Annotated in this window: 54 protein-coding genes (2 of these 54 cut by a window edge); 41 read left to right on the top strand and 13 right to left on the bottom strand. The window is 67.1% G+C overall.

Features of this window, described 5'->3' with window-relative positions; translation table 11 throughout:
- Positions 1 to 3,380, bottom strand: the 5' portion of a protein-coding gene (locus tag IEX25_RS09245) for a M10 family metallopeptidase C-terminal domain-containing protein (protein WP_229665120.1). It extends 124 nt beyond the left edge of the window; only the first 3,380 of its 3,504 coding nucleotides appear in the window; the start codon lies at positions 3,378 to 3,380; its stop codon lies off the left edge, out of view.
- A gap of 111 nt (positions 3,381 to 3,491) precedes the next feature.
- Positions 3,492 to 4,220, bottom strand: a complete 729-nt coding sequence (gene cobA / locus IEX25_RS09240; protein WP_103172382.1) for a uroporphyrinogen-III C-methyltransferase — start codon at positions 4,218 to 4,220, stop codon at positions 3,492 to 3,494.
- Here cobA and IEX25_RS09235 point away from each other — a divergent pair.
- A complete protein-coding gene (locus IEX25_RS09235; RefSeq protein WP_229665119.1) occupies positions 4,214 to 5,725 on the top strand; it encodes a cryptochrome/photolyase family protein in 1,512 nt (503 codons plus the stop codon). The two genes, cobA and IEX25_RS09235, sit on opposite strands and share 7 nt — an antisense overlap.
- Here the strand turns inward: IEX25_RS09235 and IEX25_RS09230 are convergent.
- Complete coding sequence (locus tag IEX25_RS09230) at positions 5,704 to 6,414, bottom strand: TspO-related membrane protein (RefSeq protein ID WP_188714859.1); 711 nt, start codon at positions 6,412 to 6,414, stop codon at positions 5,704 to 5,706. The genes IEX25_RS09235 and IEX25_RS09230 overlap by 22 nt on opposite strands.
- Before the next feature lie 14 nt (positions 6,415 to 6,428).
- Entirely contained in the window at positions 6,429 to 7,031 is a 603-nt protein-coding gene (gene mobA / locus IEX25_RS09225; RefSeq protein ID WP_188714857.1) for a molybdenum cofactor guanylyltransferase MobA, read from the bottom strand.
- 150 nt (positions 7,032 to 7,181) lie between these two features.
- On the opposite strand from mobA, the gene IEX25_RS09220 reads away from it, so the two are divergent.
- From IEX25_RS09220 to IEX25_RS09205, 4 genes are all read left to right on the top strand, one after another.
- Positions 7,182 to 8,210, top strand: coding sequence for a siderophore-interacting protein (locus IEX25_RS09220; RefSeq protein ID WP_188714855.1), 1,029 nt, complete (start codon positions 7,182 to 7,184; stop codon positions 8,208 to 8,210).
- A gap of 155 nt (positions 8,211 to 8,365) precedes the next feature.
- Entirely contained in the window at positions 8,366 to 9,409 is a 1,044-nt protein-coding gene (gene exbB / locus IEX25_RS09215) for a tonB-system energizer ExbB (RefSeq protein ID WP_188714854.1), read from the top strand.
- 3 nt (positions 9,410 to 9,412) lie between these two features.
- Positions 9,413 to 9,892, top strand: coding sequence for a TonB system transport protein ExbD (exbD, locus tag IEX25_RS09210; protein ID WP_188714852.1), 480 nt, complete (start codon positions 9,413 to 9,415; stop codon positions 9,890 to 9,892).
- The gene (locus tag IEX25_RS09205) at positions 9,889 to 10,767 is read left to right on the top strand and encodes an energy transducer TonB family protein (RefSeq protein WP_188714850.1); all 879 of its coding nucleotides are present in this window, start codon (positions 9,889 to 9,891) and stop codon (positions 10,765 to 10,767) included. Before exbD ends, IEX25_RS09205 begins: the two co-directional genes overlap by 4 nt.
- Positions 10,768 to 10,862: 95 nt before the next feature.
- On the opposite strand, the gene IEX25_RS09200 is transcribed toward IEX25_RS09205, so the two are convergent.
- Entirely contained in the window at positions 10,863 to 11,543 is a 681-nt protein-coding gene (locus IEX25_RS09200) for a GntR family transcriptional regulator (RefSeq protein ID WP_229665118.1), read from the bottom strand.
- Between the two features lie 105 nt (positions 11,544 to 11,648).
- On the opposite strand from IEX25_RS09200, the gene uxaC reads away from it, so the two are divergent.
- The 8 genes from uxaC (at position 11,649) to IEX25_RS09160 (ending at position 19,172) form a co-directional block, all read left to right on the top strand.
- The gene (gene uxaC, locus IEX25_RS09195) at positions 11,649 to 13,049 is read left to right on the top strand and encodes a glucuronate isomerase (RefSeq protein WP_188714849.1); all 1,401 of its coding nucleotides are present in this window, start codon (positions 11,649 to 11,651) and stop codon (positions 13,047 to 13,049) included.
- A 22-nt stretch (positions 13,050 to 13,071) separates the two neighbouring features.
- Positions 13,072 to 14,055 carry a TRAP transporter substrate-binding protein gene (locus IEX25_RS09190; RefSeq protein ID WP_188714847.1) on the top strand — a complete coding sequence of 328 codons (984 nt, stop codon included), beginning with the start codon at positions 13,072 to 13,074 and terminating at the stop codon, positions 14,053 to 14,055.
- 63 nt (positions 14,056 to 14,118) lie between these two features.
- Positions 14,119 to 14,652 carry a TRAP transporter small permease gene (locus IEX25_RS09185; protein ID WP_103172392.1) on the top strand — a complete coding sequence of 178 codons (534 nt, stop codon included), beginning with the start codon at positions 14,119 to 14,121 and terminating at the stop codon, positions 14,650 to 14,652.
- 1 nt (position 14,653) lies between these two features.
- The gene (locus IEX25_RS09180) at positions 14,654 to 15,934 is read left to right on the top strand and encodes a TRAP transporter large permease (RefSeq protein ID WP_103172393.1); all 1,281 of its coding nucleotides are present in this window, start codon (positions 14,654 to 14,656) and stop codon (positions 15,932 to 15,934) included.
- On the top strand, positions 15,931 to 16,212 hold the full coding sequence (locus IEX25_RS09175; RefSeq protein ID WP_188714845.1) for a cupin domain-containing protein: 282 nt from the start codon (positions 15,931 to 15,933) through the stop codon (positions 16,210 to 16,212). The genes IEX25_RS09180 and IEX25_RS09175 overlap by 4 nt, the downstream gene beginning before the upstream one ends.
- 11 nt (positions 16,213 to 16,223) lie before the next feature.
- Positions 16,224 to 17,051, top strand: coding sequence for a 5-dehydro-4-deoxy-D-glucuronate isomerase (gene kduI, locus IEX25_RS09170; RefSeq protein WP_103172395.1), 828 nt, complete (start codon positions 16,224 to 16,226; stop codon positions 17,049 to 17,051).
- Positions 17,048 to 17,788 (top strand): 2-dehydro-3-deoxy-D-gluconate 5-dehydrogenase KduD, encoded by a 741-nt coding sequence (gene kduD / locus IEX25_RS09165; protein ID WP_188714843.1) that lies wholly within the window; start codon positions 17,048 to 17,050, stop codon positions 17,786 to 17,788. The genes kduI and kduD overlap by 4 nt, the downstream gene beginning before the upstream one ends.
- A gap of 1 nt (position 17,789) precedes the next feature.
- The gene (locus IEX25_RS09160) at positions 17,790 to 19,172 is read left to right on the top strand and encodes a mannitol dehydrogenase family protein (protein ID WP_440589943.1); all 1,383 of its coding nucleotides are present in this window, start codon (positions 17,790 to 17,792) and stop codon (positions 19,170 to 19,172) included.
- 22 nt (positions 19,173 to 19,194) lie between these two features.
- Here the strand turns inward: IEX25_RS09160 and IEX25_RS09155 are convergent, their stop codons facing one another.
- From IEX25_RS09155 to IEX25_RS09140, 4 genes are all read right to left on the bottom strand, one after another.
- Positions 19,195 to 20,094: a sugar kinase gene (locus IEX25_RS09155; RefSeq protein WP_188714842.1), complete on the bottom strand. Its 900-nt coding sequence runs from the start codon at positions 20,092 to 20,094 to the stop codon at positions 19,195 to 19,197.
- On the bottom strand, positions 20,094 to 21,305 hold the full coding sequence (uxuA, locus tag IEX25_RS09150) for a mannonate dehydratase (RefSeq protein ID WP_188714841.1): 1,212 nt from the start codon (positions 21,303 to 21,305) through the stop codon (positions 20,094 to 20,096). The genes IEX25_RS09155 and uxuA overlap by 1 nt, the downstream gene beginning before the upstream one ends.
- Positions 21,306 to 21,316: 11 nt before the next feature.
- A complete protein-coding gene (locus IEX25_RS09145) occupies positions 21,317 to 21,994 on the bottom strand; it encodes a GntR family transcriptional regulator (protein WP_188714839.1) in 678 nt (225 codons plus the stop codon).
- 67 nt (positions 21,995 to 22,061) lie between these two features.
- Positions 22,062 to 23,510, bottom strand: coding sequence for an MORN repeat-containing protein (locus IEX25_RS09140; protein WP_188714837.1), 1,449 nt, complete (start codon positions 23,508 to 23,510; stop codon positions 22,062 to 22,064).
- A gap of 122 nt (positions 23,511 to 23,632) precedes the next feature.
- On the opposite strand from IEX25_RS09140, the gene IEX25_RS09135 reads away from it, so the two are divergent.
- Positions 23,633 to 25,291, top strand: a complete 1,659-nt coding sequence (locus IEX25_RS09135; RefSeq protein ID WP_188714835.1) for an NAD+ synthase — start codon at positions 23,633 to 23,635, stop codon at positions 25,289 to 25,291.
- Between the two features lie 29 nt (positions 25,292 to 25,320).
- On the opposite strand, the gene IEX25_RS09130 is transcribed toward IEX25_RS09135, so the two are convergent.
- Positions 25,321 to 26,280, bottom strand: coding sequence for a TIGR03885 family FMN-dependent LLM class oxidoreductase (locus tag IEX25_RS09130; protein ID WP_188714833.1), 960 nt, complete (start codon positions 26,278 to 26,280; stop codon positions 25,321 to 25,323).
- Between the two features lie 94 nt (positions 26,281 to 26,374).
- Here IEX25_RS09130 and IEX25_RS09125 point away from each other — a divergent pair, with 94 nt between their 5' ends.
- Both IEX25_RS09125 and IEX25_RS09120 read left to right on the top strand, forming a co-directional pair.
- Complete coding sequence (locus tag IEX25_RS09125; protein WP_188714832.1) at positions 26,375 to 26,596, top strand: hypothetical protein; 222 nt, start codon at positions 26,375 to 26,377, stop codon at positions 26,594 to 26,596.
- Complete coding sequence (locus tag IEX25_RS09120; RefSeq protein ID WP_188714831.1) at positions 26,593 to 27,639, top strand: NAD(P)-dependent alcohol dehydrogenase; 1,047 nt, start codon at positions 26,593 to 26,595, stop codon at positions 27,637 to 27,639. Before IEX25_RS09125 ends, IEX25_RS09120 begins: the two co-directional genes overlap by 4 nt.
- Positions 27,640 to 27,674: 35 nt before the next feature.
- Here IEX25_RS09120 and IEX25_RS09115 read toward each other — a convergent pair whose 3' ends face one another.
- Together IEX25_RS09115 and IEX25_RS09110 are read right to left on the bottom strand one after the other, a co-directional pair.
- The gene (locus tag IEX25_RS09115; protein WP_188714829.1) at positions 27,675 to 28,847 is read right to left on the bottom strand and encodes a Gfo/Idh/MocA family protein; all 1,173 of its coding nucleotides are present in this window, start codon (positions 28,845 to 28,847) and stop codon (positions 27,675 to 27,677) included.
- On the bottom strand, positions 28,844 to 29,791 hold the full coding sequence (locus IEX25_RS09110) for a TIM barrel protein (protein WP_188714827.1): 948 nt from the start codon (positions 29,789 to 29,791) through the stop codon (positions 28,844 to 28,846). Before IEX25_RS09110 ends, IEX25_RS09115 begins: the two co-directional genes overlap by 4 nt.
- A 107-nt stretch (positions 29,792 to 29,898) precedes the next feature.
- Between IEX25_RS09110 and IEX25_RS09105 the strand changes: the two genes are divergently transcribed.
- From IEX25_RS09105 to IEX25_RS09005, 21 genes are all read left to right on the top strand, one after another.
- On the top strand, positions 29,899 to 30,909 hold the full coding sequence (locus IEX25_RS09105; RefSeq protein ID WP_188714825.1) for a LacI family DNA-binding transcriptional regulator: 1,011 nt from the start codon (positions 29,899 to 29,901) through the stop codon (positions 30,907 to 30,909).
- Positions 30,910 to 30,980: 71 nt separating this feature from the next.
- The gene (locus tag IEX25_RS09100) at positions 30,981 to 32,123 is read left to right on the top strand and encodes a Gfo/Idh/MocA family protein (protein ID WP_188714823.1); all 1,143 of its coding nucleotides are present in this window, start codon (positions 30,981 to 30,983) and stop codon (positions 32,121 to 32,123) included.
- A complete protein-coding gene (locus tag IEX25_RS09095; RefSeq protein ID WP_188714822.1) occupies positions 32,120 to 33,118 on the top strand; it encodes a Gfo/Idh/MocA family protein in 999 nt (332 codons plus the stop codon). Before IEX25_RS09100 ends, IEX25_RS09095 begins: the two co-directional genes overlap by 4 nt.
- 68 nt (positions 33,119 to 33,186) lie before the next feature.
- Positions 33,187 to 34,215 (top strand): LacI family DNA-binding transcriptional regulator, encoded by a 1,029-nt coding sequence (locus IEX25_RS09090; RefSeq protein ID WP_188714820.1) that lies wholly within the window; start codon positions 33,187 to 33,189, stop codon positions 34,213 to 34,215.
- A gap of 255 nt (positions 34,216 to 34,470) precedes the next feature.
- Positions 34,471 to 35,412: a sugar ABC transporter substrate-binding protein gene (locus tag IEX25_RS09085; protein ID WP_103172486.1), complete on the top strand. Its 942-nt coding sequence runs from the start codon at positions 34,471 to 34,473 to the stop codon at positions 35,410 to 35,412.
- A 56-nt stretch (positions 35,413 to 35,468) separates the two neighbouring features.
- The gene (locus IEX25_RS09080) at positions 35,469 to 37,007 is read left to right on the top strand and encodes a sugar ABC transporter ATP-binding protein (protein ID WP_188714818.1); all 1,539 of its coding nucleotides are present in this window, start codon (positions 35,469 to 35,471) and stop codon (positions 37,005 to 37,007) included.
- A gap of 13 nt (positions 37,008 to 37,020) precedes the next feature.
- Positions 37,021 to 38,040 carry an ABC transporter permease gene (locus IEX25_RS09075; RefSeq protein ID WP_103172412.1) on the top strand — a complete coding sequence of 340 codons (1,020 nt, stop codon included), beginning with the start codon at positions 37,021 to 37,023 and terminating at the stop codon, positions 38,038 to 38,040.
- Between the two features lie 44 nt (positions 38,041 to 38,084).
- A complete protein-coding gene (locus IEX25_RS09070; RefSeq protein WP_188714817.1) occupies positions 38,085 to 39,014 on the top strand; it encodes a substrate-binding domain-containing protein in 930 nt (309 codons plus the stop codon).
- A 72-nt stretch (positions 39,015 to 39,086) separates the two neighbouring features.
- The gene (locus IEX25_RS09065) at positions 39,087 to 39,983 is read left to right on the top strand and encodes a sugar phosphate isomerase/epimerase family protein (protein WP_188714814.1); all 897 of its coding nucleotides are present in this window, start codon (positions 39,087 to 39,089) and stop codon (positions 39,981 to 39,983) included.
- Between the two features lie 8 nt (positions 39,984 to 39,991).
- A complete protein-coding gene (locus IEX25_RS09060) occupies positions 39,992 to 41,008 on the top strand; it encodes a Gfo/Idh/MocA family protein (protein WP_188714812.1) in 1,017 nt (338 codons plus the stop codon).
- Between the two features lie 4 nt (positions 41,009 to 41,012).
- A complete protein-coding gene (locus IEX25_RS09055) occupies positions 41,013 to 41,798 on the top strand; it encodes a TIM barrel protein (RefSeq protein WP_188714810.1) in 786 nt (261 codons plus the stop codon).
- An 18-nt stretch (positions 41,799 to 41,816) separates the two neighbouring features.
- Positions 41,817 to 43,739, top strand: a complete 1,923-nt coding sequence (locus tag IEX25_RS09050) for a bifunctional 5-dehydro-2-deoxygluconokinase/5-dehydro-2-deoxyphosphogluconate aldolase (protein WP_188714808.1) — start codon at positions 41,817 to 41,819, stop codon at positions 43,737 to 43,739.
- Positions 43,740 to 43,801: 62 nt separating this feature from the next.
- On the top strand, positions 43,802 to 45,640 hold the full coding sequence (gene iolD, locus IEX25_RS09045; RefSeq protein WP_188714807.1) for a 3D-(3,5/4)-trihydroxycyclohexane-1,2-dione acylhydrolase (decyclizing): 1,839 nt from the start codon (positions 43,802 to 43,804) through the stop codon (positions 45,638 to 45,640).
- An 11-nt stretch (positions 45,641 to 45,651) separates the two neighbouring features.
- Complete coding sequence (gene iolE / locus IEX25_RS09040; RefSeq protein WP_188714805.1) at positions 45,652 to 46,563, top strand: myo-inosose-2 dehydratase; 912 nt, start codon at positions 45,652 to 45,654, stop codon at positions 46,561 to 46,563.
- 65 nt (positions 46,564 to 46,628) lie between these two features.
- Positions 46,629 to 47,453 carry a 5-deoxy-glucuronate isomerase gene (gene iolB, locus IEX25_RS09035; protein WP_188714803.1) on the top strand — a complete coding sequence of 275 codons (825 nt, stop codon included), beginning with the start codon at positions 46,629 to 46,631 and terminating at the stop codon, positions 47,451 to 47,453.
- A gap of 135 nt (positions 47,454 to 47,588) precedes the next feature.
- Positions 47,589 to 48,419: a manganese catalase family protein gene (locus tag IEX25_RS09030; protein WP_188714801.1), complete on the top strand. Its 831-nt coding sequence runs from the start codon at positions 47,589 to 47,591 to the stop codon at positions 48,417 to 48,419.
- A 54-nt stretch (positions 48,420 to 48,473) separates the two neighbouring features.
- Entirely contained in the window at positions 48,474 to 49,223 is a 750-nt protein-coding gene (locus IEX25_RS09025; protein ID WP_188714799.1) for a DUF2243 domain-containing protein, read from the top strand.
- Positions 49,224 to 49,246: 23 nt separating this feature from the next.
- The gene (locus IEX25_RS09020) at positions 49,247 to 49,999 is read left to right on the top strand and encodes an SDR family NAD(P)-dependent oxidoreductase (RefSeq protein ID WP_188714797.1); all 753 of its coding nucleotides are present in this window, start codon (positions 49,247 to 49,249) and stop codon (positions 49,997 to 49,999) included.
- Positions 50,000 to 50,078: 79 nt separating this feature from the next.
- Positions 50,079 to 50,567 (top strand): DUF4142 domain-containing protein, encoded by a 489-nt coding sequence (locus IEX25_RS09015; RefSeq protein WP_188714795.1) that lies wholly within the window; start codon positions 50,079 to 50,081, stop codon positions 50,565 to 50,567.
- Between the two features lie 3 nt (positions 50,568 to 50,570).
- Positions 50,571 to 51,542 carry a patatin-like phospholipase family protein gene (locus IEX25_RS09010; RefSeq protein WP_188714793.1) on the top strand — a complete coding sequence of 324 codons (972 nt, stop codon included), beginning with the start codon at positions 50,571 to 50,573 and terminating at the stop codon, positions 51,540 to 51,542.
- The gene (locus IEX25_RS09005; RefSeq protein WP_188714791.1) at positions 51,511 to 52,653 is read left to right on the top strand and encodes an MBL fold metallo-hydrolase; all 1,143 of its coding nucleotides are present in this window, start codon (positions 51,511 to 51,513) and stop codon (positions 52,651 to 52,653) included. Before IEX25_RS09010 ends, IEX25_RS09005 begins: the two co-directional genes overlap by 32 nt.
- A 101-nt stretch (positions 52,654 to 52,754) precedes the next feature.
- Here the strand turns inward: IEX25_RS09005 and IEX25_RS09000 are convergent, their stop codons facing one another.
- Positions 52,755 to 52,979 carry a hypothetical protein gene (locus tag IEX25_RS09000; protein ID WP_188714789.1) on the bottom strand — a complete coding sequence of 75 codons (225 nt, stop codon included), beginning with the start codon at positions 52,977 to 52,979 and terminating at the stop codon, positions 52,755 to 52,757.
- 134 nt (positions 52,980 to 53,113) lie between these two features.
- Between IEX25_RS09000 and IEX25_RS08995 the strand changes: the two genes are divergently transcribed.
- The 4 genes in view from IEX25_RS08995 to IEX25_RS08980 are tightly spaced (at most 12 nt apart) and all read left to right on the top strand, a layout consistent with a single transcriptional unit that may run on beyond the window.
- Positions 53,114 to 53,566 (top strand): c-type cytochrome, encoded by a 453-nt coding sequence (locus IEX25_RS08995; RefSeq protein ID WP_103172427.1) that lies wholly within the window; start codon positions 53,114 to 53,116, stop codon positions 53,564 to 53,566.
- A gap of 12 nt (positions 53,567 to 53,578) precedes the next feature.
- The gene (locus tag IEX25_RS08990) at positions 53,579 to 54,976 is read left to right on the top strand and encodes a cbb3-type cytochrome c oxidase subunit I (RefSeq protein WP_103172488.1); all 1,398 of its coding nucleotides are present in this window, start codon (positions 53,579 to 53,581) and stop codon (positions 54,974 to 54,976) included.
- A 5-nt stretch (positions 54,977 to 54,981) separates the two neighbouring features.
- Positions 54,982 to 55,785: a CbbQ/NirQ/NorQ/GpvN family protein gene (locus IEX25_RS08985; RefSeq protein WP_188715045.1), complete on the top strand. Its 804-nt coding sequence runs from the start codon at positions 54,982 to 54,984 to the stop codon at positions 55,783 to 55,785.
- Between the two features lie 4 nt (positions 55,786 to 55,789).
- A protein-coding gene (locus tag IEX25_RS08980) for a nitric oxide reductase activation protein NorD (protein ID WP_188714787.1) crosses the window boundary here: on the top strand, positions 55,790 to 56,483 show its start. The gene runs 1,229 nt beyond the window's last position; 694 of the gene's 1,923 nt are visible here — the first part of the coding sequence; it begins with the start codon at positions 55,790 to 55,792; its stop codon lies off the right edge, out of view.

The following is a 56,483-nucleotide window of genomic DNA, read 5'->3' as shown; positions in this document are numbered from 1 at the left end:
ACCTGCTTAGCACCGGTGAAGGCGCCATCGTCGATATATCCCAGCCGGAAAGCGCGCAGATCCAGCAGGTCGCCATTGCCGGAAAAATCGTGGATGAGATCCGGCGCCGTGGGCAGGCTGTCGGCCAGGGCGACGAAGCGGAACACATCCGCGCCATCGCCCCCCACAAGCACATCGGCCCCGCCCCCGCCGATCAGGGTATCGTTGCCAAGGCCACCCCACAGGCTGTCGCGCAGATCGCCGCCGTTGAGGATATCATTCCCCGCCTCGCCCCACAGCATGTCCGATCCGGCTCCGCCAAGCAGCGTGTCGTTGCCCGCACCGCCGTAAAGCGTGTCGCTCCCGTCATCGCCCGACAGGGAATCGTTGCCCGCCTCTCCGAACAGGCGGTCATGGCCGGCCTGACCCATCAGCCGGTCATTGCCCAATCCGCCGCGCAGGGTGTCGTTGCCCGCCCCCGCGACAAGGGTGTCGTTGCCTGCTTCGCCGTTCAGCCCGTCGTTGCCCGCGCCGCCGGTCAGCGCGTCGTTGCCGTCGCCGCCCCACAGGAGGTTGTGCCCCGACAGGTCCACAAGGATGTCGTTTCCCGCTTCCCCGAACAGGGTGTCGTTGCCCGGCCCCCCGTCCAGGCGGTCGTTGCCGGCGCCTGCCTGCAGGAGATCGTTGTCCATGCCGCCCAGCAGGGTGTCCCACCCCGCGCCCGTTTGCAGGCGGTCATTGCCCGCCCCGCCTTCCAGGTGGTTGCTGCCCAGAAGATCCTGCAGGATGTCGTTGCCCGCCTCGCCCAGAAGGCGGTCGTTTCCCGCATCGCCATACAGCCGGTCGTTGCCGGCCCCGCCCATCAGAAGATCGTTGCCCGGTCCCCCGGACAGCCAGTCCATCCCCGCCCCCGCGCGCAGCGTGTCATTGCCCGCATCCCCCAGCAGGCGGTTGTTGCCCGACAGATCGGTCAGCGAGTCGTTTCCGTCCTGGCCTTGCAGCGTGTCATTTCCAAGATTGCCGTTCAGCTGGTCGTTCCCCAGCCCCCCGTACAGCGTGTCGTCGCCGGCACCGCCGTCCAGAAGATCGTTCCCCGCCTCGCCGAACAGCTGATCGTTCCCGTTGTCGCCGAACAGCCGGTCATCGCCCGCGCCGGCCCGCAGAACGTCGTTGCCCTCTCCTCCGCGCAGCAGGTCGAGGCCTGCTCCCGCGATCAGCGTGTCGTTGCCGTCTTCGCCATGCAACTGGTTGTTGCCGAAAAGATCCTCGATCCGGTCGGCGCCCGCGCCGCCCCACATGATGTCGTTGCCGGTCTGGCCGTTCAGCATGTCCACGCCCGCGCCGCCGCGCAGCAGGTCATTGCCGTCGCCCCCCCACAGGCTGTCCAGGCCGGACCCGCCGATCAGCGTGTCATGGCCGGCGCCGCCCAGAAGGTGGTTGTTGCCCAGCAAATCCTCGAGGTAGTCGTTGTCGTTTTCGCCTGACAGGGTATCGTCGCCCGCCTCTCCGAACAGGCGGTCGGCGCCGGAACCGCCATACAGGCGGTCGTTGCCGATGCCGCCGCGCAGGGTGTCATGGCCAAGGCCACCATGGATCAGGTCATTGCCCTCATGGCCCATCAGGCTGTCGTTTCCGTCGTCGCCGAACAGCGTGTCGTTGCCGCCCTGCCCCAGCAGAAGATCCGCGCCGCTGCCGCCGCGCAGCAGGTCGTCGCCCGCCTGCCCATGGACTGTGTCGTTCCCTGCCCCGGCCGAGACGGTGTCGTTGCCTGCACCGGCCTGGATCACGTCGTTGCCCCCTGCCCCCAGCAGGCTGTCCGAGGCGGCATTGCCGAAGACCCACTTGCCGACGGTCGTGGGCGGCGTCACGATCTTGACCGGATCCAGCGCGGGCAGGCCGTAATGGGCGATGGGGAACATCCCGTTGTCGAAATCGCCGGGGGTCAGGGGATTGCCCGACCGGGTGCGGATTTCCAGGATGGAATTGCCATAGATGATCCGCATCCCCCAGGGTTGGGGAATGAAGTTCAGCTGCCAGGTGCTGCGGATCATGCCCAGCAAGGACAGGTCCAGCCGATCCGTGCCCGCCTCATAGTCGGTGATGATCACCCGGCCGGCAAAGCGGTCGATCACGAAGACATCGGCCCCCGCCCCGCCCGTCAGGGTGATGTTGGACTTGGCGGTGACAAGGATGTCGTCCCCCTCGCCGCCCTGCAGATGCGTCGTGGCGGCAGTCGCCAGCAGCAGATCGTCGCGTGCCGTTCCCGCGACCGTCCCTGCGCCCGCCGCGCCCGTCCGGCCGAGGGCGCCGGGGCCGATGGCAAGCTGGGTCACACCGGTTTCCCCGTCCGAGGTGACAAGCAGCACGATCCTGCCCCCGATCACGGTCGCCTCGATGGCACTGACACGCGCAAGGGTCATGTCGGCGCTGTCGGCAACGGTTTGCAGATGCATCATCCTGCCGTCGGGCAGCAGCGTGAAGATGCTGATGCCGCCGTCCGCGCCGCCCGCGATCACATAGCCGCGCCCATCGACGACCGCCGTGGCAAGGGCCGTCACGGACTGGAACCGGGTCGTCAGTTCATCGACGATGTGATCGACCGCCGTCAGCGCCCCCGTCTTGTCCAGCCGGAACACCGACAGGGACGACGACGTGGCCCCCGCCACCACCACGAAGCTTCTGCCCCCAAGCTCGATCGCGGCAATGTCCGAGGGGACATAATAGCCCAGTCCAGCCTCGGCGACATGGACCGCCCCCTGGCCCAGGGCGCCGTCCGCGCCAAGCGCGTGGGTCGAGATGAAATTGCCCAGGCCCGAGATCGCGACCAGCAGGCGCTGCCCGTCCACCGTCACCATGATGATCTTGTCCAGCGACGCCTCGGCCACGCCCGCCGGAGGGGGCAGTTCGACCGACGACACCGGCACAAGGGCGCCATCGGGTCCGATCCGGCTCGTCTCGATCGCAAGCCGGTCGTGACGGGCCGAGAACAGGAACCGTCCCTGGTCGCTGGTCATGCCGCCGCTGGCGGAAAGCTGCGCGCCAATCCGGTCTGCCGGGAAAAGCTGCGCGATGTCGCCAAGCCTGCCCTTGCCGTCGAAGGACAACCCGGCCACGCCCGCGCCCGACATCCCTCCAACCAGCAGATCGCCGCCGCCGTCCTTGCCCAGGACGGCCAGGAAGGGTTCCGCGTGATAGGTAAAGTTCAACGGAAAGGCTTCTGCCGGGCCGCGTTCCAGGGGTGCCAGGGGGTCGCTGATTCGATAGGTGCTGACCCCGCCCTTCGCATTCACGGCGAACAGCATCCATTTGCCGTCAACAGGAGCCAGGGCCAGATCGGCAACATTCGACAGCCAGCGCGGTTGCGCGGTGCCATATGTGACGATGTGCTGCCAAGAAATCATCTGGTCCGTTCAATGCGCATTTGCAGCCGGCCCGCACTGGGCAATACGCTAACAGAACCCTAACCGACCCCTTCCGAACAATCGGATTGTTCCGGCAGATTGATGAAATCTTTAGGTATAAAAAGCCAAAGGACCATAGATGATCAAGCCCGGTTGTGACACCGAGGCGGTCTTCATCATCGTCGCCAGATCATCGACCGTGGTGCGGATCAGACGCTGGTGCGGGTGGCCCACGGATTCCGCGAACAGGGCGGGCGTATCGCCTGGCAGGCCATGGGCACGCAGCCCCGCCGCAAGGTCGGGAAAGCTTCGCTGGCCCATGAAGACCACGGTCGTGACCGCCGGATCGGCGATGGCTGCCCAGTTGATGTCCTCGGGCAGGTGGCCCGTCACATCGGCGCCGGTGATGAACTGCACCCGCCGCGCCGTCAGCCGCCGGGTCAGGGGGATCCCCGCCGCCGCAGCAGCAGCACTGGCCGACGTGACGCCGGGCACGATCTCGAAGGCGATGCCGGCCCCGGTCAGGGCCGCCAGTTCCTCCTCCAGCCGCCCGAAGATGCCCGAATCGCCCGATTTCAGCCGCACGACCCGGCGCCCCGCCAGGGCATGTTCGACCAGCAGCGCATTGACGTGATCCTGCCGCGCCGACGGGCGGCCCGCCCGCTTGCCGACCGCGATCAGCATGGCGTCGGGATTGGCATGGTCCAGGACCGGGCCGGATGCCAGATCGTCGTAAAGCACCACCTCGGCCCGCGCCAGGCGGTCCACCGCCTTCAGCGTCAACAGTTCCGGGTCGCCCGGCCCGGCAGAGACAAGCGACACGAAACCGGTTGATGGCATGGATGGATCGGGCAAGGGACAGCTTTCGGCCGGGGATTTCCAGCTATACCACCCAAGTCGCGGCAGACAATGCCGGGACGGTCAACTTTGACCGGTCCTGCCTAGGGATCCGCGAAGTGAACAAGAGGGAAGCAATGACCGTCATATGCTGGTTTCGCCGCGTGCTGCGGCTGGACGACCACCCCGCGCTTGTCGCCGCCGCCGAAGGCGGGCCGGTGATTCCGCTGGTCATCCTGGATCCGGCCGAAGCGCGCGCCCATCCGGCATCGGCCCAGCGACAGGCGATGGCGCTGCCCGATCTGGACGCGGCCCTGCGCCGCCAGGGCAGCCGCTTGATCGTCCGGCGCGGCGACCCCGACGCGGTGCTGTCTGCGATGATCCGCGACAGCGGCGCGCGGGCGGTCCATGCGACGCAGGGTTTGCCCTTCGCCACGGATGACGGCCTGGCGGCGGCGGTGGAAGGGGCGGGGGCCAGGCTGCATCTGCATCCGCCGGCCGACCTGATCCCGCGCGGCAGCGTGCTGACCGGCACCGGCACCCGCTTCAAGGTCTTCACGCCCTTCTGGCGCGCCCTGCGCAAGGGGTCGATCGCCGATCCCCTGCCCGCGCCGCGCCTGTCCCTGCCCATGTCCTGGCCTGCCAGCGACGGCCTGGATTGGCCCGAGGCACGCGCAGCGATGAACCGGGGCTGGGACGTGGTGGCGCGCCATGTCCAGGCCGGGGAAAGCGCGGCCCATGACCGGCTGGACGCCTTTCTGGACAGGCTGGACGCCCGCTATGGCACACGCCGCGACACTCCGTCGGACAGCGACGCGACCTCGGGCCTGTCGGATGCACTGGCGGTAGGGGAAATCAGCGCGCGGCGGCTGTGGCACAGGGCCATGAACGCCCAGGCCCACGGCATCGGCGGGGTCGAGGATTTCCTGCGCGAACTGGCCTGGCGGGACTTCGCCCGCGATCTGTTCGACGCCACGCCCAACATGGGCCGGACCTGCTGGAAATCGGAATGGAATGATTTTCCGTGTTCCGGCGATGGCCCAGAGGCCGAGGCCTGGCGGCAGGGCCGCACCGGCGTTGCCCTTGTCGATGCGGGAATGCGAGAGATGTTCGCGACCGGCCGGATGCACAACCGGGTGCGGATGATCGCGGCCAGCTATCTGGTCAAGCACCTGATGATCGACTGGCGGGTCGGGCTGGACTGGTTCGCGCGTTGCCTGACCGACTGGGACGCGGCCAGCAACGCGATGAACTGGCAATGGGTGGCAGGCTGCGGGCCGGATGCCTCGCCCTATTTCCGGGTGTTCAATCCTGATACCCAGGCCGCGAAATTCGACGGCAAGCACCGCTATCGCGATCACTGGCTGAAGCCCGGGGCCCAAGGCGCGGCCGATTTCGCGGCGGCGGCGCCCCGGTCCTGGGTGCTGGATCACCATCCCGCGCCGCTGATCGACCTGGACCGGGGCAGGCAGCGCGCCCTGGATGCCTATGCCCGTTTCCGGCGATAGGCGGCCGCGCGCCAGATCAGCACGGCGGCCGCAAGCCCCGCCAGCACCATGACGACCGGATTGGCGGGCGTCAGGTTCGCGGCAAGAATGCCGATCAGGGCCCAGGCAACGCCCGCCGGATAGGCCCATTCACCCGGACGCGCCGTCTGCACGGCCAGGGCCACGCCGGTCACCGCCAGCAGGCACAGGATCGCGGCCGCTTGTTCCGACAGGATCCCGTATCCCCCCAGGACAAGCCCGAAGGACGCCCCCGTGGCCGCCGTCAGCCAGCCCGCATACAGCGCCACCGGCCGCACCTGCCAGACCGGATCCGTCCGTCCGGCGCGCAGAAAGGCGATCAGCGCAGGCACCAGCATCGCCACGATCAGCACGGTCGCGCCGATGGCGGTGTTGTGCGCCGTCTCGATCCAGAAGATCCCCAGTCCCATGCTGACCAGCAGCGCAGGCCGCATCGGTCGCCAGTCGGGATCGGCCGGCCGCCTCCAGGCCCCGAAGGCGGACCCCGCGACCAGCCAGGCAAAGATCAGCCCCCAGATCGAAAAGGCCCAGCCCGCTGGCTGGACGGGCGGATCGACCTGCGGAATCGGAAACTGGTCGGGACGATAGCCGCCGAATCCGTTGGACAGCATGGGCGAGACGGCAAAGGCGACGGCCGCCAGCAGGACAAGGATCGAAAGCAGGTTGCGCATGGGATTTTCCTTGGTCACGTTTGCTGCCCCAACGCCTGGCGGGCGCGGTCCAGATCCTCGGGCGTGTTGATGTTGAAGAAAGGGTCGGGCGATGCGTCCCAGACAACCGCCGCCGCGCCCTGTTCCGCGGCAAAGCCCCGCACCCGCCGTTTTCCCTGCAAAAGAAAGCCGCGCAACGCATCCCGCAGCCCCACCGGCCACAGGCCGAAGGTCGGATGATCCACGACCCGCCCCTCCTCATCCCGGCCGGCGGCCAGGACGACGCCGCCCCCCTGCGCGGCAAGGCGCGCGGCAAGGTCGCGCGGAAAGAAGGGCGTATCGCCCGCCACGCTGATCACCGCATCCGCGCCAAGTCCCGCAGCCCAGTCCATGCCCGCCAGGATCCCGGCCAGCGGCCCCGGAAGATCGGGCAGGCTGTCGGGCAGGACAGGCAGCCCGAAACCGGCGAACCGCGCCGCATCGCCATTCGCATTCAGCGCCAGCGGCGCGCATTGCAGGGCCAGCCGGTCGATGATCCGCGCCAGCATGGGCCTGCCGCCCAGATCCAGAAGGCATTTGTCGCCGCCGCCCATGCGGGTCGCGCGGCCTCCGGCAAGGATGATGGCGGGATGGGTCATGGGGCGGTTGTGGCCCCGATGAACGCGCATGGCAAGATCGGGGCGTCCAAGGACCCGAACACATCCCCATCAGCGGATGCGGCTTTCTTGACAGGATGGGCCGGCGACACTAGCCGGTGCAGGATGCCTGGCCAGGACCGGACCCTGTTCATGAGACATGACCCCCTGCCCCCCTATCAGACCCAGGCCAGCCTGCCCGACCTGCCCTTTGCCACGCTCGACGCCCTGATCCGGGCCGAGGCTGCGGAACACGGGCTGGATCTGCACGACGGGCATGGCCGGTCCACCTGGTGCAAGCTGCCCGATGGGGGCGAATTCGGCGCGAAGATGGGACCGACCGGCAGCATCCTTTATGTCCGCGCCCATGCCCGCGACCGGCTGCACGACCTGCGCGAGGCGGTGACGCACCGCCTGGGCGGGCATCTGCCGGGCCTGCGACCGGCCTGGTCCTCGCTGGATCGTCCGGGCGCGCATCCGCCGAATTTCAGCCTGGCGCGGGTGTCAAGCGTCACCCGCATCGCGACCGATTTCCTGCGCCTGCGGCTGGAAGGCGGCGACTTGGACCGTTTGTCCCACGACCTGATCCATTTCCGACTGGTGCTGCAACCTGAAGGAACGACCCTGCCCGTCTGGCCGATGATCGGGAATGAGGGCCGGACGGTCTGGCCCAAGGGCGCGGCCACGCTGCACCGGCCCGCCTATACGGTGCGCCATATCGACCCGGACGCGGGCTGGCTGGACACCGACATCTTCATCCATGACGGCGGGCGGGCCTGCGATTTCGCGGCCCAGGCCGCACCGGGAACGCTGGTGGGTCTGTCTGGTCCGGGCGGCGGCGGCATCGCGCAAGCCCGCAGCATGCTGATCGGCGGGGATGAGACCGCCTATCCCGCCCTGGCCCGTCACCTGGAAGCCGCCGCCGACGATGCGGGGGGCGAATGCCACCTGTTCGGTGCCCGGGCGGATTATCCCCTGCCCCGTCATCCCGGCATCCGCGTGATCCACACCCCCGGCGGCGAGGCCGCATTGGCTGAACGGCTGCGCCGGGACGGCACCGACGCCCGGCGGATCTGGCTGGCCACCGAACGGTCGCGGCTGGAACCCCTGAAATCCGCGATCCTGGGCGACCTGGGCATCGACAAGGCGACGGCCCATCTTGCCGCCTATTGGAGCGCGTGAAGCGGCAAACCTGCCACGAGAATAGTTGACAATTTTACATGGCTGCTCGATATGCTGCAAAACCTGCGGCCCGAGCGATGGCCCTTTGCGCCGTTTCGCATCCCCGCAGCGACCGCGATGACCCGCCCCGGCGGAACAAGAAGCCAAGGAACGCCATGCCCCATCTGCCCTTGTCCCGTCTGGGTGCACCCATTGCCTTGTCGCTGGCCTGCGTGATGGCAAGCATGGTCCATGCGCAGGATGCCGCGCCGGGCCAGGCGCCGGCCCCCGTTCCGGCCCCCGCCCTTGAGGCGCAACAGACGCAATCGCCTGCGGCGGCCGCCCCGGCCACATCCGCGCAGCCTGCCGATCCTGCGCCTGCAACAGCCCCGGTTGCGGATCCTGCCGCAATCCCGGCCTCGCCCGAACCCGAACCCGAACCGGTTGCCGATTTCCTGCCCCAGCCGGTGCAGGACGCCCTGGCGCCGATCCTGACGCCCCCGGCGCGCGATCCGAACCTGCCCCACGACCTGTCGCCGATGGGGATGTTCTGGGCCGCCGACATCGTGGTCAAGGCGGTGATGATCGGGCTGGCCTTCGCATCGGTCGTCACCTGGACGGTGCTGGTGGTCAAGGCCCTGGAACTGTGGGGCGCCAGCGCCACCGCGCAAAAGGGCATCCGCCGCATCCAGCAGGCCGCCAGCCTGGACGCCGCCGTGGCCGCCAGCGGCAGCCGCCGCGACGCCGTGTCCCGCATGATCCGCAGCGCGGCCGAGGAATACCGCCGGTCCAAGCCTGCCCTGGACGTGGCGGGGGACCACGGCGTCAAGGAACGCGTCGAATCGGAACTGGACCGGATCGAGGCCGTCGCGGGCCGCCGCATGGGCAGGGGCACCGGCATCCTGGCCACCATCGGATCGACCGCCCCCTTCGTGGGCCTGTTCGGCACCGTCTGGGGGATCATGAACAGCTTCATCGGGATTTCCGAAAGCCAGACCACCAACCTGGCCGTCGTGGCCCCCGGCATTGCCGAGGCGCTGCTGGCCACGGCCATCGGCCTGGTTGCGGCCATCCCCGCCGTTGTGATCTATAACGTCTTCGCACGCGGCATCACCGGCTATCGCCTGCGGCTGGCGAATGCGGCGGCGGGCGTGCGCCAGCTGGTCAGCCGCGATCTGGACTTTCGCGGCATCGCCGCCGCCACCGCACCGGGGGAATAGGTCATGGCGGGCGGAATTCGCGACAGCGGCGACGATCTGGTCGAGAACCACGAGATCAACGTCACCCCCTTCATCGACGTGATGCTGGTCCTGCTGATCATCTTCATGGTCGCGGCGCCGCTTGCGACGGTCGATGTGAACGTCGATCTGCCGGTGTCGAATGCCACGCCCGCCCAGCGTCCCGACCAGCCGGTCTATGTGACCGTCAAGCCGGACCTGACGCTGGCCTTGGACAACACCGACATCGCGCCGGGCGGCCTGGCGGCTGCGCTTGCCGAGGCGACCGAAGGCGACCGTGAACAGCGCATCTTCCTGCGCGCCGACCGCGAGGTTGCCTATGGCGACCTGATGGAGGTGATGAACACCCTGCGCGGCACGGGCTATCTGAAGATCGCGCTTGTGGGGCTTGAATCCACCTCGGGCGCCGTGCCGCCCGCACCAACCGACCCCGCATCTGCGGCTGCCCCGGAAGCCGCGCAATGAGCAGGCGCGCCACCACGATGATCCGCGAAGGGGCGCTGTGGGGCGGCGCCTCGGTCCTGGTGCTGGCGCTGCATCTGGGCGGGGCGCTGTGGATCATGCAGGAGGCCGAGGCTGCGGCCCCGCCCCCCGGCCTGCCCGAAGCGGTCTTCGTCGATCTGGCCCCGGCCGAGGACATCGCAGAGCCGACCCCGCCCGCCGCCGAGGAGGCGGTCGAGCCGGAACCCCAGCCCGAAGCGGAACCGGAGCCTGAGCCAGAGCCTGAGGAAGTGGCCGAGCCGCTGGATCTGCCGCCCTTGCCGGAACTGGAACCGCTGGATGACATGGCCGAGCTGTTCCCGCCCGCACCGCCCGAACTGGAAACCCCGCCCGAGGTGGTGCTGAACAGTTCCGCCCGCCCGCAGCGGCGCCCGGAACGCCAGCCGGAACCGCAGCGCCAGGCCGAACCCCGCCGCGAAGAACGCCGCAAGCCGGAACAACAGCGTCAGGCGGAACCGCGCCAGGAACAGGCTGCGCCGCAACAGCAGCAAGCGCGGCGCGCCGAGCAAGGCGCGGGCGGCGCCGGGGCCGCTGGTCCCAGCCCGCAGCAGAAGGCCAGCCTGATGTCGCAATGGGGCGGCCAGATCCGGTCCTGCATCAGCCGCCGGGCCTCGGCCCCGCGCGGGGTCCGCGAAGGCGGCCGGGTGGAACTGAACCTGTCGGTGTCGCGCAGCGGGACCATCCAGGGGGTGGGCATCGCCGGATCCTCGGGAATATCGGCGCTGGATGAGGCGGCTGTCCGGGCCGCGCAACGCGCCGGGCGCTGTCCTCGTGCGCCGGCCGAACTGACGGACGCCACCTATGGCTTCGTGTTGCCGATCAATATCCAGGTTCGCTGACAGCATGGCCCGCCGCCTTGCGGCAGGCGCAGGCCGGGGGCGCTTCGCCCCCCGGACCCCCCGAGGATACTTGAACCAAGGCAAAGACAGGCCTTTCAGCCGAAAACCTGCGGCTGGTCCACGCGCAGGCGGGCGATGATCCCCTCGATCCGGCTGAGATGCTGCCGGATGGCTGCCACGGCCGCCCCTGCGTCGCGGCGGCGCAATGCGTCGAGGATCTGGCCGTGTTCGGCAAAGGCCGTATCGGCGCCATAGGACAGCGACAGATAGCGCGCCCGGTCCATGTGGCCCTTGTTTTCCTTTACCAGCGTCCAGACGAATTCAAGCCCGGCATAGGCGCAGATGTCGTGGTGGAACTGATCGTCAAGCGCGTGGAAGCCGGTGCGGTTGCCCGCCTCGATTTCCCTGGCCTGAAGATCCAGAAGATGCGCCAGGGCGTCGAAATGGTCGTCCGTCAGGCGTTCGGTCGCAACGCGGATGCAGGATTCCTCCAGCGCGGTACGGATAAAATAGGCCTGCAGGACCGCTTCTTCCGAAATCGGTGTCACGGTGGTCGCGCGCTGCGGGCGGATCTGGATGAAGCCCAGTTGCGACAGGCGATAAAAGGCATCGCGGACCGGCTGGCGCGAAACGCCCATCTGCGCCGCCACCTCGATTTCGGACAGCTTGGCGCCGGGGGGCAGGGTCAGGTTCACCACACGGTCGTAAAGCAGGCCGAAGATCTGGTCGGTGACGGTCGGCCCCCGTCCGCTGTCCAGCGGCGGAAAATCTTTCATCGAGAGGGACGCCGTCAACATGATGCACCCGATTGACCATTCTTGAAAACTAGCATATTAGTTTATGACATAGAAAACAAGCATGACTCGTGGGAGGAGAAAAGCTTGCTGGATGAAGATCGGCTGTTTCCCCTGGAAGGACGCGCCCGCGATCTGGCGCGCGATCTTTATGCGCAAATCCGCGACCTGCCGATCGTCAGCCCCCATGGCCATACCGACCCCCGCTGGTTCGCCGAAAACCAGCCCTTCCCCGATCCCGCGCAACTGTTCGTCACGCCCGACCATTACGTCTTCCGGATGCTGTGCAGCCAGGGCATATCCTTGAGCGATCTTGGCGTGCCGCGTGTCGATGGCGGCCCGACCGAGACCGACGGGCGCAAGATCTGGCGGCTGTTTGCGCAAAACTATCACCTGCTGCGCGGCACGCCGTCGCGGATGTGGCTGGATCACAGCTTTCACCATGTCTTCGGCATCGACCGCCGCCTGTCGGCGGAAACGGCGGACTGGTATTACGATCACATCGCCGATTGCCTGACCCGCCCCGAATTCCGTCCCCGCGCGCTGTTCGAACGCTTCAACATCGAAGTCATCGCGACGACCGAGGCCGCGACCGACGACCTGCGCTGGCATCGGATGCTCCGCGAATCGGGCTGGACCGGCCGGGTCGTCACCGCCTATCGCCCCGACGGCGTGGTGGACCCCGAAATGGCGGGCTTTGCCGACAATGTGGCGTTGCTGGGCCAGCAGACCGGCTTCGACACCGCGACCTGGGACGGATACCTGGACGCGCACCGGGCGCGGCGGTCGTTCTTCAAGGACCATGGCGCCACGTCCAGCGACCACGGCCATGCCACCGCGCGGACCGAGGATCTGTCCCAAGCCGACGCGGCGGCGCTGTTCGGGAAGGCCCTGCGGGGCCAATGCACCCCCGAGGAAGCCGACGCCTTCCGCGGCCATATGCTGACCGAAATGGCGCGGATGAGCCTGGAAGACGGCTTGGTCCTGCAAATCCATCCCGGCGCGCGGCGCAACCATTCGGACCCGGTGATGGCCGTCCATGGCCGCGACAAGGGCTTCGACATTCCCGGCCGCACCGATTACGTCGCGGCCCTGCGCCCGCTGCTGAACGCGGTGGGAATGCGTCCCGACCTGACGGTGATCCTGTTCACCCTGGACGAGACCGCCTATTCGCGCGAACTAGCGCCCCTGGCGGGGGTCTATCCCTGCCTGCGGCTTGGACCGCCCTGGTGGTTCCACGACAGCCCCGAAGGGATGATGCGGTTCCGCCAGATGACGACGGAAACCGCAGGCTTCTACAACACCGTGGGCTTCAACGACGACACCCGCGCCTTCTGTTCGATCCCCGCGCGCCACGATGTCGCGCGCCGCGTGGATTGCGCCTTTCTTGCCACCCTTGTCGCCAGCGGACGCCTCCATCAGGACGAAGCGCCCGAACTGGCACAGGATCTGACCTACGGCCTCGCCAAGAAGGCCTACAAACTCTGAGCTTCACCAACGGGAGGATACCATGAAGTTCGTCACCACCACCCTTGCCGCCCTGCTTGCCTCGGCCGCGCTTGCCGGTGCCGCAAGCGCGGAATGCGAGATCACGCTGCGGTCGTCCGACACCCATCCCGACGGCTATCCGACCGTCGAAGGCGTCAAGGCCATGGCTGCCGAGGTCAAGGAAAAGACCGAAGGCCGCATCTGCATCGAGGTCTTCCCCTCGTCCCAGTTGGGCGAGGAAAAGGACACGATCGAGCAGACCCAGTTCGGCGTCATCGACATGGTGCGCGCGTCCTTCGGATCGTTCAACGACATCGTGCCCGTCACGCAGTTGATGTCGCTGCCCTATCTGTTCACCTCGCCCGACCATCAGCACGCCGTCATGGACGGCCCCATCGGCGAGGAAATCGCCGAGGACTTTGCCGAAAAGGACCTGATCGCGCTGGCCTATTACGATGGCGGCGCGCGCAACTTCTATAACTCGCAGAAGCCGATCCAGTCGGTCGAGGACCTGAAGGGCATGAAGTTCCGCGTCATGCAGAACGACGTCTTCGTGGACATGATGGCCGCGCTTGGCGCCAATGCCACGCCGATGCCTTACGGCGAGGTTTATTCGTCCATCCAGACCGGCGTGATCGACGGGGCGGAAAACAACTTCCCTTCCTATGACAGTTCCGGCCATGCCGAGGTCGCGAAATACTTCACGCTGGACCAGCACCTGATGGTGCCGGAACTGGTGGCGATTTCGAAGATCAGCTGGGACAAGCTTTCGCCGGAGGATCAGGAAATCCTGCGCACCGCCGCCAGGAACTCGGCCACGTTGCAGCGCCAGTTGTGGGCCGAACAGGAAAAGGCCAGCGAGGAAAAGGTCGTGGCTGCCGGCGCCGAGGTCATCAAGGACGTGGACAAGACCGCCTTCATCGAGGCGATGGCCCCGGTCTACGAAAAATACGTGACCACCCCCGAGGCGCAGGACCTGGTCAAGCGCATCCAGGAAACCAAGTGACGTCTCGGCTCGCGGCCCCCCGGTCGCGAGCCTTTTTCCTTCACGCAATCCAAGGGTGACGCCATGCAAGGCAGCATCGCCGCGCTGTCACGCCTCAATTCCCTGCTTTCCCGGATCAGCCTGTGGCTGGCGGGAACGGGGCTTGTGGCGATGACCATCATCGTCTTCGCGCAGGTCTTCATGCGCTATGTCATGAACGACAGCCTGTTGTGGGTCGAACCCGTGGCGATCCTGCTGATGAGCTGGTTCATCTTCCTGGGATCGGCCGTGGGCGTCCATGAAAGCTTCCACATGGGCTTCGACGTGCTGCTGTTCTTCCTGCCCGACAGTGCCGGGACCTGGCTCAAGGCGCTGTCCGACCTGGCCGTGCTGGCCTTCAGCATCGCCATGGTGGTCTATGGCTGGGAATTGATGGCCCGGACCTGGGATTCGACCCTGCCGGTCATCCGGCTGCCGGGCGGATTTGCCTATATGCCGCTGTTCGCCGGTGGCGTCCTGATGACGCTGTTCGTGCTGGAACACCTGCTGAACCGCCTGTCGGGCCGCAGGGTCGAGGCCGAACCCGATGCCGAAGACATCCTGATGACCGAGGCCTGACATGGAATATCTGATCCTTTTCGGCGTCTTCACGCTGCTGATGCTGATCGGCACGCCGATCGCCTTCTGCCTGGGCATTTCCAGCCTGGCCACCGTTGGATACCTGGGCCTGCCTCCCCTGGTGGTGTTCCAGCGCCTGTCGGCAGGGATTTCGGTCTTCACGCTGATGGCCATTCCCTTCTTCATCTTCGCGGGCGACCTGATGGTCAGGGGCGGCATCGCCGCGCGGATCGTGGCCTTCGCCGGATCGCTGATCGGCCATGTCCGGGGCGGCCTGGGCCAGGTCAACATCGCCGCATCCACCCTGTTCGGCGGCATTTCCGGATCCGCCGTGGCCGAGGCCGCCGCCGTCGGCGGCATCATGATCCCGCAGATGAAGGAACGCGGCTATGGCGCGGACTATGCGGTCAACGTGACCTCGATGGCGGCGCTGATCGCGCTGCTTCTTCCGCCCAGCCACAACATGATCATCTACTCGATCTCGGGCGGGGGGCGGATTTCCATCGCCGACCTGTTCACGGCGGGCATCATCCCCGGCCTGCTGCTGGCGGGGGCGCTGTCGGTGACGGCCTATATCGTCGCCCGCAAGCGCGGCTATCCGACCGAGCCCTTTCCCGGTTTCGCCCGCGTCGGATATTACCTGCTGCAGTCGATCCCCGGCATGCTGCTGATCGCCATCATCTTCGGGGGCGTGCGGTCGGGCGTCTTCACCGCGACCGAAAGCAGCTGCATCGCGGTGCTGTATGCGCTGCTGGTGACGGTGGTGGTCTATCGCAGCATGTCCTGGACGGATTTCGTCCATGCCACCCAGCAGGCGGTGCGCACGACCGCGATGGTCTTGCTGATCATCGGCATGGCGGGCGCCTTCGGATGGCTGATGGCCTATCTGCATGTGGCGCAGATCTCGCTCAACTGGATGCAGTCGGTGTCCGACAATCCCTTCGTGATCCTGCTGATGATCAACATCGTGTTGCTGGTGCTGGGCACCTTCATGGACATGTCGCCGCTGATCATCATCACCACGCCGATCTTCCTGCCGGTCGTGGCGGCCTTCGGCGTCGATCCGGTGCATTTCGGGGTCATCATGATCCTGAACCTGGGGATCGGGCTGAACACCCCGCCGCTGGGGCCGGTCCAGTTCGTCGCCGCCGCCGTGGCCCGCATTTCCATCTGGGAGGCCATGCGCAGCGTCTGGCCCTTCTATGCCGCAGGCCTGATCGTGCTGCTGCTGGTCACATACATCCCTGCCCTGTCGCTGTGGCTGCCCGGGGTCTTCAAATGAAGGGTCCCGTCCGCACCGTGCTGGCCCATTCCCCCGAACTGATGGTCGTCCGCTTCGCCTTCGCGGCGGGCGACCAGGGGGCGCTGCATTCCCATCCCCATGTGCAATCGACCTATGTGCAATCGGGCCGCTATCGCTTCACCGTGGACGGCCGCGAATTCGAGGTGGGGCCGGGCGACGCCTTCGTCATCCCTTCCCATGCCAAACACGGCTGCACCTGTCTTGAAGGGGGCGACCTGATCGACAGCTTCACCCCCCGCCGCGACGATTTCCTGTGAAAGGCTCTGCTATGACCACCCATGTCGAAACCCGCCAGGCGGTTCATCCCGATCATGCGAAAGGCATGGATACCGACAGCCTGCGCCGCCATTTCCTGGCCGAGGGGCTGTTCGCCCGCGCGGAAATCCGGCTGGTCTATACCCATTACGACCGCTTCGTGGTGGGCGGCGCGGTTCCCGACGGTGCCGACATCACCCTGGACCAGATCGCCGAAACCAAGACCGCGACCTTCCTGGAACGGCGCGAGATGGGCATCGTCAACATCGGCGAGGCCGGATCGGTCACGGCGGCGGGCCAGACCTGGGACATGAAGAACGGCGACGTGCTCTACCTGGGCATGGGATCGGGCGCGGTGACCTTCAGCGGCAAGGGTCGGTTCTACATCACCTCCTGCCCCGCGCATCGCGAACTGCCCTGCCGCCTGATCACGGTCGATGAGGCGAAGGAGATGAAGACCGGCGCGGTCGAGACCTCGAACAAGCGCACCATCCGGCAGTTCATCCATCCGCTGGTGATGGAAAGCTGCCAGCTTGTGCTGGGCTATACCACGCTGGAGGACGGGTCGGTCTGGAACACCATGCCCGCCCATGTCCATGACCGGCGGATGGAGGCGTACCTGTATCACGGCATGGCACCTGAATCCCGCGTGCTGCACCTGATGGGCGAGCCGCAGGAAACCCGCCACATCTTTGTCGCCAACGAACAGGCGGTGATTTCGCCCCCCTGGTCGATCCATTCGGGCGCGGGCATCGGCGGCTATACCTTCATCTGGGCCATGGCGGGCGACAACGTCGATTACACCGACATGGACTTCGTCCAGCCGGGGGATCTGCGGTGAACCCGTTCTCGCTCGACGGCCAGGTGGCGCTTGTCACCGGCGCCAACACCGGCATCGGCCAGGCCATCGCCGTAGCCTTGGCCCAAGCGGGGGCCGAGGTGATCGCCGCGGGCCGGCGCGACTGCGATCAGACGCTGGCGCTGATGGGCCAGGTTTCTGAAAGGGCGGGCCGCCAGATGCGGCTGGATTTCAGCGATCCCATGGCCGCGCGCGATGTCTTTGCCGCCGAACGCATCGACATCCTGGTCAACAACGCGGGCATCATCCGCCGCGCCGATGCGGTGGACTTCTCCGAGGCCGACTGGGACGAAGTGATGGACACGAACCTCAAGGCACTGTTCTTCACCTGCCAGGCCTTCGCCAAGGCGGCATTGCCGCGCGGGCGGGGCAAGATCGTCAACATCGCCAGCCTTCTGTCCTTCCAGGGCGGCATCCGGGTGCCGTCCTATACCGCGTCCAAGCATGGGGTGGCTGGACTGACCAAGCTGATGGCGAACGAATGGGCGGCGGCTGGCCTCAACGTCAACGCCATCGCGCCGGGCTATATCGAGACCAACAATACCGAGGCTCTGCGCGCCGATCCCGCCCGGTCCCGCGCGATCCTGGACCGCATCCCCGCCGGCCGCTGGGGCCGCCCCGAGGATATCGGCCAGACCGCCGTGTTCCTGTCTGCGCCCGCGTCCGATTACATCAACGGCGCGGTCCTGAATGTCGATGGAGGCTGGCTTGCACGATAGGCTGTATCGCGACCCCACCACCAAGTCGGGCATCGTCCATCTGGGCCTGGGCGCCTTCTTCCGCGCCCATGGCGCGATCTATGTGGCCGAGGCTGGCGGCTGGGGCATCACCGGCGTGTCGCTGCAATCATCCGGCACGCGCGACAGGCTGAAACCGCAGGGCTGGGCCTATACGGCGCTGGAACTGGGACCGGATGGCGAGAAGCCGCAGGTCGTGACGGTCCTGCGCGACGTGCTGGTCGCGCCGGAGGATCCGCAGGCCGTGCTGGACGCAATGGCCGCGCCGGATACGCATATTGTCAGCCTGACGGTGACGGAAAAGGGCTATTGCCACGAACCCTCGACGGGGCGGCTGAACCGAGACCATCCCGACATCCGGCATGACCTGGAAAATCCGCTGCCGAAATCCGCGCCGGGCTTCCTGGTCCGCGCCTTGGCCCTGCGCCGCGACGCGGGGCTGCCGCCCTTCACGGTGCTGTGCTGCGACAACCTGCCCGAAAACGGCCGGGTGGTGCGGGGCGTGGTCGGGGAACTGGCCCGCCTGATCGACCCGGCCCTGGCCGACTGGATCGCGGCGGAAGGGGCCTTTCCTTCGACCATGGTGGACCGGATCGTCCCCGCGACCACGCCCGCCGACCTGGACCGGCTGGAAGCCATGACCGGCACCCGCGACGAGGCCCCGGTGATGCACGAGCCCTTCCGCCAGTGGGTGGTCGAGGACCGTTTCTGCGGCCCCCGTCCGGCCTTTGAGACGGTCGGCGTGCAGATGGTGGCCGATGTGACGCCCTTTGAACACATGAAGCTGCGGATGCTGAACGGCACGCATTCCAGCCTCGCCTATCTGGGCTATCTGGCGGGGCATGAGACCATCGCCGACACCATGGCCGATCCCGTCTTTGCCGATTTCGTGCGCAGCCTGTGGCGGGACGAGATCATCCCGGCGCTGACGCCCCCGCCCGGCGAGGATCTGGGTGCCTATGCCGGCGCCCTTGCCGCGCGTTACGCGAACCCGGCGATCCGGCACCGGACCTGGCAGATCGCCATGGACGGCAGCCAGAAGCTGCCGCAGCGGATCCTGGGCACCATCGCGGAAAGCCGTGCGGCGGGCCGGGCGGTGCCGGGGCTGACGCTCGCCGTGGCGGCCTGGATGCGCTATGCCTCGGGGCGCGACGAAAAGGGCGCGGCGATCGAGGTCAAGGATCCGCTGGCCCCGCGCCTTGCCGCCCTCTGGCGCGAGGATCCGGCGCAGACCGTGGCGGGCTTCCTGGCCCTGGCCGAGGTGTTCCCGCCCGCGCTGCGCGACGACGCGGGCTTTGCGGCGGATCTGGTGGCGGCTCTGACGGGGTTGGTGCGGGATGGCGCGGGCGATGGCGGCGGGCCTTGAAAGGGTGGGGTGACGCCCCGCCCTACAGCGCCTCGGCCACCAGGGCGCCGCGATGGCGGATCACCTTGCGGCTGAGGTCGTGGCCCGCGGCGATGGCCGCCGCGCAATCCGCACCCGACAGGCTGGCCGCAAGATAGCCCGCATTGAAGCTGTCGCCAGCCGCCGTGCTGTCCACGGGCGTTTCGGGCGCAAGGTCGCTGATCGTGCCCGATCCCCCGATCCCGCCAAAGCTGATCGGCCCGCCGCCGTTCTTCACCACCACCTGCCCCGCCCCCAGCGCCAGATAGCGCACCACGGTGGCCTGGGGATCGGCATCGCCGAAATGGCTGGATTCGTCGTCGAAGCTGGGCAGGACCAGATCGGCGCCCGCCGCCGCATCGCTGATGCCCTGCCGCATGGTGGCGGCGTCAGGCCACAGGCGCGGGCGCAGGTTCGGGTCGAAGACCACCCGCGTCCCCGCCACCTTGGCGCGGGACAGGGCCGCCAGCAGGTTCGCACGACCCTGGGGCGGCAGGATCGCCACCGTGATGCCCGAGAAATAGGCCAGCGCCGCCCCTTCAAGCGCCGCATCCAGCGCCGCAGGATCGTCGGCCAGCCGCCGGGCCGCCGAGGTGTCGCGCCAATAAGCGAAGCTGCGTTCCCCGTCGGTCAGGCTGATGGCGTAAAGCCCGATTTCCCGGTCGGGGTCGCGGGCCACATGGGCGGTGCCGATGCCTTCGGCGGACAGGAAATCCACCATCTGCTGGGAAAAGGCGCCCTGGCCCACGCGCGACAGGTAATCGACCTGCCAGTCGGCGCCCAGCAGGCGGCGCAGATACCAGGCGGTGTTCAGCGTGTCGCCCGCGATCCCCAGGCGCCACAGGCCGGGCCGGTCCGACTGGCCCAGTTCGACCATTGCCTCTCCGATGGACAGGATGCGCATCAGGCGGCCTGGTGCTTGCGCGACAGCGCCAGTTCGACGCCGCGCAGTTCGGCCAGGCCCTTGAGGCGACCAATCGCGGGATAGCCCGGCTGGCCGCCCCGGCCGATATCGTCCAGGATGTCCTGCCCATGGTCGGGGCGCATGGGGATGCGCCAGTCCTCGCGACCCGCTGCCCGCCTGCGGGCTTCCTCGGCCAGCACCGCGTCGATCAGGTCCACCATGTCGGTCTGGCCGGTCAGGTGTTCATCCTCGAAGAAGCTGGCGGGGATGGTGTCGCTGTCGCGGCGGACATTGCGCAGGTGCAGGAAATGCACGCGGTCGCCCAGGCGGCGCATCATCCCGGGCAGGTCGTTGTCATGCCGCGCCCCCAACGACCCGGAACACAGCGTGATGCCGTTCGCGGGCAGATCCACCGCCGCCATGCGTTCGGCGTAATCGGCCTCGGTGGACATGACGCGGGGCAGGCCCAGCAGTGGGAACGGCGGATCGTCCGGGTGGCAGCACAGCCGCATCCCCAGGTCCTGCGCGACAGGCGCCACCTGTTCCAGGAAATCGTTGAAGTTGCGGCGCAGCACCGCGTCCGTCACCGGGGCATAGGTCTGCAGCAGGTCGCGCACGTCGCCCATGCTCAGATGCTCGGCCGCGCCGGGCAGGCCGAAGACCACGTTTCCGGCAAGCTGCTGGCGCGCGGCATCGTCCATGTCGGCAAAGCGACGGGCGGCGGCGTCCCGGATGTCCTCGGGGAAATCCTCGGCCGCGCCAGGACGTTCGAGGATGTGGATGTCGAAGGCCGCGAAGTCGGTCAGGTCGAAGCGCATGCAGCGCGCGCCATTGGGGCGGCGCCATTCCAGGTCGGTGCGCGTCCAGTCCAGCACCGGCATGAAGTTGTAGCAGATCACCCGGATCCCCGCCGCGTGCAGGTTCCGCATGGAGGCGATCCAGTTCTGCACATGGCCGCGCCAGTCGCCGGACTGGGTCTTGATCGCCTCGCTGACGGGCAGGCTTTCCACGACCTCCCATTCCAGGCCGGATGGGGTGCCGTCCCGCATCGCGGCAAGCTGGGACTGGCGGCGGGCGATTTCCTCGGGCGTCCAGACGGTGCCCGTGGGGACATGATGCAGCGCCGTCACGACGCCTTGGACACCTGCTTGCAGCATGTCGTCGATGGACACGCGGTCGTTCGGACCGAACCAACGCCAGGTCTGTCGCATGCAATCCTCTCTCAGTCGGTGAAATAGTCGGGCTGGGCCGCCGCCATCTGCGGCACCTCGGTCAGCATCTGGCGCAGATGGGTGCGCATCGCGGTCTCGGAGGCGTTGGCATCACCCTTGCGCAGCGCGTCCAGGATCTGCTGGTGCTGGCCGATGATGAAGCCGCGGTCGAAGGCGCGCATGGACAGGTGCCGCAGCCGGTTCATCTGCGCCTTGAGCCGGTCCAGATCGGCCCAGACCGCCTCTTGCCCCGCGGCAAGGGCCAGCAGGCGGTGGAAGCGGTCGTCGGATTCGATGAAGTCGTTCACGTTTCCGGTCTGGTCCGCGGCTGTCTGCAGGGCGATTTCATCCGCCATGCGGTCCAGCATCTCGGCGGGCCGTGTCTGGGCCACGATGCGGGCCAGATCGGCCTCGACCGCCTCGCGGATGAAGCGGGCGGACAGGACCGCCGCGACGGAAATCTTGCTGATATAGGTGCCGCGCTGCGGGCGGACCTCGGCCAGGCCGTCGCTGGCCAGGCGGATGAAAGCCTCTCGCACCGGCTGGCGGCTGATGCCGATGGCGGCCGCGACCTCGGTTTCGCTGATGCGCATCCCAGGGGGCAGGTCGCCCTGCTGGACGCGCTTGCGCAGCCAGTCATGGACTTGGAACGCCGTGCTTGGCGCGATCGTGATGCGTGCGACGTCCATGAAAGCCTCCCCCAGGCAGCAGCTTATGCCATACTTCCATACAAGTAAAGACGTTCCCAAAACCCGCTCAAGGGGTCGTGGGGGCTTCGTTCGGCATGGCCGGGGTTTCCGTTGCCCCTGCCGCAGGGGCGGGGCCGCTTTCGACAAGGCGGTTCTGGTCCCATTGGCCCGACGCAACCTCGCCGCTGGCATAGCGCATCACGCCCTGGCCCTGACGCTTGCCCGCCACGAAGCTGCCCTCATAGCGGTCGCCGCTGGCATAGGTCGCGACGCCGGTGCCGTCGATCTCGCCCGCCTTCCAGCCGCCTTCATAGGTGAAGCCGTCCGGCGTCGTCAGCTTGCCCTGTCCTTCGCGCAGGCCGTTCGCGAAGCCGCCGGTATAGACCGTGCCATCGGGATAGGTCGCCTGGCCTTCGCCATGGCGCTGACCGTCGGCCCATGCGCCATTATAGACATAGCCGTCGGGATAGGTCATCCGGCCCAGGCCGTGGTTTCGGGCATTCCTGAAGCCGCCCTCATAGACCATGCCGTTGGCATAGGTGGCCTTGCCCTCGCCCTCGATCACGCCGGCGGCCCATTGGCCGGAATAGCTTGCCCCGTCGGGATAGGTGATGGTCCCGCTGCCATGGGGCCGGTCGTCCTTCATGCCGCCGGTATAGACCGATCCGTCCGGATAGGTGATCCGGCCTTCGCCTTCCATCCGGCCTTCCACCCATGACCCGGTATAGACATAGCCATCGGTGCCGGTGAAGGTGCCCTGCCCATGGCGGCGGTCGGCCTTGAAGGCGCCGTCATAGACGTCGCCATTGGCATAGGTGGCGACGCCCTGTCCTTCGCGCCGGCCGTTCAGCATCTGGCCCTCGTAGCGATCGCCCGAGGCCTGGACCAGCACGCCCGTGCCCGACATCTGCCCCGCCGACCAGATCCCCTCATAGACAAGCCCGTCGGCCATGGTCAGCTTGCCCTTGCCCGCGCGCTGGCCCGCCAGCATCCCGCCTTCATAGACCGCGCCGTCGGGATAGGTGATCTTGCCCTGCCCTTCCTTGACGCCCGCGTTCCAGTCCCCTTCGTAGCGGTATCCGTTGGGCTGGGTCAGCACGCCCTTGCCCTGGTGCAGGCCCTTGACGAAATCGCCGGTATAGACCGACCCGTTGGCATAGCGCGCGACGCCCTTGCCGGTGATCTCTCCGGCCACCCAGTCGCCTTCATAGGTGCCGCCGTCGGCATAGGTGATCGTGCCGGTGCCGTTGGGCTTGCCTTCGGCGAACTGGCCTTCATAGACGGAGCCGTTGGGAAAGGTGGCGCGGCCCTGGCCCAGGATCTCGCCCTCGACCCAGTCGCCTTCATAGCGATAGCCGTTGGGCAGGGTATAGCTGCCCTGGCCGTGCTGGCGGCCGTTGCGGAAGGTGCCTTCATAGACGCCGCCGTCGTCATATTGCTTGGTCACGACCTGCGCATCCGCGGCGGGGGCTCCCGCCAACAGCGCCACGATCGCCGCCCAACTTGCCGCCTTCATCGTCCGTCCGCCCTTCGTCCTTTGCCCCATGGTCTATCGCAGCGGAACCCGCTGCGCAAAGCCCGACTTTTCCTTATCCATGTCATCGCCTATCACGGCATCGAGAGAACAGGGGCTGCATGATGACCAACCGTTTCCGCCTGACCATCGGCCAGTTGAACGCCACGGTGGGCGATCTGCAAGGCAATGCCGACAAGGCCCGCAAGGCATGGGAGGCCGCGAAGGCCGCAGGCGCCGACATGCTGGCCCTGCCCGAGATGTTCATCACCGGGTACCAGACGCAGGATCTGGTGCTGAAGCCCGCCTTCTGCCGCCAGGCCGAGGAGGAGATCCTGAAGCTTGCCGCCCTTTGCACCGGCGGCCCGGCCCTGGGGATCGGCGGACCGTGGCGCGACGGCGAAAAGCTGTACAACGCGTTCTGGGTCTTCAAGGACGGCGAGATGATCGCCCGCGTGCTGAAGCACCGCCTGCCCCACAAGCAGTTGTTCGACGAATGGCGGCTGTTCAACAGCGGCCCGATCAGCGGCCCCTATCCCGTCGCGGGCGCGCGGATCGGATCGCCCATCTGCGAGGACAGCTGGTCCCCCGACGTGGCCGAGACCCTGGCCGAAACCGGGGCCGAGATCATGATCGTGCCCAACGGATCGCCCTATCACAGGAACAAGCTGGACCTGCGCATGGGCCACATGGTCGCCCGCGTGGTCGAGACCGGGCTGCCGCTGGCCTATGTCAACATGGTGGGCGGCCAGGACGACCAGCTTTACGACGGGGCAAGCTTCGTGCTGAACCCCGGCGGGCACAAGGTCGTGCAACTGCCGCCCTTCCAGGAAATGCTGGCCCATGTCGATTTCACCCAGACCCCCGACGGCTGGCGGGCCGAGCCGGGGCTGATGGCGCCCCAGCCCGACGAATGGGAACAGGATTACCAGGCCATGATGCTGGGCTTGCGCGATTACCTGCGCAAGTCCGGGTTTTCCAAGGTCGTGCTGGGCATGTCGGGCGGCATCGATTCCGCGCTTGTGGCGATCATCGCCGCCGACGCCATCGGGCCGCAGAACGTCCATTGCGTAATGCTGCCCAGCGAATACACGTCCCAGACCAGCCTGGACGACGCGGCCGATTGCGCGAACCGGCTGGGCGCGCGGCTGGACACGGTGCGCATCGACGGGGCACGCGACGCCGTGGCGGATGCCCTTGCGGATCTGATGAAGGGCACCGAACCCGACATCACCGAGGAAAACATCCAGTCCCGCCTGCGCGGCCTGATGCTGATGGCGATATCCAACAAGTTCAACGAGATGCTGCTGACCACCGGCAACAAGTCCGAGGTCGGCGTGGGCTATGCCACGATCTATGGCGACATGGCGGGCGGTTACAACCCGATCAAGGATCTCTACAAGACCCGCGTGTTCGAGACCTGCCGCTGGCGCAACGCCAATCACCGCGACTGGATGATGGGCCCGGCAGGAGAGGTGATCCCCACCCGCATCATCACCAAGCCCCCGTCGGCGGAACTGCGCCCCGACCAGGTGGACCAGGATTCGCTGCCCCCCTATGAAATCCTGGACGCGATCCTGGACGGTCTTGTTGAAAGGGACCTGTCGCTGGCCGATCTGGTCGAACAGGGCTTCGATGCCGATACGGTCAGAAAGGTGGAACGGCTGCTGTATGGCAGCGAATGGAAGCGGTACCAGGCCGCGCCGGGTCCCCGGATCTCGATCAAGGCCTTCTGGCTGGACCGCCGCTATCCGCTGGTGAACCGCTGGCGGGACAAGCTGTAGGCGGGGCGCAAGCCTGCCATGTGCCGATCTTAATCGCCCCTGCCCAGCAATTCGCGCGCCGCCATGTCGATGAAGGCCTGCTGATCGCGTCCGACATTGTGGACGAAGATCGTGTCCACGCCCAGGTCCGCAATCGCCTGCAGATCGGCGCGATGCAGCCCCGGATCGGCCGAGACGCGCACCGACCGGCCGATATGCTCCGGCCCCACGAACCGGCCCAGCAGGTCGAAGTCCGACGGGCGCCGGATGTCCCAGTTGATCTCTCCTCCGATCGCGACGGGCGCCCATTGGTCCAGCGCATCGGCCATGGCGCGATCCTCGGTCTCCGCCCAGGATATCGTGTGCTGGACATGGACGGGCTTGCCCTCGCCCCCGCCTTCGCGAAAGGCGGCGATGACGCGGGCGACATTGGCCGGATCGCCGCCAAGGGTCAGCAGCCCCTCGGCCCAGCCGCCCAGCCAGCGTGCCGTGTCCTCGGTCGCTGCGGCGCCGAACAGGGGCGGGGGCGCATCTGGCAGCGACCACAGGCGCGCCTCGATGGCGGTCACGCGTCCGCGATGGGTCACGGTCTCGCCGCGCAGCAGGGCGTGCATCACGTCGAAACATTCCCGCAGCCGCGCATTCCGTTCGGGCTTGTCCGGCCAGACCATGCCGGTCATCGCCTCGTTCAAGGCCTCTCCGGTGCCAAGGGCCACCCAGAAGCGCCCCGGAAACATCTGCGCCAGCGTCGCCGCCGCCTGGGCCATCACCGCCGGGTGGTATCGGTATCCCGGCGCCGCGATATTGCCGAAGGGCACGGTGGTGGTGGCCATGGCCGCGCCCAGCCAGGTCCAGGCATGGCCGGAATGGCCCTGACGCGGGCTCCAGGGCTGGATATGGTCGGAACACTTGATCGCGCCAAATCCCGCGGCCTCGGCACGGCGTGCCAGATCGCACAGGGTTCGCGGGTCGTATTGTTCGTGCGAGGCATGATATCCGATGCGCGCCATGACCGTTCCCCTCATCCATTCCTGCGGGAAGCCCGTGACCCTGCGGGAAGTTCCCTGGGGAACAATCCATCGGCCTTGATGCTTGCGCTGTCGCATGGATCAACGGGACGGCGACATGACGGAACTGGACGGATGGTGGAAGAACCCCGTCATCCATGGCGTCGATGTCGAACGGTTCTGCGACAGCGACGGCAACGGCGGCGGGATGGGCGATTTCGCCGGGCTTTGCGCCGTCGCCTTGCGCCCCTGTGGCCGAAATCGGCACGCTGAAGGTTGTGCCACCCCCTGCAATGACAACCGAAAGGACATCCCATGACCATTCGTGCCGTCGGCACCCCTGCCGCCGACCAGCCCCTGCGCCCCATGGACATCACCCGGCGCGATACCGGTCCGCATGACGTGCGCATCCAGATCGTCTATTGCGGCATCTGCCATTCCGACCTGCACCAGGTGCGCAGCGAATGGGCTGGTACGCTTTATCCCTGCGTTCCGGGGCATGAAATCGTGGGCCGCGTGACCGAGGTGGGCGCCCATGTCACCAGCCACAAGCCGGGCGACCTGGTGGGCGTCGGGTGTATCGTGGACAGCTGCCAGCATTGCCCCGACTGCGAGGAAGGGCTGGAGAATTACTGCGACGGCATGGTGGGCACCTATAACGGCCCGACCGCTGACGCGCCGGGCCATACGCTGGGCGGCTATTCCCAGGCGATCGTGGTCCATGAACGCTTTGTCCTGCGCATCACCCACCCCGAGGATCAGCTGGCCGCTGTCGCGCCGCTGCTGTGCGCGGGGATCACCACCTATTCGCCGCTGCGCCACTGGGGTGCGGGTCCGGGCAAGAAGGTCGGCATCGTGGGCATCGGCGGCCTGGGTCACATGGGGGTGAAGCTGGCCCATGCCATGGGCGCGCATGTGGTGGCCTTCACCACCTCTCCCGCCAAGGTGGAGGCTGCCAGGGCGCTTGGCGCCCATGAGGTCGTCGTGTCCCGCAACGCCGAGGAGATGGCGGCCCATGCCCAAAGCTTCGACTTCATCCTGAACACCGTCGCCGCCCCGCATGACCTTGACGCCTTCCTGGCGCTGCTGAAGCGCGACGGGACCATGACGCTGGTGGGCGCGCCCGCCACCCCGCATCCGTCGCCCAATGTCTTCAACCTGATCATGCGCCGCCGCAGCCTGGCCGGATCGCTGATCGGCGGCATCCCCGAAACCCAGGAGATGCTGGATTTCTGCGCCCGGCACGGCATCACCGCCGAGATCGAGATGATCCGCCCCGACCAGATCGAGGATGCCTATGAACGGATGCTGAAGGGCGACGTGAAGTACCGCTTCGTCATGGACATCGCCACGATGGCCTGAACCACGCATCTGTCGGCCGGGCGCAACCCCGGCCGTCAGGCGTAATCGACCCAGACACCGCCCGCGTCCGCGGACCGGACGCAATGTTCCACCCAGCGCACGCCTTCGACCCCGGCCCCGATGCCGGGATAGCGCAGGTGGGCCGCGCGGGCGGGATCGCCTTCCTCATGCGCCTCGATCGCCTGGGCAAAGCGCGAATGCAGGTTCGCCCAGGCCTCGAACAGCCCTTCGGGGTGGCCCGCGCCGATGCGGTCGTCCCCCAGAGATTGCGCGTGAAGATAGGGCATCCCCCGGTCCAGAAGGCGCGCGGCTTCGCCCTGGATTTCCAGCCGCAACTGGTTGGGGTGTTCGTCCCACCATTCGACCGACCCCTTGGATCCGGTCACCCGCACCTTCTGGCCGTGCATCGAGCCCGCATTGACGGCGGATGTCCACAGCGTCCCCACCGCGCCCCCGTCATATTCCATCAGCACCGTCGCGTTGTCCTCCAGCGGGGCGCGGGATGCGACAAAGCTTTGCCGGGTGCAGAGAAGCCGCCGGATGCGCAGGTCGGGGCAGATCACCTGCGCGAGATACAGCGGATGGGTGGCCAGATCCCCCAGGACATAGCTGGGACCGGCAAAGGCCGGATCGACGCGCCAGCGGGTTGCGGGGCTGTCCAGTTCCACCGGCGCGCTGTGGAAACCATGGGCGAACTGCATCGTGACGATGCGGATTTCGCCCAGGGTGCCGTCCGCGACCAGACGCGCCGCTTCCTCGATCATCTGGTGGCCGGAATAGCCATAGGCGACGCCAACGACCAGGCCGCGTTCCCGGGCGATGGCCTGCAGGTCAAGCGCCTCGGCGGTGGTGAAGGTCAGAGGCTTTTCGCAGATGACATGGATGCCCGCCAGCAGCGCCGCCCTGGTGATCGGGTAATGGGTGTTGTTCGGCGTGGCGATGGTCACGCAGCGGATGCCGTCGGGGCGCGCGGATTCGGCCGCGAACATCGCCTGGTAATCGGGATAGCAGCGATCCGGGTCCAGCCCCAGGTCAACGCCGAAGGCCCGGCCCCGCTCGGGATCCAGGTCGAAGGCCCCGGCCCTCAGGTCGAAATAGCCGTCGCGCATCGCGGCCGACCGGTGGACATAGCCGATCTGGCTGCCCCTGCCGCCGCCCACCATGCCCCAGCGGATCGCGGTCTTCGTCAAGCGGGTGCCGTCGATCATCGGGTCGTCTCCTTGCTTCGGGCAAAGCCCACGGTTTCCAGATAGCGGCGGGATTTCGCGACATCGGCCAGCGATCCCCCGGCATTGCGGGGATCGCGTTCCTGTTCGACGGTGATGAAACCGGCATAGCCGCGCCGTTCCAGCAGCGACAGGATCGCGGGATAGTCGATGCAGCCGTCGCCGATGGGACACATCACGCCTTCGGCGCAGGCGTCGAAGAAACGGATGCGGCGGGTCATCACATCCGCGAATGTCGCGGCGTCGATGTCCTTGAAGTGGATGTAATCCAGCCGGTCCCAGTACCGGTCCAGCACCGCCACGGGATCCATCCCGGCATAGGCGGTGTGGCCCGTGTCCAGGCACAGCCCGGCCTCGGACGCGGGGATGTCGCGGGCGATGCGATCGATCTCGTCCGCGAATTCGACATGACCGCCCGCATGGGGGTGGATCACGGCGCGGACGCCGTATTCGTCCCGCGCGATCCGGGCGATGGCGCGGATATTGGCGACCATGCCCGCCCAGGCGGCATCGTCCAGCCGCAGCGCGCGGTCGGAATGGCCTGCGGCGTAATCGCGCGCCTCGTGGCCCCAGTCCATCACCGTCAGATAGGGCGCGGCGAAACGCTGGCCCGGTGCCAGGGGCGGCCTGGGCAGCGCCGTGATCACCGCGCAGATCCGGCGGGCCTGGCGTTCCAGTTCCTCGCGGCCGGCCGGGTCCACCAGGTTGTCGAAGATGGTGCCCGCCACGACGTAAAGCCCATGCCGGCGCAAGGCGTCCGATACCGTCATCGCGTCCAGCGGCATGTATCCGTATGGCCCCAGTTCCAGCCCGCCGTAACCCGCCGCCGCAGCCTCCTTCAGCACCAGCCGCCAGTCGGGCAGGTTCGGGCTCGAGACATCGTCCACGCCCCAGCAACAAGGCGCCGTCGTGATGGTGATGGTCATGGGTATCCTCCGGTCCGGGCAGGATTAACCCGCAAGGCATGCAAGGCGAAGAACGGCCTTGAGGGATTCCCCTCAATCAACCACTGTCCGCGCCGAAGGGGGAAATCATGGCAAAGGTGACGCTGGAGGACGTGGCGCAGGCGGCGGAGGTGTCGCTGGCCACCGTGGACCGGGTGGTGAACCGGCGGGGCGGGGTGTCCGCGGACAAGGAAGCCGCGATCCTGTCGGCCGCCCGCCGCTTGGGCCTGGACCGCAGCCTGCGGGTCACGCCAACGGCCGCCAAGCGCATCGCGGTGCTGATCCAGCCGCCGTCCAACCCGTTCCATGCCCAGTTGCGCCAAGGCATCGAACAGGCCCGCGCCATCCACCGCGACCTGAACCTGTTGTTCCAGATCGAACGGATCGACCCGGCGCAGCCCGACCGCATCGCCGCCCAGATCGCCCGCGCCGCCGCCTGGGCGGACGGGATGATCCTGACCGTTCCCGCCGCGCCCCAGATCGTCGCGGCGCTGGAGGCGCTGCCCCCGCGCATCCCGGTCGTGACCATGGCCGACGACGTGCCCGCCCGTGGCCGCGCGGCCTTTGTCGGTCCCGACGACCGCCAGTCGGGCCGCGTGGCGGGCGATCTGATGGGATATCTGGTCGGTCAGGGCGGGGGCGACACGCTGGTGCTGATCGGCCGCTTCGACATGCCCGGCCACGGGGCGCGCAGCGGCGGCTTCATCGACGTGCTGGCGGAACGCCACCCCGCCCTGCGCGTCGCGGATGTCCTGGAAACGCACGAGGACAAGGCGACCGCAGCCGCCATGGCGCTGCGGGCGGCGCGCACGAACCCCGACCTGCGCGGCATCTATCTGTGCACCACGGGCTGTTCGGAACTGGTCGCGGCGCTGACGCCCATCCGCCAGACCCGCCCCATCGCCATCGTCACGCATGAACAGACCCCTGAACGCCGCCTGATGCTGAAGGCCCGCAAGGTGCAGGCGATCATCGACCAGCGGCCCGTGCTGGAGGCCCGGCTGGCCGCCGAAACCATGGCCCGGCTGATCGGCCGGCTTGAGGGCGCGGCCGGGTCCATCGCGACCGAGATCCAGATCCTGATGCCCGAAAGCGTCTGAGGGTTTCCCCTCAACCCCGCGCTTGTCCGCTGACCCGACGGGTCTAGCGTGGCGGCAAGGATGGAGGGAACATGGCTGACATCGGCTTTGGGGTCATCGGCGCGGGCTATATGGGCAAGGCCTATGCCATCGCGCTGTCTCAGGTCTCGACCGTGTACGAGATGCCGCATCGCGCGGTGAAACGCGTCATCGCGACATCGGACGCGGCTGGGGCACGGGGTCGCGCGCGGGATTTCGGCTTTGAACGCGGCACGGGCGATTGGCGCGATCTGCTGGCGGCGGATGACGTGCAGGCGGTCGCCATCGCCTCGCCCACCTTCCTGCACGCCGACATGGCCGTGGCGGCCCTGCAGGCGGGCAAGCATGTGATCTGCGAAAAGCCCCTGGGCCGCACCGCGCGCGAAGCCGCGCAGATGGCCAAGGCCGCGCAGGCCAGCGGACGCGTCACCATGACCGGCTTCAACTATGTCAAGAACCCCGCGACCCAGCTTGCGCATCAGATCATCGCGGGCGGAGACATCGGCGAGGTGATCCATTTCAGCGCCACCCATGTCGAGGATTACCTGATGGACCCGGCGCTGCCCCATGACTGGCGGCAGGTCGCGGCCCATGTCGGGCGGGCCGGCGCGCTTGGCGATATCGCCAGCCATGCGATCAACCTGGCGCATTTCCTTGTCGGCCCGGTGGCCGAGGTGGTGGGGATGCGCCAGACGGTCCATGCGCAGCGCCCGGCAGGGGACGGCATGGCTGCGGTGGAAAACGACGACCAGGCGCAGTTCCTGATGCGTTTTGCATCAGGCGTTCCGGGCAGCATTGCGGCCAGCCGCATCCATGCGGGGCGCAAGATGGGCCTGACCTACGAGGTCGTGGGCACCAGGGGCACGGTGCGGTTCGACCAGGAACGGATGGCGGAACTGCAATTCTATGACGCCGCCGACCGCAAGGGGCGGCAGGGATTCCGCACGATCCTGGCCGCGCCCGGTCACGGCGATTATGGCCGCTTCTGCATCGGCGCGGGCCATGGCTTCGGCTATAACGACATGATCGTGGTCGAAATGGCCGAATTCATCCGCGCCATCACGGAAGAAACCCCGGCCTGGCCGGACTTTGCGGCAGCCGTCCATACCGCAGCCGTCGTCGATGCGGTGCTGGCATCCTGCGACCAGGGCGGCTGGATCGACGTCAAGGCCATCGAATCAGAGGCCTGGGCATGACGCGCCTTGCCGTTTTCGGGGCGGGCCGCATCGGCGCCGTCCATGCGATGAACGCCGCCGCCATTCCCGGTGTCGCCGTGGTGCATCTTGTCGATCCGGTCGCCGATTGCGACGCACTTGCCGCGCGGATCGGGGCGCGCCGGTCGGACGCCCATGACGCGCTGTCCGACGATCTGGACGGTATCGTCATCTGTTCGTCCACCGACAGCCATGCGGAATTGCTGCTGGCGGCGGCCGAACGCGGGCTGGCGGTGTTCTGCGAAAAGCCGATCTCGCTCGACTGGCCGACGGTCGTGCGCGTCACGGACGCCGTCGAGGCATCCGGCATCCGCTGCATGTTGGGCTTTCAGCGCCGCTATGACCCGAACTTCCGCGCGGTGCGGGACCGCATCGCATCGGGCCGATCCGGGCGGCTGGAACAACTGGTGATGCACACCCGCGATCCCGGCCCGCCGCCCATCGACTATGTGCGCCGATCCGGCGGGATGCTGCGCGACCAGGCGATCCATGACTTCGACCAGGCGCGATACATCTGCGGCGAGGAGATCGCGACCGTCTATGCCCTGGGCAACTGCCAGGTCGATCCCGCGATCGGCGAGGCGGGCGATATCGACACGCTGGCGGTGACGATGCTGACCCGATCCGGGCGCATGGTCACGATGACCAACAACCGCCGCGGCCCCTTGGGCTATGACCAGCGGCTCGAGGCGCATTGCGCGGCCGAGGTGCTGTTCATCGACAACCGCCCGCAAACGGATCTCCGCATCGCAGGACCGACAGGCCAGATGACCGCGCCGCCGATGGATTACTTCATCGCCCGGTTCGAGGCCGCCTATCGCGCCGAGATGGAGGCCTTTGCCGCATGGCTGCAGGGCGGCCCCGCGCCCCTTGCCGGGATCCGCGACGGATTCGAGGCGCAGCGCCTGGCCGAGGCCGCGGTCGCCTCGATCGCGACGGGCCAGCCGGTCGATCTGGAGGGCGGCTGGCAGCCTTGACGGGCGGGGCGCTGATGTGAAACCGTCAAGACCCTGACGGATCCCATCACCAGCCGGAAAGACAGCCGATGCGCCGCCCGACCATTGCCGACCTTGCGCGCGAGGCGGGCGTCAGCCTTGCCACGGCAGACAGGGTCCTGAACGGCCGCCTGAAGGTGCGCGAGGAAACCGCGCGGCGCGTGCAGGACGCTGCGCAGCGCATCGGCTATCACGGGGCGAACGCGATCCGGGCGCGGCTGATGGCGGAACTGCCCGAACTGCATGCCGCGCTGATCCTGCAAAAGGAACGACACCCTTTTTACCAAGACTTCGCACGGGAATTTCAGGATCAGGCGGCGCAGATCACCTCGCACCGGGTGCGGGTGACGGTGCGGTTCGCGCAATCGACCCTGCCGGGGGAACTGGAACAGTTGCTGGCGTCGATGGCCGGCAAGGTCGATGCGGTGGCGGCGACGGGGCTGGACCACCACAAGGTCACGGCGGCAGTCAGCGATTTGCGCGCGCGCGGCATTCCCACCTTTTCGCTGCTGTCGGACTTCGCCCAAGGCGTGCGGGAAAGCTATGTCGGGACCAACAACATCAAGGTCGGCCGAACGGTCGGCTGGCTGATCTCCAGGATCGCGCGCAGGCCCGGCAAGGTCGCGGTCTTCATCGGCGGGCACCGGTTTCACGGCCACGAACTGCGCGAAACCGGATTTCGCAGCTATTTCCGGGAATACGCCCCGGATTTCGAATTGCTGAACCCCCAGGTGAACCTGGAAACACGGCAACTGACCTATGAGGCGGTGACCGAGCTTCTGGAACGGCACAACGACATCGTCGGCATCTATTGCGCGGGCGGCGGGATGGAGGGCGCCATCGCCGCCCTGCGCGAATTGCGCAAGCCCGGCGACGTGGTGCTGATCGTCAATGAACTGACGCCGGACTCGCGCGAAGCCTTGCAGGACCGCACCCTGTCCGCCGTCATCAGCACGCCCCTGCGCCAGGTCTGCGAGGAAACCCTGGCCCTGATGATCCAGGCGCGCGACCACGGCCTGACCGACAATCCCGGCCAGCGGTTTCTTCCCTTCCAGATCTGGACGCCGGAAAGCCTGTAGGCCGCGTGATGGAAAACCATCACCGAAGGCATCATTTTACATCACGAATGATGGTTTTCCCCGTCACAGCATGATTGACCCGTGGACGGCCTTCCGTGATCTTCCCCTTGCGACGACCTGAGGAGAATCGTCGCCGCCTGCCAAAGACCGACGCCGCGCAAACCCTGCATCCGCAGGGGTGGCCCCGTGCGGCCCGCCGTCTGGCACAAAGCAACGAACAAGGTGCCCAAGCGCACCATCAGTGGAGGGAAGACCATGAAGCGACTGCTGACGGCGACCGCGATCTGCGGGCTGCTGGGAACGGCTGCCCAGGCCGAGAACATCGGGGTATCCATGGCGCTGTTCGACGACAACTTCCTGACCGTCCTGCGCAACGGGATGCAGGAACATGCAGCCAGCCTGGACGGCGTGACCCTGCAGATCGAAGATGCGCAGAACGACGTGGGCAAGCAGCTGAACCAGATCCAGAACTTCGTGGCCTCGGGCGTGGACGCGATCATCGTGAACCCGGTCGATACCGACGCCACCGTCGCCATGTCGCAGGCCGCGGCCGACGCGGGCATCCCGCTGGTCTATGTCAACCGCGAGCCTGTGAACGTCGACGACCTGCCGGAAAACCAGGCTTTCGTGGCGTCCGACGAAAAGGAATCCGGCACGCTGGAAACCCAGGAAATCTGCCGCCTGCTGAAGGAAGCCGGCAAGACCGAGGCCAAGGCGGTCGTCCTGATGGGCGAATTGTCGAACCAGGCCGCGCGGATGCGCACCCAGGACATCAAGGACGTGATCGCCACGCCCGAATGCAGCTTCATCCAGATCGTCGAGGAGCAGACCGCGAACTGGTCGCGCACCCAGGCCGCCGACCTGATGACGAACTGGATCACCTCGGGGCTGGAATTCGACGCGGTGATTTCCAACAACGACGAAATGGCCATCGGCGCGATCCAGGCCATGAAATCGGCGGGCATGTCGATGGACGACGTGATCGTCGGCGGCGTTGACGCCACGCAGGACGCCCTGGCGGCGATGGAGGCGGGCGACCTGGACGTGACCGTGTTCCAGAATGCGGCGGGCCAGGGCCAGGGCGCGGTGGACGCGGCGCTGAAGCTGGCGCGCGGCGAGGAGGTCGAGAACAAGGTCTATGTGCCCTTCGAACTCGTGACGCCCGCGAACCTGGCCGAATACCAGGCCCGGAACTGAGCCCTGCCGCCGGGACGGTTTCGTCCCGGCACCCTTTCCCACCGGAGGACAGTTTCATGGTCAGCCCAAGGACGGCCGCCGCCATCGACCGCGTTCACGCGGCCACCCAACGCGACGGTGTCTTGTCGATCAGCGGCATCCGCAAGGAATTTCCGGGCGTGCTGGCGCTGGATGACGTGCAGTTGCGCATCCGCCCCGGCACGGTCCACGCCCTGATGGGGGAAAACGGCGCGGGCAAGTCCACGCTGATGAAGATCATCGCCGGCGTCTATCAGCCCGATGCTGGGGAAATCCGGCTGCGGGGCCAGGTGGTGGCGCTGAAATCGCCGCTGGACGCGCTGGAACAGGGGATCTCGATGATCCACCAGGAACTGGCGCTGATGAACTGGATGACGGTGGCGGAAAACATCTGGATCCGCCGCGAACCCAAGAACCGCTTCGGCCTGATCGACCATGCCGAGATGACCCGGATGACGGCCGACCTGTTCGCGCGGCTGAACATCAACCTCGACCCCCGCGCGCAGGTCAGCGAACTGACGGTGGCGCAAAAGCAGATGGTCGAGATCGCCAAGGCGGTTTCCCACAATTCCGATGTCCTGATCATGGACGAACCCACAAGCGCGCTGACGGAACGAGAGGTGGATCACCTGTTCGCCATCATCCGCGACCTGCGCACCCGCGGCATCGGCATCGTCTATATCACCCACAAGATGAACGAGCTGTTCGAGATCGCCGACGAATTCACGGTCTTCCGCGACGGCAAGTATGTGGGCACCCACAACGCGTCCGACGTGACCCGCGACGACATCATCCGCATGATGGTGGGCCGAGAGATCACCAACATGTTCCCCAAGGTCGATTGCCCCATCGGCGACACGATCCTCGAGGTGCGTGACCTGACGCTGCCCGGCGTCTTCCACGACGTGTCATTCACCCTGCGCCGGGGCGAGATCCTGGGCCTGGCGGGTCTGGTCGGGTCCAAGCGGTCCAACGTGGCCGAGGCGCTGTTCGGCGTCCACCCGGCGGACAGCGGCGAGATCCTGATCGACGGCAAGCCCGTGACCATCGCCAGTCCCGCGCAGGCCATGGCGCATGGCATGGCCTTCCTGACCGAGGATCGCAAGGAAACCGGCTGTTTCCTGACGCTGGACTGCCTGGAAAACATCCAGTCCGCGCTGATCACCCGCAGCCATGTCAAGAACGGCTTCGTCCAGCAGGCCGAGGTGAACCGCCTGGCCGAGGACATGGCCCGCACCCTGCGCGTCAAGACCCCGAACCTTCAGGAAACGGTGGAAAACCTGTCGGGCGGCAACCAGCAAAAGCTGCTGATCGCCCGCTGGCTGCTGACCAAGCCCCGCATCCTGATCCTGGACGAACCGACCCGCGGCATCGACGTGGGCGCGAAATCCGAAATCCACCGCCTGATCACCGAACTGGCCGCGCAGGGCGTGGCGGTGCTGATGATCTCCTCCGAACTGCCCGAGGTGCTGGGCATGTCCGACCGCATCATGGTCATGCATGAAGGCCATGTGTCCGGCTTCCTGGACCGCGCGGAAGCGGATCAGGTCAAGATCATGTCGCTTGCGGCGAAGTAAGGGAACCATTCGCATGAGCAGCCAAGACATCACCGCCCGCGCCGCGCCGCGCACGCAGCGCAAATGGCCTGCGGAAGTGAACATCCTCCTGGTCCTGATCGGCATCGCCCTGGTCTTCGAGATCCTGGGCTGGATCTTCCAGGGACAGTCCTTCCTGTTTTCCTGGAACCGGCTGAAGATCATGATCCTGCAGGTGTCCGTGATCGGCATCATCGCCGTGGGCGTGACGCAGGTCATCATCTCGGGCGGGATCGACCTGTCCTCGGGTTCCGTGGTGGGCGCGGTCGCCATGGTGGCGATGTCCTTTGCCCAGGTCTCGACCTATGCCCGCGCGGTCTATCCGGCGCTGACCGACCTGCCGATGATCGTGCCCCTGCTGATCGGGCTTGGCTGCGGGGCCGTCGTCGGCCTCATCAACGGCTGGCTGATCGCCTATACCAAGATCCCGCCTTTCATCGCCACGCTGGGCACGATGGTCACGGTGCGCGGCTTTGCCAAGTGGTACACCAAGGGCCAGCCGATCAGCTTCCCGACCGAGGGTTTCGCCTGGATCGGCAGCGGCATGATGCCGGTCGTCATCTTCATCCTGGTGGCGCTGATCTTCCACGTGGCGATGAAATACACCCGCTATGGCAAGTTCACCTATGCCATCGGCGCCAATGCCCAGGCCGCCCGCGTGTCCGGCATCGACGTGGAACGCCACCTGGTCAAGGTCTATGTCATCGCCGCGATGCTGGCAGCACTTGCCGGGATGGTGGTCGCCGCACGCGGCCAGACGGCGCAGGCGGGCATGGGCCTGGCCTATGAACTGGACGCCATCGCCATGGCGGTGATCGGGGGCGTGTCGCTGAACGGCGGGCGAGGGTCGATCCTGGGCACGGCCATCGGGATGATCATCTTCGGGGTCATCATCTCGGGCTTCACGTTCCTCAGGCTCGACGCCTACTACCAGGAAATGATCAAGGGCGCGATCGTCGTGGCCGCCGTGGTGGCCGACGTCCACCGCCAGCGCAAGCGCCGGAAGACAAGCTAGGCCCGCGCTCTCCTTTCACACCCAACCGACGGGAATGCACCCCCATGACCAGACTCATCGCCACCACCGCCCTTTGCCTGTCGCTGGCCGCGCCCGCCGTGGCGGAAACCCGGATCGGCGTCACCATGACGTCCTTTGACAACCCCTTCCTGACGATCCTGCTGAACGGCATCCGCGCCGAGGCGGAACGGACCGAAGGCGTCACCCTGTCGGTCGAGGATGCGCAACTGGACGTCGCCAAGCAGCTGAACCAGGTCCAGAACTTCGTGGCGAACGGCGTCGATGCGATCATCGTGAACGCGGTCGATGGCGACAGCACGGCCGCCATCACCGCCACGGCGACGGGGGCGGGCATCCCGCTGATCTATGTGAACCATCCGCCCGCCGAACTGGAAACCGGGATGCCCCAGGGCACCGCCTATGTCGGGTCGCAGGAAACCGACGCGGGCCGCCTGGAAGCCGCCGCCGTCTGCGCGGCGCTTGAAGGGCGCGAGGATGCCAAGGCGGTGATCCTGATGGGTCCGCTGGAAAACCACGCCGCCCATGTGCGCACGCAGATGGTCGAGGAAGCCTTCGCCCAGCCCGATTGCGAGGTCGAGATCATCGAAAAGCAGGTCGCCAACTGGAACCGCGTGCAGGCGCAGGATCTGGTGACCTCCTGGCTAACGGCGGGCCTGGAATTCGACGCCATCGTCGCCAACAACGACGAAATGGCGATCGGCGCGGCGCAGGCCCTGGCCGCGACCACGGGCAAGGGCGACATCGTCATCGCGGGCATCGACGCCACCGCCGACGGCCTGGCCGCGATGGAGGCGGGGCAGATGGACGTGACCGTCTATCAGAACGCCACCGGCCAGGGCGAACAGGCGGTCCGCACCGCCGTCGCCGCCGCAGCGGGCGAAAAGATCGAGCCCGAACACTGGATCCCGTTCGAGCCGGTCACGCCCCAGAACATGGCCGATTACCAGAAGTAACCGGCCTTTGCCGGGCGGGGCGTCTCCTCCTCCCCGCCCTGCCCGGCCCCTGACCCCTGTCCGAGACGCCCGATGAAACACACGCTTGACCCGCACATGATCCGCCACCTGTCGCTGGAGGATACCGTCCGCAAGGTGGCCGAACTGGGCTATGACCATGTGGAAATGTCGCCCCGCCCGGATTTCTTTTCCTGGTGGACGCGCCCGAAGCTTTACCCGGAACGGATCCGCAGCTTCAAGCAGGCGCTGCGCGATACGGGCGTGGGCCTCGCCTCGATCCAGCCGATGTATCGCTGGGCCAGCCCATACCCTGATGAATGGGACGTGGCGATCGACAACTGGAAGCGCGCGATCGAATGGGCGGTGGAACTGGAATGTCCCTTGTTCGTCAGCGAGTTCGGACGCGGCGGCAGCCCCGACCGAAGCCTGAACGACCGTTCGGGCCTCCATCGTCCCGAAACCTGCGAAAACCAGTTCTTCCGCGCCATGGACGTGCTGGTCCCGATCCTGGAACGCGAGGGCATCAAGCTGTCGCTGGAGGCCCATCCCGAGGATTGGCTGGAGGAAATCGCCCCGGCGGTGGACATCATCAAGACCATCAACTCGCCCATGGTGCGCGCATCCTTCATCGCGCCGCACACCTTCTTCTACGGTCCCGACATGGTGGCGAACCTGCGCGCGACCGAAGGACTGCTGGAACATGTGCGGCTTGCCGACACCTATGACCACAACAAGTCCTCGGCCCTGCGATACATCGTCAACCCGCCGGGATCGAAGGTGCGCGTCCACCAGCACACCGATTTCGGCCAGGGCGAGATCGACTGGGACACCTTCTTCGCCACCCTGGCCGACATGAAGTTCGACGGCGTGTTGTCGAACTGCGTCTTCGCCTGGGAAGACCGGGCCGAGGACAGCGCCCGATACATGCTGTCGGAAACCAAACGATACGTCGAAAAATACTGGAAGTGAGATCCAACATGACCGTCAGGATTGGTGTCATCGGCACCGGAGCCATCGGCCGCGACCACGCGCGGCGCATCAACCAGGTGCTGTCGGGCGGCACCATCACCGCGCTGTCGGACGTCAACCGCGCATCCGCCGAGGCCGTCAAGGCGGACATCGCCCCGGATGCCACCGTCTTCGACAGGGGCGAGGATCTGATCGCCAGCACCGATGTGGACGCGGTGCTGGTCACCTCCTGGGGCGCGACGCATGAACAATATGTCCTGGCCGCAATCGCGGCCGGCAAGCCCTGCTTCTGCGAAAAGCCGCTGGCGACGACCGCCGAGGGCGCCAAGCGCATCGTCGATGCCGAGGTGGCGCACGGCAAGCGTCTGGTGCAGGTCGGCTTCATGCGCCGCTATGACGAAGGCTACGCTGCGCTGAAGAAGGTCGTGGACGGCCAGATCGGCGCCCCGATCATGGTCCATGCCGCGCACCGCAACCCCTTCGTGCCCGAGGCCTATACGACGCCCATGGCGATCCACGATACGCTGATCCACGAGATCGACGTGTTCCGCTGGCTTCTGGACGACGACTATGTGTCCGCCCGCGTGACCTTTCCCCGGTCCTGCGCACGTTCCCACGCCAAGCTGCGCGACCCGCAGATCGTGACGCTGGTGACGGCCAAGGGCACGGTCATCGACACCGAGATCTTCGTGAACTGCCATTACGGCTATGACATCCAGTGCGAGGTCGTGGGCGAGGATGGCGTTGCCCGGCTGCCCGAACCGATGGCGATCCAGACGCGCCTGAACGCGACGTTGCAAAACCCGATCCTGACCGACTGGAAGGACCGCTTCGTTGCTTCCTATGACGTGGAACTGCAGGACTTCCTGAAGGCCGCGGCGCAAGGCACGGCATCGGGACCGACCTCCTGGGACGGCTACATGGCGGCCGTCACCTCGGACGCCTGCGTCCAGGCGCAGGAAGCCGAGGGCGCCATGATCGCCATCACCTATCCCGACCGTCCCGCCCTTTACGCCCAAGGCTGACCCCATGCGCTTTGCCCTGAACCACATCGCCGCGCCGAACCTGTCGCTGCCGGACTTCTTCGCTGCTGCCCGCGACCTTGGCGTGACCGAGGTCGAGATCCGCAACGACCTGCCCGATGTCTTGTCCCAATGGCGTCCCGAGCAGGTGAAGGCCGAGGCCGAAAAGGCCGGCGTCACCATCGTCTCGATCAACGCGCTTTACCCCTTCAACACCTGGGCGGGCAACCTGCCCGCGCGGGCCGAGGAGATGGCCGACTATGCTGCCGCCTGCGGGGCCAAGGCCCTGGTCATGTGCCCGCTCAACGACGGCACGCCGGTCGCCTTTGACAGCCTGGTGGGTGCGCTGACGGCGATGAAGACGATCCTGGACACGCGCGGACTGACCGGGCTGGTGGAACCGCTGGGCTTCCCGATCTCGTCCCTGCGCACCAAGGCCGAGGCGATCCGGGCCATCCAGGCCGCCGGGGGCGAGGGCACCTTCCGTCTTCTGCACGACACCTTCCACCACCACCTGGCGGGTGAGACTGAGTTCTTCCCGGATTGGACCGGCCTTGTCCACATCTCGGGCGTGACCGATCCGGCGGTGTCGGTGGCCGACATGCTGGACGCGCACCGGGTGCTGGTGGACGGCGGGGACCGGCTGGAAAACCTGCCCCAGATCCGCGCGCTGCTGGACGCGGGCTATGACGGGGCCTTCAGCTTCGAACCCTTTGCCCCCGAAGTGCATGGGGCCGCCGATCCCAAGGGCGCGGTGAAGGCCAGCATGGCCTTTGTTTCCGCGCAGCTTTGACCAAAAAGGACCGATCCCATGACCAAATCCCTTGACCTGATCACCATCGGCCGCGCGGGCGTCGATCTTTACGGCGCGCAGGTCGGCGGGCGGCTGGAGGACATGGGGTCGTTCCGCAAGTATATCGGCGGCAGCCCCACCAACATCGCCTGCGGCACGGCGCGGCTGGGGCTGCGGTCCGGTCTCATCACGCGGGTGGGCGACGAACATATGGGCCGCTTCATCCGCGAACAACTGGTGCGCGAAGGCGTGGACGTGCGGGGCGTCAGGACCGATCCCGACAGGCTGACGGCCCTGGTGATCCTGGGGATCCGCGACCAGGAACAGTTCCCGCTGATCTTCTATCGCAGCGACTGCGCCGACATGGCGCTGTGCGAGGACGATATCGACGAGGGCCTGATCGCGGACGCTCGCGCGGTGCTGGCGACCGGCACGCATCTGTCGCATCCGCGCACGGAAGCCGCTGTCGTCAAGGCGCTGCGGTTGGCCCGCAAGCATGGGGCGCGGACGGCACTGGACATCGACTATCGCCCGAACCTCTGGGGGCTTGCCGGGCACGACGCGGGCGAAAGCCGCTTCGTGGAAAGCGCGGCGGTGACGGCCCGGCTTCAATCCACGCTGCCCCTGTTCGACCTGATCGTGGGCACCGAGGAGGAGTTTCATATCGCTGGCGGCACCACCGACACCATCGCCGCGCTGCGGGCGGTGCGGGGCGTCACCGACGCGACCCTGGTCTGCAAGCGCGGGGCTGCGGGCGCGGTGGCCTTTACCGGCGCCATCCCCGACAGCCTGGATCAGGGCGAAGCCGGTCCGGGCTTCCCGATCGAGGTCTTCAATGTGCTGGGCGCGGGCGACGGCTTCTTTTCCGGGCTGATGAAGGGCTGGCTGGATGGCGAGCCTTGGCCCAAGGCCCTGGAATACGCCAATGCCTGCGGCGCGCTTGCGGTCAGCCGGCACGGCTGCACGCCCGCCTATCCATCGCTGGCCGAGTTGGAGTTCTTCCTGAAACGCGGCGTGACCCGGCCCGACCTGCGCAACGACCCCGAACTGGAACAGGTCCACTGGGCCACCAACCGCCACCGGCGCACCGGGGGCGATTGGTCCACCATGCGGGTCTTCGCCTTCGATCACCGGATGCAGCTGGAACAGATGCCCGGCTATACGCCCGAAAAGGGCGGCGCCTTCAAGGAACTGTGCCTGCGGGCCGCGTTGCAGGTCCAGGGCGGCAAGCCGGGATACGGGATCCTGTGCGACAACCGCATCGGGCGCGACGCGCTGCATGCCGCGTCGGGCACGGGCCTGTGGATCGGGCGTCCAACCGAATGGCCGGGATCGCGGCCGCTGGAACTGGAACCGGACCTGGGCCTCGACTGCGGCGGGCTGGAGGCTTGGGCGCGCGAGAACGTGGTCAAGGTGCTGTGCTTCTGCCATCCCAAGGACGATCCCGCGACCCGCGCCGCGCAAGAGGAAACCGTCAGGCGCCTGTTCCAGGCCGCGCGCCGCAACGACCTGGAATTCCTGCTGGAGATCATCCCGTCCAAGGTCGGACCCGTTGACAACGAGACAACGGCAACCCTGATCCGGCAGTTCTATGCGGCGGGCGTCTATCCCGACTGGTGGAAGCTGGAACCCCTGACCGAAGGGGTGGCCTGGCGCAAGGCCATTGCCGCCATCGAGGATAACGACCCCAACACCCGCGGCATCGTGGTCCTTGGCCTCGACGCGCCCGAGGCGGCACTGGCCGACAGCTTTGCGGTCGCCGCAAGCTTTCCGCTGGTCAAGGGCTTCGCGGTGGGACGCACGATCTTCGGCGCGGTGGCGCGGGCCTGGCTGGACGGCGACCTGACCGACGGCGAGGCGGTCGAGGAGATGGCACGGCGATACAGTCGGCTTTGCGGCATCTGGGACAAGGCGCGGGCAAGCGCGAAGGTGGCGGCATGAACCGGCATCTGGACAAGGGGGACGGACAGCCTGTCCCGGCAGATCACGCAAGAGGAGCCAAGATGAGCGGAACGATCAGGCTGACGGCCGCGCAGGCGATGATGCAATGGCTGTCCGTGCAGATGACGGAAGACGGCGAACGCTTCATCGAAGGCTGCTGGGCGATCTTCGGCCATGGCAACGTCGCGGGCATCGGAGAGGCGCTGCAGGGCATCGGCGACGCCTTCCCGACCTGGCGCGGCCAGAACGAACAGACCATGGCCCACGCTGCCATCGCCTACGCCAAGGCCAAGGCGCGCCGCCGCGCCCATGCGGTGACCAGTTCCATCGGACCGGGGGCCACCAACATGGTCACGGCCGCCGCGCTTGCGCATGTGAACCGCCTGCCGGTCCTGCTGATCGCGGGCGATGTCTTCGCCAGCCGCCGCCCCGACCCGGTGCTTCAGCAGGTCGAGGATTTCGACGACGGCACCGTATCGGCCAATGACTGCTTCCGCCCGGTGGTGCGATACTTCGACCGCATTCAGCGGCCCGAGCAGTTGCTGACCGCCCTGCCCCGCGCGCTGCGAGTGATGACCGATCCGGCCAATTGCGGCCCGGTTTGCCTGGCCTTCTGCCAGGATACCCAGGCAGAAGCCTATGACTGGCCCGAGTCCTTCTTCGAACCCCGCGTCTGGCGCATCCGCCGCCCGGAACCCGACAGGCAGGAACTAGAGGAGGTGGCGGGCCTGATCCGCGCCGCGAAACGCCCCGCCATCGTCGCGGGCGGGGGCGTGATCTATTCCGGGGCCGAGACCGCGCTGTCTGCCTTTGCCGGCCGCCACGGCATCCCTGTGGCGGAAACGCAGGCGGGCAAGTCGGCACTGGCGCAGGCGGATCCGATGAACTTCGGCGCGGCGGGCGTGGACGGATCGGCTGCGGCCAATGCGGTGCTGCGGGACGCGGATCTGGTGATCGGCGTCGGCACGCGGTTGCAGGACTTCACGACCGGATCGCGGACCATGTTCGCGCCGGATGCGACCCTGGTGTCGATCAATGTCCACGGCTACGACGCCGCCAAGCACGGGGCGGTGCCGCTGGTGGCCGACGCGCGCGTGGCTTTGGAAAAGCTGACGGCGGCCCTGGGCGATCATCGCGCCGCCTTCGACGGCAGCGCGCGCACCGACTGGCTGGCCGCCGTCGATGCCCATTGCGCGGCACCTTCGCCCGGCAACGACCTGCCCACCGACGCGCAGGTGATCGGCGCGGTCCAGCGCGCCGCGCCCGACGCCATCGCCATGTGCGCCGCCGGCACCATGCCCGGCGCGCTGAAGCTTTTGTGGCAGCCCGCGCAGGGCGGATACCACATGGAATACGGGTATTCCTGCATGGGCTACGAGATCGCGGGCGCGATGGGTATCAAGCTGGCGCAGCCTGACCGAGAGGTGATCTGCTTCGTGGGCGACGGCAGCTACATGATGGCCAACAGCGAACTGGCCACGGCGGTGATGCGGCGCGTGCCCTTCACGGTCGTGCTGACCGACAACCGGGGCTATGGCTGCATCAACCGGTTGCAACAGGTCTCGGGCGGCGTTCCGTTCAACAACATGTATGTGGACTGCAACGTCGAGGACCAGCCCCGGATCGACTATGTCGCCCATGCGGGGTCCATGGGCGCGCATGCGGTCAAGGCCGGCGGCATCGCCGAGTTGGAAGCGCAGATCGCCGCCGCGCGGGGGCGCGACATCCCCACCGTGATCGTGATCGACACCACCGCTAAGGACGGCCCCGCCCACGGCCTGACGGCTGATGCCGGTCATTGGTGGGACGTGGCCGTTCCCGAAGTGGGCGCGACGGACAGGCTGCGCGACGCCTATCAAACCTATCTGGAAAATGCCGCCCGCGCGCGGCTGGTGAACTGAGGAAAGCACCCATGATCCGCTATGGCACCAATCCCATCGCCTGGGCCAATGACGACGACCAGACCATCGGCGCCCATATCCCGACCGAGCAGATCCTGAACGAGGCAGGCCGCATCATCGGCTTCGACGGGATCGAGAACGGCCACCGCTGGCCGGACGATCCGCAGGCGCTGAAGGATCTGCTGGGGCGATATGGGTTGAAGTTCATCTCGGGCTGGTATTCGACCAACCTGCTGGTGGGTTCGGTCGAGGACGAGATTGCGGCGGTCCAGCCGCATCTGGCCAAGCTGAAGGCAAACGACTGCCGCGTCTGCATCGTCTGCGAATGTTCCAACACCGTGCATGGCAATCCCCGCGTCGCGGTGAACGACCGGCCCCGCCTGACGGCCGCCGAGATGACCGAATTCGGCCGCAAGATCGAGGAATTCGCGGCCTATCTGGCATCGCAGGGGATCACGCTGGCCTATCACCACCACATGGGCACGGTGGTCGAATCGCCCGACGAGATCGACGCCTTCATGGCCGCGACCGGACCCGCCACGCACCTGCTGTTCGACGCGGGCCATTGCACCTTCGGCGGCGGCGACCCCCAGGCGGTGCTGCGCAAGCACGCCCCCCGCGTGGCCCATTTCCACGCCAAGAACATCCGCCGGGACGTGACCCAGCGGGTGCGGGCGGAAAACCTGTCCTTCATCCAGGGCGTGCTGGCCGGGGCCTTCACCGTGCCGGGCGATCCCGAAGGCGCCATCGACTTCGTGCCCTTGCTGCGCATCCTGGCCGAGGCGGGCTATGACGGCTGGCTGGTGATCGAGGCCGAGCAGGACCCGGAAAAGCGCAATCCGCTGGAGTATCAGTCACTGGGGCTGAAGTCGCTGAAGGCGGCGGCAGCCGAGGCGGGACTGGACCGCGCGGCGGCGGCGTGAGCGCGGTGGGGGCTGTCTGCCCCCACACCCCCGAGGATATTTCCACACAGAAGACAAGGCCCGTCATGAGCACCCTTCTTCGCAGACCCTTCGGCACCCATGGCGAAGTGCATCGCATCACGCCGCAATCGGCCGGCTGGCGCTATGTGGGATTTTCGCTTCACCGCCTGCGCGCTGGCGAAAGCGTGACGGAAGCCACCGGGGAAAGGGAGGCGATCCTGGTCCTGGTCGAGGGCAAGGCCCAGATCCGCGCGGCTGGCCAGGACTGGGGCGTTCTGGGCAATCGCATGGATGTCTTCGAAAAGACCCCGCCGCATTGCCTGTATGTGCCTCCCGGCCAGGACTGGCAGGCCCAGGCCACGACCGATTGCACGCTGGCTGTCTGCACCGCGCCGGGCCAGGGCAACCATCCCGCCCGCCGCATCGGCCCGGACGGGATCACGCTGACCCGGCGCGGCCAGGGCACCAACACCCGCTGGATCAACAACATCGCCATGGAGGACCAGGATTTCTGCGACAGCCTGCTGGTCACCGAGGTCTTCACCCCCGCAGGCCACTGGTCATCCTATCCCAGCCACCGCCATGACGAGGACGACTTTCCCCGGATCACCTATCTCGAGGAAACCTATTACCACCGTCTGAACCCCAGGGACGGGTGGGCCGTTCAGCGGGTCTATACGGACGACGGCAGCCTGGACGAATGCATGGCCATGCGCGACGGCGATGTGGTCCTGGTGCCCCGTGGCCACCATCCCTGCGCGGCGCCGCACGGGTTCGAGCTTTACTACCTCAACGTCATGGCGGGTCCGCGCCGGAACTGGCGCTTCGTCGCCGCCCCCGAGGTCATGGGCGTCATCGAGAAGGACGCGCGCCAGGCTCAGGCGAGTTGATAAAGTATTAACGGCACAATCACCGGGGAACATCTGGACGGTCGATCTGTTGGTGGTCGGTCGTCCGCCCAGTGCGGGCGTGTGATTCGCGGTCCGAATGCGGACCTTCAATCCACGATCAGCCAAGGCTCTCCGATGTTCTACACCGACAACAAGCTGCAATACCCGGTTCGCGTCGATTCCCCAAACCCCGTGTTCGCCCGCGCCCTTCAGCAGGCCATCGGCGGGGTCGAGGGCGAGATCCGCGTGGCCATGCAGTACTTCTTCCAGGCCTGCGGCGCGCGTGGCAATCCCAAGTTCCGCGACCTGCTGATGAACACCGCCGCCGAGGAACTGGGCCATATCGAGATGCTGGCCACGGCCGTCGCCATGAACCTTGAAGGCGCGCCCTTGTCGATGAAAGAGGAAATGGCCGCCACCGATCGCGCCGTGGGCGCGATCATGGGGGGCATGAACCTCAAGAACCTGCTGTCCTCGGGGCTGTCGGCCATGCCGGTGGACAGCGACGGCGTGCCCTTCGACATGTCCCACATCTATGCCAGCGGCAACATCGCCGCCGACATGACCGCCAATGTCGCCGCCGAAACGACCGGCCGCACGCTGGCCGTCCGGCTTTACAACATGACCGACGACACCGGCATGAAGGACATGCTGTCCTATCTGATCGCGCGCGACACGATGCACCAGAACCAGTGGCTTGCCGCGCTCGAGGAACTGGGCGGCATGACCGGCGCCTTCCCGATCCCCAACAGCTTCCCGCAGTCCCAGGAAAAGACCGAGTTCAGCTATGCCTATCTGGGATTTCAGGCCGATGGCAGCGCGCCGGTTCCGGGCCGCTGGGGCGAAGGGCCGTCCATCGATGGCAAGGGCACCTTCACCACCGGCAAGCTGCAACCGTCCGACCAGAAGCCCGATCTGGGCATGGCCCGGCCGGGCAGCGGCGCGCAGGCCGAACAGATCGGGTGATCCCGCAGCCCGCCGGCCGGTGCCGGCGGGCTTTTCATTGTGGACGGAACGATCATGACCCCAAGGCCCTGGATCCGCTGGACGATTGCGCTGGGTTTCGCCCTGGGCGGGTTTTTCGACGGCATCCTGCTGCACCAGATCCTGCAATGGCATCACCTGCTGAGCCTGGTGCCGGGGATGGAGGATCTGCGGCTGCAAATCCTGTGGGATGGCTGGTTCCATGCCCTGATGTACGGGCTGGCAGCCTTGTCCCTGATCGGGCTGTGGCGGGCGCGGGGCGCCGCCGCGGGGTTGAACGGCACGCTGGGGGCGCTGCTGGTGGGTTTCGGGGCCTGGCATGTGCTGGACGGGATCCTGTCGCATTGGCTGCTGGGCATCCACCGCATCAAGTTGGACAGCGCCTTTCCGCTGGCCTGGGATCTGGGATGGTTCCTGGGGCTGGGTGTGCTGCCCATCCTGCTGGGGCGTGCCATCACGCGCAGGCCCACCGACCGCGGCGGCCCTCCGCCCGGCCTGACGGTGTCCGTCCTGGCGGCAGTCAGCCTGGGGGCGGGGACCTGGGCGGCGCTGCCTCCGGTGGATCAGCCCTTCTCCACCATCGTCTTCGCGCCGGGCGTCGATCCAGGAACCGCCCTGTCACGCGCGGGTTTCGGGGAAGGCGACGTGATCTGGTCCGACCCCCTGTCCCAGGTCACGGTCGCGCGGCTGGAAGGCGGCGAGCCCTGGCGGCTTTACCTGTCGGGCGCGCTGCTGGTCAGCGGAACAGGGGTGCCCGCCGGATGTTTCAACTGGGCCCGCGTGTGATGCGGCCCGAACAGGAGAAGACCATGACCCTTGCCATCGTCACCGGCGCCTCGACCGGGATCGGGCTGGAACTGGCCCGAATCGCCCGCGCCGACGGCCACCAGACCATCATGATCGCGAACGAACCCGCCATCCACGAAGCGGCCGCCGCCTTGGGCGGCGAGGCGGTGGAAGCCGACCTGGCTACGCCCGACGGGATTGTCGCCGTTCTGAACACGGTGGCCGGGCGCGATGTGGATCTTCTGATGCTGAATGCGGGCACGGGGATGGGACATGCCTTCCTGGACCAGGACCCCGCCGGGATCGACCATGTGGTGATGACGAACGTGCTGGGCGTGCTGCGGCTGGCGCATTCCCTGGGACGGCGCATGCGCGACAGGGGCGAAGGGCGGATCCTGATCACCGGGTCCATCGCGGGCTTCATGCCGGGAACGTTCCAGGCGATCTACAACGCCTCGAAGGCGTTCCTGAACAACTTCGCCCTGGGCTGGAACGAGGAACTGAAGGACACTGGCCTGACCGTGACCTGCCTGATGCCGGGGATCACCGAGACGGCCTTCTTCGAACGCGCGGGGCTTCTGGACACGAACCTGGGCCAGATGAAGAAGGACGACCCCGCCATGGTCGCCCGCGCCGGCTATGACGCGATGCTGGCGGGCCAGACGCAGATGACGCCGGGGTTGAAGAACAAGATCCAGGCCACGGCTGCCGAAATCCTGCCCGCGGGCGTGGTGGCCAAGATGCACCGGCAGATGGCCAAGCCCAAGGGCGAATGATTTTCCCGCCCGGCCGACAGGCCCGGCGAACCACCGGTCCGGCACGCCGGGCCATCTTCCCACCGACAGGAGAACCACGATGAAACGCAGAACCCTTTTCGCCGCAGGCGCCGCAGCCGCCGTCATGCCGGTCGCCCGGATGGCCTTTGCCCAGACCGCCGCCCCCGATGCGCGCATGCAGGAAATCCTGCTGGGCGGCAATTTCGCGTTGCTCAGCAGCCGACTTGCCGCCGAGAAGGCGACCGATCCCGCCGTCCAGGCCTTCGCCGCGCTGGAAATATCCGAGCAGGAGGCCGTGGCCCGCGCCTTTGGCGCCGCCCCGTCCGACCAGGTCGCGCCCGAACATGCGACCATGCTGGAACAGATGAACGCCATGGAGGCAGGCGCGGAATTCGACCGGCAGTATCTGACGGCGCAGATGCAGGGGCACGAGCAGCTGCGCGTGCTGCACGCGGCCTATGCCGAGAACGGCGAAAACCCGATGGCGCGCGGCGCGTCCATCGTCGGTGTCCCCAGCATCGATACCCACATGTCCATGCTGCGGGCGATCAGCAACCGTCTGGGCTGACGCATGGAGGCCTGGCTTTGCTTTGCCGGCGGGAACGCGCTTGGCGCGTTCCATGTCGGCGCCTGGCAGGCGGTCGAGGCATCCGGCCTGCGCGTCACGCGCGCGTCGGGCGCCTCGATCGGGGCGGTGGTGGCTGCGGTGATCGCAGGCAATCCGCCCGACCGGCGGACCGAGGCGCTGCACGCATTCCTGGACAAGGTCGCGCAGCATCGTTCGGTCAGCGGACGCCGGGCATCCATCACCGCCATGCTGCTGCGCGGCCATCCGCCGCTGTTCGTGCCATCCTGGCCGGGCCTGTGGGAGATCGTGCCGGGCATGCCCGCCGATCGTTCCCAATTCCGGCGCGGGCCGATGCGGCGGCTTCTGGAACGCAGCATCGACTTCGACCGCCTGAACGATTCCGATATCGAGGTCACGATCACCGCGCTGGATGCCGAAACCGGCCAGATCGTGGATTTCCGCAATCGCGGCACGACCCTGACGGTGGACCACCTGATGGCCAGCACCGCCTTGCCCATCCTGTTCCGGCCCATCCATATCGACGGCCGCGCCTTCCTGGATCCGGGCCTGTGCGAGAACCTGCCCCTGCGCCCCCTGCTGGACCGGCCGGGCGATGCGGCGATCATCGCGCTTGACCTGTTCACGCAGCAGGGAACGATGCTGGAAACCATGGACGGCATCGGCACCCGCGCGCAGGAACTGTTCTTTGCCGGGCAATCGGCCCGCATCATCCAATGCGCCGACCTGAAGGGGCGCGATTTCCATCATGTCGTGCTGACCGATCCCGACGATGTCTTCGTAGGCAAGGCCTTCGATTTCGGCAGGTCCAACCTGGCGCGGCGGGTCGAACTGGGCGCGGCCCTGACGGCCCGGGCGCTTGGCGGCCTTCGCGCGTCCTTGCCCCCCGCTGCACCGGCATCCGCCCCCTTGGAGAATGTGTCCGATGATTCCGATCCGTCTTCACGCCCGGCTTGACGCCGCATCCGCCGCCGCGCTGCTGTTGGTGCCCCGCGCCTTGGGATGGCCCGGCCGCCTCACGCGCCCGCTGACCTTGGCCGGGCTGGGGGTCGCGGCCTATTCCCTGGCCACCCGGTATCGCGACGGCCTGGACCAGCACCGGATGCTGGACGCGGCCCAAGGGGCGGCCTGCCTGGCGGCGGGTCTGGGCGAACGCGCGCCGGGACCGCGCGCCCTTCTGACAGGCTACGGCGTTTTTTCCCTGGCCGCCGCCGCCCTGACCCAGCCGCCGGGACCGGACGGGGTGCCGCTTCCCCGGGAAGCAGTGATCGGGGATGAGATTGGCCCGGATCTGGTCCGGCTGCGCTGCGGCATCGTCAACTTGGCCTTTATCGGCAGGCCGGATGCGGGGGATCGGGGTTGGTTCCTGGTCGATGCCGGTCTGGCGGGGTCCGGCCCCGCCATCCGCGCGGCGGCGCGGGGGCGGTTCGGCGATGCCCGGCCCGCCGCGATCCTCATGACCCACGGGCATTTCGATCATGTCGGCGCCTTGGCCGAACTGGCCCGAGACTGGGACGCGCCGATCCTGGCCCACCCTGTGGAACGCCCTTATCTGGACGGCACGCGGTCCTATCCACCACCCGCCCCCGAGGTCGGCGGCGGCTCCATGGCCGAACTGTCCCCGCTGTTCTCGCGCGGGCCGATCGATGTGTCCGACCGGTTGCAGGACCTGCCCCGCGACGGCACGATCCCCGGCCTGGACGGTTGGCAATGGATCCATACGCCCGGCCATGCGCCGGGGCATGTGTCCTTCTGGAACGCGGCCACGGGCGACCTGATCGCAGGCGACGCTATCAGCGCCACGCGCCAGGAATCGCTTGGCAGCGCGGTGTTGCAGATCCCGCATCTGCAAGGTCCGCCCGCCTATTTCACGCCTGACTGTGACGCCGCCGGAAAGTCCCTGCGCAGGCTTGCGGCGCTGCGTCCCGAACGGATGATCCCGGGCCACGGCCCTGCCGTGGCGGGACCGGATTTCCTGGCCGCGCTTGATCGGCTTGCCCGGGATTTCGACCGTCGCGGGCTGCCCGCCCACAGCCGCTATCTGCCCCGGTCGCCCGACCGGCCCTGACATGGACGGGGGCCGACGCCCCCACCAGCAACTGGCGCTTCATGAAGGCCGGATGATGCCGACCGCCATCCGCGCAAGATCCGCCGGTTGGAACCGCCGGCTCAGGACGCGGCCTGGTCCATCAGATGCCGAGCCCACAGCCCCGATGCCCAGGCGGCGGGAATGCCCAGGGGGATCGACACCAGCACCGTCGTCACCGGCGACAGCGCGGGCAGCCCGAGGGCTTGGCCCAGCAGCCCCAGCATGAACAGGTTGATCGCCACCGCCCCTGCCGCGAAGACATAAAGCATCAGCGCCAGTTTCCAGACCGGCCAGCGATCGTCCATGAGCTTTCCCCTTTTCTGTCCCATCCCTGCATTCTGCACGAATTTAATGCGGCTTCTTTGACTTTGGACAAGGATCGCCCCCGGCCGTCCGGCGATGGTGCAACCCATCGCAACTGTATCGGGAGATCCTCGCCATGCGCGAAGTCCTGACAAAGAGCATGGCCCGGAACATCTTCTATGGCGGGTCGCTGTTCTTTATCCTCATCTTCATCGGCCTGTCGGTGCACAGCCACTGGTATATCGTGAACGTGTCCACGAATGACGCGCCACTGACCGCCAGCGTGGCAAGCGGCAAGCACGTCTGGGAAAAGCACGCCTGCGTCAACTGCCACTCGATCCTGGGCGAAGGCGCCTATTTCGCGCCCGAGCTGGGCAACGTGATGACCCGCTGGGGCGTCCAGGACGACCCCGAGGCCGCCTTCGAGGTCATGAAGGCCTGGATGGAGGCGCAGCCTTCCGGGATCGAGGGGCGGCGCCAGATGCCGCAGTTCAACCTGTCCGACGACGAAATCCGCGAAGTCACCGACTTCCTGCTGTGGACCAACAAGATCCGCACCCAGGACTGGCCCCCCAACGACGCCGGTTGATTGGAAAACACCATGAAATATCAATCACAAAAGATCGCCCTGGCCTATATCGCCGTGGCCCTGGCCCTTTTCGCCACGCAGGTGACGATGGGGCTGATCATCGGCTATATCTATGTCCAGCCGAACTTCCTGTCCGAGATCCTGCCCTTCAGCGTGGGCCGGATGGTCCATACCAACGCCCTGGTGGTCTGGCTGCTGTGCGGGTTCTTCGGCGCCGCCTATTTCCTGATCCCCGAGGAAGCGGAACGCGAGATCCATTCGCCCTTCCTGGCCTATCTGCAGCTGTTCATCCTGGTGGTGGGCACGGCGGGGGCGGTGCTGACCTATCTGTGGAATCCCTGGGCCGGCAACTATTTCGTGGGCACGCAGGGGCGCGAGTTCCTGGAACAGCCCACCTGGGTCAAGGTCGGCATCGTCGTGGCCGCGCTGATCTTTCTGTACAACGTGTCGATGACGGTGCTGAAGGGCCGCAAGACCACGATCAGCACCATCCTTCTGATCGGGCTGTGGGGACTGGCGCTGCTGTTCCTGTTCGCCTTCTACAACCCCGCCAACCTGGGCCTGGACAAGCAATACTGGTGGTATGTGATCCACCTGTGGGTCGAAGGTGTCTGGGAACTGATCATGGCCTCGATCCTGGGCTTCCTGATGCTGAAGCTGACCGGCGTGGACCGCGAGGTCGTCGAAAAATGGCTTTATGTCATCGTCGCCACGGCGCTGTTTTCGGGCATCCTGGGCACCGGGCACCATTATTTCTGGATCGGGATGCCCGCATACTGGCAGTGGATCGGCTCGATCTTCTCCTCCTTCGAGGTGGTGCCGTTCTTCGCGATGATGGCCTTTGCCTTCGTGATGGTCTGGAAGGGCCGGCGCGACCACCCCAACAAGGCCGCCCTGCTGTGGTCGCTGGGCTGCGCCGTGCTGGCCTTCTTCGGCGCGGGGATCTGGGGCTTCCTGCATACGCTGCACGGGGTGAACTATTACACCCACGGCACGCAGGTCACCGCCGCCCACGGGCACCTGGCCTTCTATGGCGCTTATGTCTGTCTCAACCTGGCGCTGTTCTCCTATGCCATGCCGATCCTGCGCAGGCGCGACCCCTATAACCAGGTGCTGAACATGGCATCCTTCTGGCTGATGTCGGGGGGCATGCTGTTCATGACCTTCGCCCTGACCTTCGCGGGCACGGTGCAGACCCATCTGCAGCGCGTCCTGGGCATGGGCTACATGGAGGTGCAGGACCAGATGGCGCTGTTCTACTGGATGCGCTTCGGGTCGGGCGTCGCCGTGGTTCTGGGTGCGATCCTGTTCATCTATGCCCTGTCCTTCCCGCGCCGGGAAGTGGTCCGCCCCGGCCCGGTCGAGCGTGAGCGCCTGGCCAATAACCCCGACTACATCGCTGCGGAGTGACGACGATGGATGGAACCTTCAACATCGGGGGGCTTGATGCCCCCTTCTACCTGCCCCAGGCCGACGAATGCGACATCTTCGCGGCGGCCTTCGCGAAAAACCTGCCCCTGCTGCTGAAAGGCCCCACGGGCTGCGGCAAGACCCGCTTCGTGGCCCATATGGCAGCGCGTCTGGGGCGGCCGCTCTACACGGTCGCCTGCCATGACGACCTGTCGGCGGCCGACCTGATCGGGCGATACCTGCTGAAGGGCGGGGAAACCGTCTGGGTGGACGGCCCCCTGACGCGGGCCGTGCGCGAAGGCGCGATCTGCTATCTGGACGAGGTGGTCGAGGCCCGCAAGGACGTGGCCGTGGTCCTGCATCCCCTGACCGACGACCGCCGCATCCTGCCCATCGACCGCACCGGAGAGGAGTTGCAGGCGGCCCCCGGCTTCATGCTGGTGGCGTCCTACAACCCCGGCTACCAGAACATCATGAAGACGCTGAAACCCTCGACCCGGCAGCGCTTCCTGTCGGTGGAATTCACCTTCCCCAAGCCCGAACATGAAATCCCCGTTGTGGTGCGCGAAAGCGGGCTGGACGGCGACCGCGTATCCCTGCTGGTGCGGCTGGCGAACAAGCTGCGCGGGCTGAAGGGCCAGGATCTGGAGGAAGGCGTGTCCACCCGCCTGGTGGTCTATGCCGCCACTCTGATCGCGGGCGGCATGTCGATGGACCGCGCCATCCGCGCCGCCATGATCGAACCCCTGACCGACGATGCCGACATCCGCGCGGGACTGATGGATCTGGTCGTCGCGGTGATGGGCTGACGCCATGGGCCATATCGAGATCGCCCCCTGGGAGCCCGAGGAAAGCGTCGGCAAGATCTGGCACTTCCTGGCCTCGCGCATGGATCCGCCGCGCCGCTATCCCGATGCGGCGGTGCGCTTCGACGACATGCGCGGCCGCATCGCCGTGCTGTTCCGCGGGCTTGGCGGGGCGGCCGATGTGGAACTGAAGCCGGTGGCCGACCAAGCCAGCCGGCACCGCATATCCCTGCGCCGCAAGCTGGCGTTCGAGACCGAACACCTGGCCCGCGCCAGCTTCGACGGCGGATCGCTGCGCCTGCCGGTGGAACTGGCGGTCTTTCCCGACAAGGCCGACAACGAGGCGCTGTTCCTGTGGCTGGCCGCCGCATCGGCCCATGCGCCGGATTTCGTGGCCCAAGGGGATCCCTTCCTGGCCGACCTGGCCGCGATCCGCGCGGGCCGGGCCATGACCCGCGCCACGCTGCAATCTGCGCCCGGCCTGCGCGCCACATGGGCACGGCTTTGCGCGGCCCATCTGGCCGATCGCATCCGCCCGAACCTGTCGGGGGCCGAGGCTGGCGTGGAATCCTTGATCCGGCACCTGCTGGGCGATCCGGCCCGAGTCCATGCCGGGCTGCTGGCGGGCCTGGACAGCCCCCCTGTCCATTGGCGCGCCCCGCGCGGATACCGGCCGATGCTGCCCGTGCCCATGTGGCCCG

Source organism: Paracoccus acridae (assembly GCF_014642735.1).
Lineage (GTDB): Bacteria > Pseudomonadota > Alphaproteobacteria > Rhodobacterales > Rhodobacteraceae > Paracoccus > Paracoccus acridae.
The sequence above is the reverse complement of the archived record's forward strand: the minus strand, read 5'-3'. Positions and strand labels throughout refer to the sequence as shown.

Coding starts and splice junctions, on each gene's coding strand:
- IEX25_RS09110 (WP_188714827.1), bottom strand. CDS start 29,791: ATGACCATCACCATCACGACGGCGCCTTGTTGCTGGGGCGTGGACGAT.
- IEX25_RS09085 (WP_103172486.1), top strand. CDS start 34,471: ATGAAGCGACTGCTGACGGCGACCGCGATCTGCGGGCTGCTGGGAACG.
- IEX25_RS09145 (WP_188714839.1), bottom strand. CDS start 21,994: ATGGACGTCGCACGCATCACGATCGCGCCAAGCACGGCGTTCCAAGTC.
- kduI (WP_103172395.1), top strand. CDS start 16,224: ATGACCACCCATGTCGAAACCCGCCAGGCGGTTCATCCCGATCATGCG.
- IEX25_RS09020 (WP_188714797.1), top strand. CDS start 49,247: ATGACCCTTGCCATCGTCACCGGCGCCTCGACCGGGATCGGGCTGGAA.
- IEX25_RS09095 (WP_188714822.1), top strand. CDS start 32,120: ATGACGCGCCTTGCCGTTTTCGGGGCGGGCCGCATCGGCGCCGTCCAT.
- IEX25_RS09055 (WP_188714810.1), top strand. CDS start 41,013: ATGCGCTTTGCCCTGAACCACATCGCCGCGCCGAACCTGTCGCTGCCG.
- IEX25_RS09015 (WP_188714795.1), top strand. CDS start 50,079: ATGAAACGCAGAACCCTTTTCGCCGCAGGCGCCGCAGCCGCCGTCATG.
- IEX25_RS09175 (WP_188714845.1), top strand. CDS start 15,931: ATGAAGGGTCCCGTCCGCACCGTGCTGGCCCATTCCCCCGAACTGATG.
- IEX25_RS09180 (WP_103172393.1), top strand. CDS start 14,654: ATGGAATATCTGATCCTTTTCGGCGTCTTCACGCTGCTGATGCTGATC.
- IEX25_RS08990 (WP_103172488.1), top strand. CDS start 53,579: ATGAAATATCAATCACAAAAGATCGCCCTGGCCTATATCGCCGTGGCC.
- mobA (WP_188714857.1), bottom strand. CDS start 7,031: ATGACCCATCCCGCCATCATCCTTGCCGGAGGCCGCGCGACCCGCATG.
- iolD (WP_188714807.1), top strand. CDS start 43,802: ATGAGCGGAACGATCAGGCTGACGGCCGCGCAGGCGATGATGCAATGG.
- IEX25_RS09005 (WP_188714791.1), top strand. CDS start 51,511: ATGATTCCGATCCGTCTTCACGCCCGGCTTGACGCCGCATCCGCCGCC.
- cobA (WP_103172382.1), bottom strand. CDS start 4,220: ATGCCATCAACCGGTTTCGTGTCGCTTGTCTCTGCCGGGCCGGGCGAC.
- IEX25_RS09135 (WP_188714835.1), top strand. CDS start 23,633: ATGACCAACCGTTTCCGCCTGACCATCGGCCAGTTGAACGCCACGGTG.
- IEX25_RS09070 (WP_188714817.1), top strand. CDS start 38,085: ATGACCAGACTCATCGCCACCACCGCCCTTTGCCTGTCGCTGGCCGCG.
- IEX25_RS09220 (WP_188714855.1), top strand. CDS start 7,182: ATGAGACATGACCCCCTGCCCCCCTATCAGACCCAGGCCAGCCTGCCC.
- IEX25_RS09200 (WP_229665118.1), bottom strand. CDS start 11,543: ATGAAAGATTTTCCGCCGCTGGACAGCGGACGGGGGCCGACCGTCACC.
- iolB (WP_188714803.1), top strand. CDS start 46,629: ATGAGCACCCTTCTTCGCAGACCCTTCGGCACCCATGGCGAAGTGCAT.
- IEX25_RS09120 (WP_188714831.1), top strand. CDS start 26,593: ATGACCATTCGTGCCGTCGGCACCCCTGCCGCCGACCAGCCCCTGCGC.
- iolE (WP_188714805.1), top strand. CDS start 45,652: ATGATCCGCTATGGCACCAATCCCATCGCCTGGGCCAATGACGACGAC.
- IEX25_RS09205 (WP_188714850.1), top strand. CDS start 9,889: ATGAGCAGGCGCGCCACCACGATGATCCGCGAAGGGGCGCTGTGGGGC.
- IEX25_RS09105 (WP_188714825.1), top strand. CDS start 29,899: ATGGCAAAGGTGACGCTGGAGGACGTGGCGCAGGCGGCGGAGGTGTCG.
- IEX25_RS09115 (WP_188714829.1), bottom strand. CDS start 28,847: ATGATCGACGGCACCCGCTTGACGAAGACCGCGATCCGCTGGGGCATG.
- exbB (WP_188714854.1), top strand. CDS start 8,366: ATGCCCCATCTGCCCTTGTCCCGTCTGGGTGCACCCATTGCCTTGTCG.
- IEX25_RS09100 (WP_188714823.1), top strand. CDS start 30,981: ATGGCTGACATCGGCTTTGGGGTCATCGGCGCGGGCTATATGGGCAAG.
- IEX25_RS09000 (WP_188714789.1), bottom strand. CDS start 52,979: ATGGACGATCGCTGGCCGGTCTGGAAACTGGCGCTGATGCTTTATGTC.
- IEX25_RS09080 (WP_188714818.1), top strand. CDS start 35,469: ATGGTCAGCCCAAGGACGGCCGCCGCCATCGACCGCGTTCACGCGGCC.
- IEX25_RS09060 (WP_188714812.1), top strand. CDS start 39,992: ATGACCGTCAGGATTGGTGTCATCGGCACCGGAGCCATCGGCCGCGAC.
- IEX25_RS09155 (WP_188714842.1), bottom strand. CDS start 20,094: ATGCGCATCCTGTCCATCGGAGAGGCAATGGTCGAACTGGGCCAGTCG.
- IEX25_RS09185 (WP_103172392.1), top strand. CDS start 14,119: ATGCAAGGCAGCATCGCCGCGCTGTCACGCCTCAATTCCCTGCTTTCC.
- IEX25_RS09050 (WP_188714808.1), top strand. CDS start 41,817: ATGACCAAATCCCTTGACCTGATCACCATCGGCCGCGCGGGCGTCGAT.
- IEX25_RS09065 (WP_188714814.1), top strand. CDS start 39,087: ATGAAACACACGCTTGACCCGCACATGATCCGCCACCTGTCGCTGGAG.
- IEX25_RS09140 (WP_188714837.1), bottom strand. CDS start 23,510: ATGAAGGCGGCAAGTTGGGCGGCGATCGTGGCGCTGTTGGCGGGAGCC.
- IEX25_RS09025 (WP_188714799.1), top strand. CDS start 48,474: ATGACCCCAAGGCCCTGGATCCGCTGGACGATTGCGCTGGGTTTCGCC.
- exbD (WP_188714852.1), top strand. CDS start 9,413: ATGGCGGGCGGAATTCGCGACAGCGGCGACGATCTGGTCGAGAACCAC.
- IEX25_RS08985 (WP_188715045.1), top strand. CDS start 54,982: ATGGATGGAACCTTCAACATCGGGGGGCTTGATGCCCCCTTCTACCTG.
- IEX25_RS09125 (WP_188714832.1), top strand. CDS start 26,375: ATGGATCAACGGGACGGCGACATGACGGAACTGGACGGATGGTGGAAG.
- IEX25_RS09030 (WP_188714801.1), top strand. CDS start 47,589: ATGTTCTACACCGACAACAAGCTGCAATACCCGGTTCGCGTCGATTCC.
- IEX25_RS09190 (WP_188714847.1), top strand. CDS start 13,072: ATGAAGTTCGTCACCACCACCCTTGCCGCCCTGCTTGCCTCGGCCGCG.
- IEX25_RS09235 (WP_229665119.1), top strand. CDS start 4,214: ATGGCATGGATGGATCGGGCAAGGGACAGCTTTCGGCCGGGGATTTCC.
- uxuA (WP_188714841.1), bottom strand. CDS start 21,305: ATGCGACAGACCTGGCGTTGGTTCGGTCCGAACGACCGCGTGTCCATC.
- IEX25_RS09130 (WP_188714833.1), bottom strand. CDS start 26,280: ATGGCGCGCATCGGATATCATGCCTCGCACGAACAATACGACCCGCGA.
- IEX25_RS09075 (WP_103172412.1), top strand. CDS start 37,021: ATGAGCAGCCAAGACATCACCGCCCGCGCCGCGCCGCGCACGCAGCGC.
- IEX25_RS09010 (WP_188714793.1), top strand. CDS start 50,571: ATGGAGGCCTGGCTTTGCTTTGCCGGCGGGAACGCGCTTGGCGCGTTC.
- IEX25_RS09230 (WP_188714859.1), bottom strand. CDS start 6,414: ATGCGCAACCTGCTTTCGATCCTTGTCCTGCTGGCGGCCGTCGCCTTT.
- IEX25_RS08995 (WP_103172427.1), top strand. CDS start 53,114: ATGCGCGAAGTCCTGACAAAGAGCATGGCCCGGAACATCTTCTATGGC.
- IEX25_RS09090 (WP_188714820.1), top strand. CDS start 33,187: ATGCGCCGCCCGACCATTGCCGACCTTGCGCGCGAGGCGGGCGTCAGC.